This is a genomic window from Ruegeria sp. K5 (genome assembly GCF_056531805.1).
The window spans coordinates 335,642-383,272 of sequence record NZ_JBQFML010000002.1; the positions used below are offsets into that span (position 1 = coordinate 335,642).

Here is a 47,631-nt window from a genome sequence, read left to right on the forward strand (position 1 = left end):
CTGATGTGGGCAATCGGAGGTCAAAAGGAAGGCGCGCGACCATCACTTCGCGTCACGGGATTTTGGGTGTGGGTGAGTGAATAAGTAGCCCATTGAACAATTGCAGTCGCAGGGCGGGCTTACCCTCGGGATGTTGGTCGTTCCATGAGGGGTTCTGACAGCAGTTCCTCGACAAAGAAGCTGAGCAGTTGCAAGCGGCCGGACACGCCAGCTTTGCGGTATACTGCAGCACTTTGGGCCTTGATCGTACCTTCTTTGGTCTGCCGAAGTTCCGCGATTTGGGCAATCGACAGGCCCTTGAGCGAGAGCAGCGCAACATCGCGTTCGGCTTTGCTTAGCCGCCATTCGTCAAACTGGGTGCCGATAACCTGTGCGAACGCGCCTTGGGCCACGCCAAGCTGCCGTTGTATATCCCGAACGCGCCGGTTCTGGGCGCGGATCAGCGCAATCGCTGCCGCCAATCCACCCAAAAGCGCTATTGAGATCAAAAGTTCAAAACTGTGCAAGTACCGGAAGCCGGCGCTTTCGCCCCCGGTCCAATCCAGCAGTGCATCGGTCAGGAAAAAGGTGGCGCAGAGGGCCTGCACCACCAAAAGGAGCCACAACAAAGACGTTTGCGATATCTTCATGATGCTCCTTCAGGGTCGCGCGGTCAGTCGTCATCCTCTTCAAGTTCGATGGCGGTTACGGTGCCATCGACTTTGTTCAGGACCAGTTCAGTTTCCACGCCATCCTTGCTGAGTTCAACCTCGATCTCGCCGTCTTCGAATTCGATCTCTTCGACCACATAGCCCTGCGCCTCCAGCGCCGCACGGATGTCAGCCTCATCCGTCCCCAGTTTTTCGCCCAGCCCCACATTGGCCAGGGCCAGCGCGGGGGCTGCTGCAATCAAACCGGCAAGGGTCAGAATTTTCAGGTTTTCCATATCGCATCTCCTGTTTTTGCGCGTTTCAACGCAATGGAGTTGGGAGGGTGCCCGGATCGTTTCGATTGGGCTTTGGTTGAATTGGATGCAATTGGACCAAGGTTTATGCGTTCGATCAGGCTATATCAAAGCCCACGGGCGGCAGAGTGGCATAAAAAAGGCCCCGGTGGATCACCGGGGCCTTCATCATTAGAATAAGGAAGCAGATTTACTCTGCACCTTCCTCTTTCTTTTCTTTCTTTTCGGGCACGATCTCTTCGCCGGTTTCCTGATCGACCACTTTCATCGACAGGCGGACCTTGCCGCGATCGTCAAAGCCCAACAGCTTGACCTTTACTTCCTGGCCTTCCTTCAGAACATCCGACGGATGGTTCAGGCGGCGGTTTTCGATCTGGGACACGTGGACCAGGCCGTCGCGCTTGCCAAAGAAGTTCACGAAGGCACCGAAGTCGACGATCTTGACCACTTTACCGGTGTAGATCTGACCCTCTTCCGGCTCGGCCACGATTGAATAGATCATGTCATAGGCCTTTTTGATCGACTCCCCATCGGGCGAGGCGATCTTGATGACGCCGTCGTCGTTGATGTCGACCTTGGCACCCGAGGTCTCGACGATTTCGCGGATGACCTTGCCGCCCGAGCCGATCACTTCACGGATCTTGTCGGTCGGGATGTTCATGGTCTCGATGCGCGGAGCGTGGACCGAAAACTCGTTGGTCTCGGAGAGCGCCTTGCCCATCTCACCCAGAATGTGCATCCGGCCGTCCTTGGCTTGCGCCAGGGCTTTCTCCATGATCTCGGGCGTTATGCCTGCGACCTTGATGTCCATCTGCAGCGAGGTGATGCCGTTTTCGGTACCAGCCACTTTGAAGTCCATGTCGCCCAGGTGGTCTTCGTCACCCAGAATGTCCGACAGGATGGCATAGTTGCCGTCATCTTCCAGGATCAGACCCATGGCCACACCGGCAACCGGTGCTTTCAGCGGAACGCCCGCATCCATCATCGACAGCGAGCCGCCGCAGACCGACGCCATCGAGCTGGAGCCGTTGGATTCGGTGATTTCCGACACGATGCGGATCGTGTAGGGGAAGTCGGTTGCCGCAGGCAGAACCGCCTGTAGGGCGCGCCATGCCAGCTTGCCATGACCGATCTCACGACGGCCCGGGCCACCCACGCGGCCAACTTCACCAACCGAATAGGGGGGGAAGTTGTAGTGCAGCAGGAAGTTCGATTTGAAGTTGCCATGCAGCGCGTCGATGAACTGTTCATCATCGCCGGTGCCCAGCGTGGTCACGGCCAGCGCCTGTGTTTCACCACGGGTGAACAGGGCGGAACCGTGCGTTCGGGGCAGCATCGAGGTTTCGGCTTCGATCCCACGGATGTCGGTGGTCGAACGACCGTCGATGCGCTTGCCGCCTTTGACGACGTCGCCGCGCAGGATGCCAGCTTCCAGCTTTTTCATCGCCGAGCCGAGGTTCGCGTCTTCCAGCTGTTCCTCGGTCAATGCTTCCTTGATCGCTTCACGGGCAGCGGCAACAGCGGCGGTGCGCTCTTGCTTGTCGGTGATCGCGAAGGCGGCGCGCATCTGCTCTTCACCGGCAGCGGCAACAGCGGCGTACAGCTCCGAGTAATCGGGGGCGGCGAAGTCAAACGGCTCTTTCGCGGTTTCTTCGGCCAGCGAAATGATCAGGTCGATGACCGGCTGAATTTGCTCGTGCGCGAAGGTCACGGCGCCCAGCATTTCGGCCTCGGACAGTTCGTACGCTTCCGATTCGACCATCATCACGGCGTCTTTGGTACCGGTCACAACCAGATCCAGACGCTGTTCGGGGTTCAGGCGCAGGTCCTGCATGTCGTCCACGGTCGGGTTCAGGACGTATTCGCCATCCACGAAACCAACGCGAGCACCGGCGATCGGGCCCATGAACGGCGCGCCCGAGATGGTCAGGGCAGCCGAAGCGGCAATCATCGCGACGATGTCGGGGTCGTTGACCAGATCGTGGCTCAGCACGGTGCACATGACCAGAACTTCGTTCTTGAAGCCGTCAACGAACAGCGGGCGGATCGGACGGTCAATCAGACGCGCGGTCAGCGTCTCTTTCTCGGTCGGGCGCGCCTCGCGCTTGAAGAAGCCACCCGGAACTTTACCGGCGGCATAGTATTTTTCCTGATAGTGCACGGTCAGCGGGAAAAAGTCCTGACCGGGCTTTTGTTGCTTGGCAAAGGTCACGTTCGCCATGACGCTGGTTTCGCCCAGCGTGGCGATCACGGTGCCGTCGGCCTGACGGGCAACCTTGCCGGTTTCCAGTGTCAGCGTCTCTTCGCCCCACTGAATCGATTTCTTCGTTACATCAAACATATGCGTATCCTAGAACGGAGCACTCCCGCCCCTGCGGGTCTCCGGTTTGCATGGCGGCCCCATTGCCGCCGACCCCACTTTATCTTCCATTCGAGTGCCGGGGTCAGGGCACAACGTCTCAGATACCGCGCGCATACAGCAGAAAACGTTGGAAGGAAAGCGAAACCGCACAAGGCGGCGGTGGACCGCCATGCCCGGAGTGTGACCGTTGCTGAACAACCGTGTGTGGCAAAACACGCAGGATTGCTTACATGGTAACACATGTCACATACCCGAGGATGCCATGACCTTTTGCCTGCGGTTGCTGAGCGTCGCGTTGCTGACCCTGTGGGGTTTTGCGGCACTGGCGTCCCAACCTGTCGAGTGGTCTGATCTGCCGGACCCTGCCGCGCAGGACTTTGAAGACCCGTTTCGCGAGCTGAGCGCCGAGCAGTTTGATGACCTGCGCTTTGCGCTGCGCTTGCGTGGGCGCTTGCAGCAGGATGTCGGCAGCGCGGACGAACAACACAAATGGCAAGAGCTTTTGTCCGAAACGGAACAGGCGCTGGCCGCCGATCAGATCGATATCGACCGGCTCATGTCCCAGCGTGATGCGGTGATTCAGCGTCGCGAGATGGCTGATACCGCCGGGAACCCCAAGGTCAACGATCAGGTTGTCACAATCACCGGCTATGTGATCCCCGCGCCTTCGGATGAACAGGGGCATGGTGTGGCCTATCTGGTGCCTCAGCCCGGTATGTGCAGCCACCTGCCGCCACCCCCGCCCAATCAGATGATCCGTGTCCGGCTTTCGGACCAGTGGGCCCCGACCTTGTATTATGAGCGTGTTCGCCTGACCGGGCGATTGACCATTGCGCCGACGGAGTACGAGATGTTTGTGATCGACGGGCAGGTTCCGATGCGGGCCACGTTCCGTTTGGATGTCCACAACGCCGAACCCTTGGGCAGCGGCGAGGAGCATTTTCAGGAGTTCCTGACGGTGCATGATCGCTTGCGCGCGGCGCTTCGGCAGAAATCCGGCGGGCCTGTCGAAGGCCCCTGAACCGGTTTGCGCCCTTTACCTTGATGCCCTGAACAACACATTCCGAAAAAAGAATAATTTTGCCATATTATGATGAGGGTGTAGGCTCGACCCACAAGACCTGCGGTCGCAAGGACGGGAACGCGCCAAGGGACTAGAAAAATAAGGCCGTCTTCGACCGAATACCTTGGCGTTTGCACGTAGCAAACTGAGGGAAAGTCGAATGGCTGAAACCAAGAAAATGCTTGATCCGGATCCCCGGATTTATGACTTCGAAACCGAATATGAGCTGGGGCAGGATAACGTCCGGCCATTCGGTCTGGACATACACAATCCGGTCTTCCTGATCTCGAGTATCCTGATCTTTGCGTTCGTCCTGATCGCATTGGCCAATCAGGAGGCCGCGGCCTCGTTCTTTGGCTGGCTTCGGCCCTGGCTGACCAGCACGTTTGACTGGTTCCTTGTGCTCTCGGTCGATGCAATCACCCTGTTCTGTCTGGTGCTGATCGTTCTGCCTGTCGGCAAGGTGAGGATCGGCGGCAAGGACGCCGAGCCTGACTATTCCTATGCCGGTTGGATCGCGATGATGTTCGCCGCCGGTATTGGCATCGGTCTGCTGTTCTTTGGCGTGATGGAGCCGGTCTATTACAACTTCGCCGAAGGCGGCAACGCCGCGCCCTTAGGAATCGACATTGCCGTGCCGGGTAACGAATACGCGGGCATCGTGGGCACGATCCACCATTGGGGCCTTGAAGGCTGGGCGGTTTACGCCGCCGTGGGTCTGAGCCTTGCGATCTTTGCCTATAATCTGGACCTGCCGCTGACCCTGCGGTCGGCCTTTTACCCATTGCTGGGCGAGCGGGTCTGGGGCTGGTGGGGCCACATCATCGACACGCTTGCGGTGTTCGCAACACTGTTCGGCCTCACCACTTCTTTGGGTCTTGGGGCGCAGCAGGTTGCGGCGGGTTTGAATGAGGTGTTTGGCATCGAACCCAGCCCGACTGTGGTTGTCCTGCTGATCATCGGTATCACGCTGATCGCGCTGGGCTCGGTCCTGATGGGTATGGATGCGGGCGTCAAACGGCTGAGCGAGATCAATATGATCATGGCCGTCGGCCTCTTCATCTTCGTGATCGTCGTCACCGGTGTTGGCACAGCTATTGCGCGCTATTTCAACGTCATGGTGGATTACGTGACGCACCTTCCGGCCTTGTCCAACCCGTTCGGGCGCGAAGACACCAGTTACTTCCATGGCTGGACGACCTTCTACTGGGCCTGGTGGATCGCGTGGTCGCCCTTTGTGGGCATGTTCATTGCTCGCATCTCCAAGGGTCGCACGGTGCGTGAGTTTATCCTCTGCGCGCTGTTGGCTCCAACGGCCGTCTGTGCGCTGTGGATGTCGACCTTTGGCGGTGCCGCGATCGACATGCTGAACGCGGGCGGCGCAGAAGGTGTCCGCGCCACAGTAATCGACAGCTACGCCCCCGAAGGCGCACTGTTCGGGTTCCTGAAGGAACTGCCGCTTTATGGCATCGTGGCTCCAATCGCGCTGATCCTGATCGTGGTGTTCTTTGTCACTTCGTCCGACTCGGGATCGCTGGTGATCGACACGATCACGGCGGGTGGCAAGATGGACGCGCCTGTTGTTCAGCGCGTATTCTGGTGCACGCTGGAAGGTCTGGTGGCCATCGCACTGTTGCTGGGCGGCGGATTGTCCGCGCTGCAAGGGGCGGCAGTGTCGACGGGCATTCCATTCACGCTGGTGGTGCTGATGATGTGCTACTGCCTGTGGTTGGCGCTGAAATCAGAGCACGCCAAGATGTAAGCACCTTTAGACACAGAAACGCCCGCCAACCGGCGGGCGTTTTCTTTTGGTCTGTCGCAACCGGATCAGAGGGCAACCGCCTCAAAAGACTTCAACAGGGGTCTGGCCGGGCTGTAGGAATTGCTGCCCGATGCCCCCAACTCTGGGAACAGGTCCAGAATTTCCGAGCGCAGGTCATGATCCAGACTGCACAGGCCAACGGTACCGGGCAGAAAGCTTTCCGTTGCGGCCCCGTCGCTGAAAATGATCTCGTGCCGGTCAAACAGGATGTGGAAGTATTCGACCTCGGCGCAAGGCCGTTGGTAAATCGTTTCGCCATTGATCAGGCTTTTCGCCGCAACCAGACATTCGGTTTCGCCAAACAGCATCTCGGCCTTCCAGCCGGACAGCAAAACGCGATGGTTCTGCGAGACCGTCAGGTCACGGTCATTGCCGATTGTGCCGGCCTGAAACACCACCGGCACCCGATTGCCCTTGCCGGGAACGCGGCGTGATCCGATCCATCGGACCGGCTGCGCGCCGTTATCCTTGGTGACCACCAGATCACCGGCCTGAATATCCTCCACAGCAACTGGCCCGTCCGGGGTTTCGATCATCGTACCACGCGCAAAACAGGGTGGCGGCGGGGGAACGTCGAACGAGAAGTCGCCAATCCCCGAGCCGCCTGTGGATGAGCCATCAGGCGACGGGGTCGAGGTAATGATGACCTGAGACACCGGACCAGCGGTCGAAAACGACAGGACGTTAGGGATTGCGGTATCCGGGTCAATCAGAATGTTGCCTGCGGCGTCCTGGGTGATGTTGATCGTCCCGCCGGCGCTTTGAGTGATCGTGATTTCGGACAATGGGATTGGGTTTCCGTCTTCATCCAGAATCAGAATCTGATACCCGTCGTTGAATGACCCGCTGGCGTTTACCCCCCCAAGATCAAACGACAGATTGTTTACGGGGTTTGAAAAGCTGAAATCCGCTGTGTTCGGAGTGGTCGCAAAGTTGGAGTTGATGTCTGCGCCCGAATTTCCGGGGTTGTCGCTCACCCAATCACCGGTGAAATCTGCCGTGATCGTTGTAGAATTTGCCCCGTCCGATACAACGGTGCTGCCATCCTGGGCCGTGCCCGTACCATCCAGCCATATGGCCTGATCCAGTGTCGCCATCGCGCCTACTCACAAAACTTGTTACCCAACTTGCAGTCGCACGCTTAAGGACCGGTTAAGCGCAACTGCCAAACTTATAATACTACTAATGATGATCGTGTCATTAGCCTGTCGCTTGATCGGCAATTTCTTGACGATTTGCGGTGTGCAAAGGGTTGCCCAAATGCACCAACGCCCACCTGTTGGCGGGCGTCGCGTTTTCTTGAACCGGGTCTCGTGCTCGGGACGAGACGTGCAAACGCTTAGCGGCGGATGCCCAGCTTTTTGATCAGGTCCTGATAGCGCGCTTCTTCCTTGCCCTTCAGGTAGTCCAGCAGCTTACGGCGCTGAGCAACCATTTTCAGCAGACCGCGACGACCGTGGTTGTCTTTCTTGTGGGTCTTGAAGTGCTCGGTCAGGGTGTTGATGCGCGAGGTCAGGATCGCAACCTGAACTTCAGGCGAACCGGTGTCGCCTTCTTTGGTTGCGAATTCTTTCATGACGCGTGCTTTTTCAGCAGTAGTGATCGACATCGGGGTCTCCTTTAAAGGTTAGAGTTAATGGCGCAGGCCGGGATGTCGTCCAGCACAGGCCCATGGAGAAACCCGCACCGATTCCGATGCGGATGGGCGCGTATAGGCGCTTTTTTTGCCAATGGCAAAGGGATTCTGCGAGGCTAGAGCGTCTGCCCGTACTGGGCCAGTTGGGCCTCGGTAATCAATCGGATGTCGTCGCTGGTCATCCCGTCGGCCCCATAAAGATGCGCAACCTCCTGCCCGTCGATAACAACACGGGTCAGGTTGGTGTTCTCTTCGTCTTGCTGGATCTGAATGTCGGGATCGTCCGAGGCGTCCCATGTGATCAGCAACTTGTCCTCACCGGGCTGGAAACCCATGACGGTGACCTCTTCGTCATCCCCTTCGGTGTCGAGGATGATCTGGTCGGCCCCCTGGCCGCCATTGGCCACATCTCCGCCCTGGGCCAGGATCGTGTCGTCGCCGGTGCCACCGTTCAGAAAATCGAGGCCGGGCGTAGTGCCGTCTTCGCCGCCAAACAGCAGGTCATCGCCATCACCACCAAACAGCACATCTTCGCCTTCGCCCCCGGATAGTGTGTCGTTGCCATATCCACCGTGCAGCGCGTCATCGCCTGCGCCGCCTGCCAGCCTGTCGTCGCCCTGACCACCGTAGAGCGCATCCGCGCCCTCGCCGCCGTCCAGCTCATCGGCGCCGAAATGGCCATACAGCTTGTCGTCTCCTGCATTTCCGGACAGCAGGTCGTCGTCCGCCTCGCCATGCAGAATGTCCGATCCGTGCCCGCCGGACATCACATCCTGACCGTCGCCCCCGTGCAGAACGTCATCGCCGCAACCGCCATTGATGATGTCGTCTCCGCCATAGCCGTTGATCTGGTCGTCCCCCTCCTGCCCGGTGATTTCATCTGTACCGTCAGAGCCTGCGATCACCAGATCACCAAGATGTTCGGAGATTACGGTGCCGGTTGAGATCTCCGGACCCTCAGGCGTTTCAGGTTCTCCAACGTTCTCGCCAATATCCAGAAATTCGCCTTCGGTTGGTTCCTCGGGCGTGTCGTTTATCGGTTCGTCGTCTTCGGGTTCCTCCTCGGTCGCGAACACGTCGCTCATGGCGTAAGCCGCGCCGCCGACGGCGGCCAATCCAAGCAATCCGGCCAGAAACATGGGAACCCTCCGAAAGCACACTGCTCCGAGGTTGAACTATCCCATCCGGCTCCCGGTTTGGTCAAAGCAAGCCTGAGTCCGTGGTTAACCCTTTGTCACCACGGTTCGGGCTGCTGGGTGTATGCGATATAAAGCGGGTGTTTGGGGTGCCCGTCCTTTGTCAGCCCCAGATGAAACAGAGGCTGGCCTGAGCCGCGCAATAGGGTTTCCACCGCCGGGCCGCGTTCCAGATGCGCGCCATGGGTGCCCCAGGCGGCGATCACCTGATCGGCCCATTGTACGCCGTCCAGAATCGCGGCGTCATTCTCGGGCCCCACCGGATCGGCAGCGGCGCGCATCTTGCGCGGGTCGGTGTCGCGCCAGGCAAAGATATTTGTCACCTGAAACGCCCCGAACCCCAGCGCCCGCGCGCGGCGTTCGCAGCGTTCCACCGTTGGGTCGTTCTGCACCTCGGTCGCGGTTGAGGGGTTCAGCATCACAAACAGCGCCTTGCGCCCCGCCGCATTCCAAACGCGGGTCAGGCTATAGCGATACTTCTCGCAATCCGAATAGATGGCGGTCGAGGGCGCGTCGCCCTTGGTATGGGTGCGTGTGATCATGTCTTTCGGCTAGCACAGCGTTCAGGCGACGAACACCCGGCTGGGATGCAATTCGCCGGATTTGTAGATGCCCACGGCCACGGCCTTGCCATCGAGCGAGGCCCAGGCTTCGTCGCCATATTCCACGTCCGACGCCAGCACCATGCCCGGATTGCCGTTGCGCAGGCGGGTGGCACCCTCGGGGGTGCATTTCAGCTCGGGCAGGTCCGACAGGCCGGTTTCCAGCGGATGCAGGTACTCGTCCAGTGCCTCGGTCTTGGCCATCTCGTCGATCTGTTCGATGGACAGGCCGTCTTCGGCCTCGAACGGGCCGGACCAGATGCGGCGGAGTTCCTTGACGTGGCCGTAACATCCCAACGCTGCACCCAGATCGCGCGCGATCGAGCGGACATAGCCGCCTTTGCCGCAGGTCATCTCAAGCACCACGTGGTCTTCGTCGGGGCGGTCGACCACCACCAGTTCCTCGACCCACAGGGGCCGGGCAGACAGTTCCACATCCTCGCCATCGCGGGCCAGCTTATAGGCGCGCTGTCCGTCGATCTTCACGGCTGAGAACTTGGGCGGCACCTGCATGATGTCGCCCAGAAACGGAGCCAGCGCCTGTTTGATATCGTCATCCGAGGGGCGTGCATCGCTTTCCGCAATCACCTCGCCTTCGGCATCGTCGGTATTGGTGGCCTGACCCAGACGCACGGTGAAGGTGTAGGCTTTCAAGGCGTCGGTGATGTAAGGAACGGTCTTGGTCGCCTCACCCAAAGCCACGGCCAGAACGCCGGTTGCCTCGGGGTCCAGCGTGCCCGCATGGCCCGCCTTTTTGGCATCCATCGCCCAACGCACCTTGTTGACTACGGATGTCGAGGTCATGCCCGCAGGCTTGTCCACCACCAGCCAACCGGAAATGTCGCGGCCCTTGCGTTTGCGTCCCATCTTGCACCTTGCCTTTTGCTGAGGCGCGCGGGTTAGCGGATCGTTTTGCCGCTGTCAATTTGTGGGCGTATCTTCCACCACACCCACAATTGGCCCCAGCGAGAACCCCAGATCCGAACGCCCGCCCGCCCGATCATACATGCGCGAGATATTGCCATCGAAGAACAGCGCATTCGGGGTGCCGATCACATCCCGAAACAGGCTGCCGAACTCGTGAAAGGTCACGTAATCCTCCGAGATCGCAAACACCGCCTGCGTTCCATCGGCGCTGGTGCCCACCCCGTTGCGCACATAGAGCGAGGTCGAATCGGGCAGGAAACGCGGATGCAGTTCTCCGTCGATCACCAGCATCGGGCCGGACTGGGTGGCGAACCGGCAATCGGGGGCCTGATCGACATAGGTCAATGTCTCATACACATCGGCGCGACCGTCACGGATGCAGAATACGCCGTTGGGCAACAGGCCGAAATTGCCGGGGCCTGCATTCGGGATCACGCGCATTTGCTCGTGTCCCTCTTCGACATAATGCCCGACGGGCGAGCGGTCGTCGTGGTACATGCCCGCGTTCATCGCAAAGGCCAGTTGCTTACCGCTGGGCGCAAGCGCTTCGTTCACGGATGAAAAATGCCCCAGCACCGCGCCGTTTTCATCATTCAGAAACAGGCGCAGGTCTTCATTGGCGGTGTCCACTTCGCAGACGGTATACCGCTTGTCCTCATGGGTCAGCTTTTCGCAGGTCACCGCGCCCGCCTGCGCCGCCCACATGGCAGCGCCCAACGTGACAAGGGTACGGATCACTCGTCCAGATCGCGGCGCACCGCGTCCTGTTCGAACATGCGGCGGGTATCGTCCAGACGGTCAAATGTATCATCCAGACGGAACCGCAGATCGGGCGAGAATTTCAGGTTCAGTTTCTTGCCAATCACGCGCCGCAGTTCACCTTTGTTGCGGGCCAGCAGTTCAATCACGTCCTCCTGCCCCTTGCCGCCAAGGGGCAGCACATAGGCGGTGGCGATCTTCAGATCGGGCGAGGTGCGCACCTCACCCACTGTGATCGACATGCGGTTCAGGTCGGGGTCGTGGACATCTCCGCGCGCCAGAACCTCGGACAGGGTGCGGCGGATCAGTTCGCCGACACGCAGTTGCCGTTGGGACGGGCCGGGGCCATCGTGGAATTTGTTCTTTGCCATATTCCCGATCTAAGCGCAAAGCAGGGCTTTGCCAAGCAGGCGCGAACGGGGTAGGAGGCTTTGAGCCGACTTAGCGAAAAGGACCAGCGCAATGACCCATATTCCGGGGATCGTCATCACAGGGGCTTCGGGCCGTATGGGGCAGATGCTGATCAAGACCGTGTCTGATAGCGATCAGGCGCGTCTGGTCGGTGTGGTCGAGCGTAAAGGCCACGACTGGATCGGTCAGGACGTCGGTGAAGCGATGGGCGGTCAGGCATTGGGCGTGACTGTAACGGACGACCCTCTGGAGGCATTCGCGCAGGCGCAGGCCGTGATCGATTTCACCGCGCCCGAGGCGACGCTGGATTTTGCCGCACTGGCCGCACAGGCGCGTTGCGTGCATGTGATCGGCACCACCGGCATGACAGACGAACAGATCGCGGCGCTGGAACCGGCCTCGCGCCATGCGGTCATCGTGCGGGCGGGCAACATGAGCCTTGGCGTCAACCTGTTGATGCAACTGACCAAAAAGGTCGCCGCTGCGCTGGATGAGGATTTCGACATCGAGATCATAGAAGGCCATCACCACCACAAGGTCGATGCGCCTTCGGGCACCGCGCTGATGTTAGGCGAGGCCGCCGCCGAGGGGCGCGGCGTCAAGCTGAACGATGTGTCCGACCGGGGCCGCGACGGCATCACCGGCGCGCGCAAACGCGGCGATATCGGCTTTCACGCCATTCGCGGCGGAGATGTGGTCGGCGAACACGACGTCCTATTCGCCGCACCGGGAGAGCGCATCGTTTTGCGCCATCTGGCCTCGGACCGCGCGATCTTTGCCCGCGGCGCGCTGAAGGCGGCGCTGTGGGGGCAGGGCAAGGCACCGGGTCAGTATGATATGGTGGATGTGCTGGGGTTGTAGGCCCATAGACGGATCGCCCTGAGGCGCTAATGTCAGATCATGCGGATCCTGAAATCGCGCGTGGCTATCGGATTGTTGTTGGCAGTGTTTTACCTGACGCTGCTGCCGTTTGTGGTGCATGGGTTCGGGATGATCGGCCTTGGGCTGTCGCACAATGCGCCCGCGCAAAGCTATTTGTTTGCGCACGGTCAGAGCGTCGGCAACGCGGCGATGATTCTGCATATCTTTGCCGGAACGGTGTTGGTGACACTGGTGCCGCTGCAATTGATCCACCCCCTTCGGCAGAGGTTCAATGGGTTTCACCGTGCATTGGGAACGATGCTGATTGCGCTGGCGCTGACCACCGGGCTAGCCGGGATGACCTATATCCCCTTGCGTGGGACAATTGGCGGCCCGGTTATGTCTGCTGGCTTTTTCCTGTACGGCCTGTGCCTGTTCACCTCGGCGCTGATGCTGGCGCGCATGGCGATCATTCGGGATCGCGCGGGCCATTGGGCCTGGGGGCTGCGGCTGTTCTGGCTGGCGCTGGGGTCGTGGCTCTACCGGGTGCATTATACGCTTTGGTATCTGTTGACCGGAGGGATTGGGTCAGAGCCCGATTTCTCGGGCCCTTTCGATCTGGTGCAGAACTTCGCGTTCTTTGTGCCCTATCTGCTGATCGTTCAGATATGGATCATGCGTAGGCGTTCGGGTCATCAAGGGGTGCTAGTCACAAATCCTTGATCTTGTCTGCCCGCAGGGGGCAGGCCAGATAGACACCGAACTCTTTGCCGATATCTGCGCTGACGCGGGCATGAACCCGTCCCTGCCGGTCAAGGAATCGCTGATTGTCTTCGACCGGGAAAATCCCCTCGTGCCAGATGCCGGGATGGATATAGAGCCCGCGCGAGCCGTCGCACCAGAACGCCACCACTTTGTCGGGCGTCAGGTTGTCGCCGGGCAGGGCGGCGGGGACGATGAAGGGTTTGTCGTCCAGCGGCCAGAACATCTGCCCGCCATCGGGGTGATAGTTCATATGCCACAGCAAGACCTGATCGCGGGGCGCGGTTTGCCGGTCGGTCTGCGCCTGCTGAGGGTCAGCGGACCAGCCCAGTACGTAGTGGCCCTTGACAGCCTCGTTCTCGCCATAGAGCACATCGCCCTGCCAGTCGCATTTGAACGTGCCCTCGACCCAGCCGCCTTCGTCGCCGGTGCCATCGTCGATGGGTCGCCATCCTTGCTGTGGCCAGCGGGAGATCTCAATCTCGAATGTGTCGGGGTCATCGACCAGACAGCCGTATCCTTTGACCGTCTCATCCGTCGCGCGGATCAGAGGGACCTCATGCCACGGCAACGAGGGTTTGGAACTGGCCTCAAAGATATATTCCGGCGCGCTCATGACGACCCCAGATGCCTGTCGACCATCCGCTGCACCATCGGCGCGAAATGGGCGAAATCGGGCGTCTCCATATCGGCGCGTTTGCCGGCCTCATCCAGATAGCGCACCTGAATGATCTCTTTCAGGTTCGGGTTGGCCTCGAACGCGGCAACCTCCTCGGCGCTCATCGGGCCGCCTTGCAGTTCCAGCGTATGGACCGAGGCGGCAGACAGGCGGTTGAAATATTCGGGCTTGGTGGCGCAGAGATACCGCTTGGCCGCCACGTGATAGCGGCAGCAATCGGTGATGACCGAGGGGAAGAACTGTTCCAGCACCTCGGCGCCTGCATCCTCGTGGTGGCGGTCTTCGGTGTCGTCGGGGTGATAGGTGCCGAACTCGGAGGTGAAGTGCCCGATATCGTGCAGCAGGGCACCGACGATGATTTCCTCGGGCTGGCCGTTCTGCTCGGCGATGGTGGCACCTTGCAGCATGTGTTCGGCCATGGTGACGGGTTCGCCCAGATATTCCTCACCACCGCGACGCTCGAAGATGTCACCGATGAAGGCCACGATATTGTCCCGGTTCAGGGTCGAAAAATCCGGTTTCATTCCGCGGCCTCCGGCTGTGCCATCTCCATCGCTGCCAGTGTGGACAGCAACCCGTCCTTGTCGGCGTAGCAGCCCTGCAACCAGCGCGAGCCTGTGCCGGAATAGCCCAGACGCGCGTGCAGGACGCGGGTGTTATCGACGATAAAGCTTTCGCCCGGTTCCAGCTTGAACGACACGCCCATGGCCGGATCGTCGATGATCTCGCCCAATTGGCGATAGGCGGCGTAATAGGCCTCCATCTGGTCGAACGGGATGTCCACGAACGGCGCGGATGAGCGGTTGTTGAAGCGGATGGCGATCAGTTCCCCATCCGGCGACAACTCGATCATCGGGCGGCGCGAGCGCAGGCAGACGCCGTCCGAGCCCTTGTATTCGAACCGGGCGGGATAGCCTGCCAGCAGGGCAAAACCTTCGGGGTTCTGTTCACGCAGTTTTTCGGCGGCGCGGAAGCCGTCGACGACGATGGAATCGCCACCTTCGGCTGAGTTCTCAAGACAATAGAGTATTTGCAGCGTCGGCACCGGGTCGCGGTATGGGTTGTCGGTATGCGCCTGCAAACCCAGCCCGGTATAGGCGAGGTTGGTCGGGTTCACCTCAGTCCGGACCTCGAAATAGGGGCCATAGTTGGTCTCGCGCACATAGCCGAAAAGATCGGCCACTTTCAGCAGCGATTCCGGCTGGGTCGGGCCGCCGGTCAGCTTGGCGAAACCGTATTCCGCGACGGCGGCCAGCCAGCCGCGCTTGGCTTCGGGGTTGGCGTGGACCTGATCCCAATCGCCGCTGGGCGCGGCTATGCCGCGTTCCCAGGTGGTGATGCCGGGGGCGGTGCGGCCGATGTCTTGCGCATGGGCGCGGTCATAGCTGTGATCGGCCAGCCAGATGGCGGGGAAGGTGACGGTTTTGTCTTCGGGCTGGAACGTCACGGTCAGATCGCCATTGGCGACTTCGGCGGCGCTGACCGAAATGTCGGCGGGAATATCACCGATGGTAATCAGGCGCTGGCCATTGCCCGGCGCGCGGGTTTCAGAGTCCAGCGCGTTGTCGCGCAGCCAGATGGCGTGGAAACGGGCCGTGGTGCCGGTGTCGAACGCGACAGTCACGACCGAGGTGTCATGGGTGGCGGTGCGCAGCATGGGGATCTCCTGTTCAGCGCGGCTTTGGTTGAGGAAATACGCGCCTCGTGGCATTACGACAATTAATCCTTCTTTCGGCTGAGGCTTGGAAAAACTTATGGCTAAGAAAAAGATCGGATTGCCCCCGCTGGACTGGCTGCGCGTGTTCGAGGCCGCCGGGCGGCTGGGCGGCTTCTCGGCAGCGGCGAAAGAGTTCGGCCTGACTCAGGCGGCAGTCAGCCAGCGGATCGGCAATCTTGAAGCGTGGCTGGGCCGGACCCTGTTCGTGCGCGAGGCGAGGGGTGTGTCGCTGACGGTGGAAGGCGAAAGCTATCTGCCGTTGGTGCAGGACAGTTTGCAGGCGCTGGAACGCAATACCGAGGATCTGTTCGGCAAATCTCCGCGTGAATTGCGGGTGGCCGGGCTGGCCTCGAACATCCATGCGCTGGTCCTGCCTGCGCTGCCTCGGTTTCAGGATATGCAACCCAAGGTGCGGGTGATGACCGATTCCGTGGCGCGTCGATCCTCGTTGGATGAGGAACGGACATGGCTGCAAATCCGCTATGGTCGCGGGGCGTGGCCGGGGCGGGATGCGGAGTTGATCGCGCCTGAGGTGCTGGTGCCGATGGCCGCGCCCGGTATCGGCTGGGGCGTACCGCTGATTGATCTGCGCGGCGAACGGCCCGGTTGGCGCGACTGGGCGCGGAAGACGGATCCGGCGGAATTGCCCCCGTCACAGATCAGTTTCGATTCGATGGAACATGCCCTTTCCGCAGCCCGTCAGGGGATGGGCGTGGTGCTGGGCTCGGTGCCTCTTGCGCAAGCGGATTTGCAGGCGGGACGGCTGCGCAGGCTGGATTTGCCCGAGTTGCAGACCAAAGATGGCTATTGTCTGACATGGCCCGAGGACCGGGCCAAATCGAAAAAACAACGCGCCCTGATTGGTGATTTTCTTCAGGCGCTACGGGGTTGAGCGCCTAGGGTCCTGACTCTAGAAATCTATGGCGATGCCCTTTTTCTCCCAATCGCCATAGCGGGCCGGGTCGGGGCCATCGCGCCCGCCCAATTCCTTGGGCAACTCTTTTGCCTCGGCCTGTTTGCGGCGTTCCTCGGCCTCGGCCAGTGCGCGCTGGGCGGCGGGGGGCAGGTCTTTGCGGTCGTCACTCATGACATCGGGTTCCTTTCCGTGCAGGGGCTTGATATACGCCCCCGTCCGCCCTTGGCAATGCGGGCGAGGGTCACATCAAAGGCGGTTTCATGTCCGACAACGCAACGGCAGCGCGACGCAGCGCGATCTATCTGCTGGATCAGATTCTGGGAGAGGGGCGGCTGCTGTCCGAATGTCTGGCCGCAGGTGCGCTGGACCGGCTGGACCCCGAGGATCGCGCGCGGGCGCAGCGCCTGACGCTGGAAACCCTGCGCGGGTTGGAGCGTGCGGACCGGCTGCTGGACAATCACCTGAACCGGACGCCTGCCCTGACCGTTCACAACGCATTGCGTTTGGGCGCGGTTGAGCTGTGTCACGGTGAGGCCGCGCATGGCGTGGTCAATTCCATGGTCGAGATTGTGGGCCGGTCGCGCAAGCATGGGCGCCTCAAGGGTCTGGTCAACGCGGTGCTGCGCAAAGTCGCCGCCGAAGGCCCGGAGGCCTGGCCGAAGATGCGGGTGCCGCGTTTGCCGGAATGGCTGCGCGACCCGCTGGTTATGGCCTGGGGGGCCGAGGCCGTTGCGGGCATGGAACAGGCCCATTTTGCCGGTGCGCCGCTGGACTTGTCGCTGAAACCCGGTGCGAGCGGACCCGGTGACGCTCTGCCAACGGGGTCGATGCGAGTGCGGGATGCGGGGCAGGTGTCGGCCCTGCCGGGGTTCGACACGGGCGATTGGTGGGTTCAGGATGCAGCAGCAGCCCTTCCGGTGCTCGTTTTGGCACCCAATGCCGGTGAGAAAATTCTGGACCTCTGCGCCGCACCGGGCGGCAAGACGCAGCAACTGGCCGCTGCAGGGGCCGAGGTCACGGCACTGGATATCTCGGAAGGACGGCTGGAACGCGTCCGCGAAAACCTTGCGCGGACCGGCCTGAAGGCAAATGTCATCGCAGGCGACGCGCTGGATCATCAGGGGCAATATGACGCCATCCTGCTGGACGCGCCCTGCTCCGCCACCGGCACCATCCGCCGCCACCCCGACCTGCCCTTTGCCAAGGACGGTTCCGAGTTCGGAGGGCTGATCGAATTGCAGGCCCGGATGCTGGCTCATGCCTGGACCCTGCTGAAACCCGGCGGGCGGCTGGTCTATTGCACCTGTTCGCTGCTGCCCGACGAAGGCGAGGTGCAGGTCGAAGAGGCGCGGGATATGTTCCCGGACATGTCCGTAAACCGCGACGCGCTGAACATCGACGGGGTCGAGCCGGACTGGATCACCGAAGAAGGTGGCCTGCGTCTGCGCCCCGATTACTGGCCTGATCTTGGTGGTATGGACGGGTTCTATATCGCCTGCCTCACCAAATCCGCCTGAGCACACGCTTTTCGATGACTTGACGATCGGCACGGTCTATCGTTGGGTCTCAAGCGCCAGCAGAGCGCAAGGGGCAGAGAAACACGCGTCATGTCAGAAACGGACACCATGACCAGCCGGTGGATGCGGTTTCAGAACCGTTTTTACGCGCGCCTGAGCCAGCGGCAAAAGGCGGTCACGGGGTTTGTATCGCAGCCCGAACCACGCACTGTCGGGTCCTTCGCCCGAGGCCGCCAACTGGTCGCCGGGAACCTGCTGTTCGCCGGTTATCTGGTCGAGGCACAGGATACCGGCTTGTGGGAGGTCGCAGCCCCCAGCGTGGGATTTGACGATGAGCGCCACGGTTTTGCATGGCTGGACGATCTGGCTGCTGTCGGTGACATGCGGGCGCGGGAAAAGGCGCAGCGCTGGGTCTGGGGCTGGATCGAGGCGCATGGGCGTGGCCATGGTCCGGGATGGGTGCCGGACCTGACCGGGCGGCGGGTCATGCGCTGGATCAACCACGCGATCTTTCTGTTACGCGGCGTTGATGACAAGCACAGCAAGCTGTTCTTCCGATCCCTTGCGCAACAAACCTGGTTCCTGTCGAAACGCTGGCAGGCCGCCACGCCGGGCCTGCCACGGTTCGAGGCGCTGGCCGGTCTGGTGCAATCCGGACTGGCGCTGGAAGGGCTTGAGGCAATGGCCGATCCGGCCCTGCGTGCTTTGGCCCGCGAATGTGAACGTCAGGTGGACGCCCAGGGCGGCATTCCCACCCGCAACCCGGAGGAATTGCTTGAGGTGTTCACTCTGCTCAGCTGGACCTCGGCCGCGCTGAACGATGTGGGGCGGGGCACGCCGGTGGCGCAGGCCAATGCCATCAAGCGGATCGCCCCCACGCTGCGCAGCTTGCGCCACGCGGACGGGGCGCTGGCCCGGTTCCACGGCGGCGGGCGTGGGGTCGAAGGTCGGCTGGAACAGGCGCTGGCGCAAAGCGGGGTCAAGCATAAGGCCGCGACCGAATTGCCGATGGGCTATGCAAGGCTGTCCGCCGCGCGGACGACTGTGATTGTCGATGCAAGCTCTCCGCCGACAGGGGCCGCGTCACTGAACGCCCATGCCTCGACACTGGCGTTTGAGGTGACCTCGGGCCGTCGCCCTTTGATCGTGAATTGCGGGTCCGGGGCCAGTTTCGGGCTGGACTGGCGGCGGGCGGGTCGGGCGACCCCGTCCCATTCGACGCTGTGTCTGGACGGTTATTCCAGCGCAAGATTGGCCAAGCCGACACCAGATAGCGAGCATCAGGCGCTGGTGGACGCCCCACGCGAGGTTCCGGTTGAGTTCGAAGACGCATTCGAAGGTATTCGCTTTGTGGCCGGGCATGACGGCTATGCCAAAACCTTCGGTCTGACCCATGCCCGCACATACGAGCTGCGTTTTGACGGGCGAGAACTGACTGGCGAAGATATTCTGCTGACCGCAACCGACAAAGCCAAGCGGCAGTTTGACAGGGCGCTGGACGCATCCGGCCTTTCGGGTATCGGGTTTGACATCCGTTTTCACCTGCACCCGGACGTCGATGCGGCCATTGATCTGGGCGGTGCGGCGGTGTCGATGGCGCTCAAAAGCGGTGAGATCTGGGTGTTCCGCCACGATGGCGTTGGAAAATTGTCTGTCGAGCCAAGCGTTTACCTTGAAAAAGGCCGCCTGAAGCCACGCGCGACAAAACAGATCGTTCTATCTGGCCGCGCAATGGAGTATGCGACGCGCATCCAGTGGATGTTGAGCAAGGCGCAGGATACTGCCTATGCCGTGCGCGACATTCACCGGGACGAGCCCGAGTTTGACTGACGCCAAAAGGACCTTTGGACCCATGACCGACCTTCACCCCGTGCGCCGCGCGCTGCTTTCCGTATCCGACAAGACCGGTCTGATTGATCTGGGAAAGGCACTGGCCGAGCGCGGGGTTGAACTGCTATCGACCGGCGGCACCGCCAAGGCGCTGCGCGATGCGGGGTTGGACGTGAAGGACGTGAGCGAGATCACCGGGTTCCCCGAGATGATGGATGGCCGGGTGAAAACCCTACACCCAATGGTGCATGGGGGCCTGCTGGCGCTGCGGGACAATGACAGCCACGTCGCCGCGATGGATGAACACGGTATCGGTGCCATCGATCTGCTGGTGGTGAACCTCTACCCGTTTGAGGCCACCGTGGCCAAAGGTGCCGACTATGACACCTGCATCGAGAATATCGATATCGGTGGCCCGGCGATGATCCGCGCGGCGTCGAAAAACCACGCTTTCGTCAATGTGGTGGTGGATGTGCAGGACTATGACGCCCTGCTGGCCGAGCTGGAGGCGAATGAGGGTCAGACCTCTTACGCTTTCCGGCAAAATCTGGCGCAGACGGCCTATGCCCGCACCGCCGCCTATGACGCGGCCGTGTCGAACTGGATGGCCGATGCGCTGGCGGCCGAGGCTCCGCGCCGCCGCGCCTTTGCCGGTGAGCTGAAACAGACCCTGCGCTATGGCGAGAACAGCCACCAGCAGGCGGCGTTCTATACCGACGGTACGAACCGCCCCGGTGTGGCGACCGCCGTGCAGCATCAGGGCAAGGAACTGAGCTACAACAACATCAACGACACAGACGCTGCCTTTGAGCTGGTGGCCGAGTTCGATCCAGCGCAAGGTGCCGCCTGCGCCATCATCAAACACGCCAACCCGTGCGGCGTGGCCAAGGGCGCGACGCTGCTTGAGGCGTACAAGGCTGCGTTCGACTGCGACCGCACCTCGGCCTTTGGTGGCATTGTGGCGCTGAACCAGCCGCTGGATGCCGAAACCGCGCAGGAAATCACCGGCATCTTCACCGAGGTTGTGATCGCCCCCGGTGCCTCGGATGAGGCCAAGGCGATCTTTGCCGCCAAGAAAAACCTGCGCCTGCTGACGACCGAGGCGCTGCCGGATGTGACCACCGGCGGCAAGACCGTGCGTCAGGTGGCGGGCGGCCTGCTGGTGCAGGACAAGGACAACGGCTTTGTCGGCATGGATGACCTGAAGGTTGTTACCAAGAAAGCCCCGACCGCGGACCAGATGCGCGACCTGCTGTTTGCGTGGAAAGTGGCGAAACACGTCAAGTCCAACGCCATCGTCTATGTCAAAGACGGCGCGACCGTGGGCGTGGGCGCTGGGCAGATGAGCCGTGTGGACTCGGCGCTCATTGCGGCCAAGAAGGCCGAGCGCATGGCCGACGCGCTGGGCCTGCCTCAGCCGCTGACCATCGGCTCCGCCGTGGCCTCAGATGCGTTCTTCCCCTTCCCTGACGGTCTGATGGAGGCGGCGCAAGCCGGTGCAACCTGCGTCATCCAACCCGGCGGCTCGATGCGGGATGATGAGGTGATCGCGGCGGCGGATGAGGCCGGTCTGGCCATGGTCTTCACCGGCATGCGTCACTTCCGTCACTGATGTCGTATCGGCTGTTCTACTGGGCCGCGTTTTTGGCCATCGCGATCGACCAGATCAGCAAGTTTCTGGTCGTTCGTGTCATGCGCGTGGCGGAACAGCCCGGCGGTATCGATGTGCTGCCGCCCTTGGTGGTGTTCAAATACGGCGAAAACCGCGGCATCAATTTCGGCCTGTTTCAGGGCGATTCCGATGCCGCGCGCTGGGTTTTGATCGGCATTTCGATTGCCATTTGTGTTGCCGTTTTTGTCTGGCTGCGGCGTACCACGCCGTCGAAACTGATGCTGATCTGCGGCGGTCTGTTGATCGGCGGGGCCTTGGGGAATGTGGTGGATCGGGTGCTGTATGGCTTTGTTCTCGATTTCCTGAACATGTCGTGTTGCGGCATCAACAACCCCTATGTCTTTAATCTGGCGGATGTTTTCGTCTTTGCGGGCGCGATCGGGCTGGTTTTGTTCGATGGAAAAAAGCCCTCGTGACGCGCCCAAGGATATGCGATAAAACGGCCCAAACAGGCTGGAGACTCTGATGCGGTTGTCGCGCGCCCCAATTGCTTTGATCTTTGCCGTCGCTGTTGCGGCGTGCTCGAACTCTGGTTTGCGCACGCTGGAACCGCCGGGGCAGGGGCCCGATGAATTCTCGGTCCTGCCGGTCAAACCGCTGACACAGCCACAGGATTATGCGTTCCTGCCTGCGCCCACTCCGGGTGGGGGCAACCTGACCGATCCGAACCCGCAGGCTGATGTGGTTGCGGCGCTGGGCGGAAACGCTGGCGCGCTGAACCCGAACGGGGCGGTTCCTTCGTCTGATGCCGCGCTGGTGGCTGCATCGGGCCGTTACGGTGTGCCGCCAGATACGCGTCAGGTGGTTCAGGCCGAAGATGATGCGTTCCGCAAACGCCGCGGCCGTTGGACCGGCCTGCGCCTGTTCCCTGTGGATCGTTACGCACAGGTCTATGAGCGGCAGTCGATCAACCCGCAGGCTGAAACCGAAGCCGCCCGCCGCGCAGGGTTTGAGACACCGTCGTCACCGCCGGATGAATAATTCTTAACTTTCTGTCATCTCCCTTGAACCTGCCGCGCACCACCGTAGTTTTAGTCGGATAACGAAACGGAGGATGCCCCATGGTTCGGGCCCTTGCCCTGTCGGCTGCCCTGATCGCCGCGACGCCCCTTTTTGCTGACGAGGAAGAGGCGGTTACAACCTTCACGCTGGACAACGGCATGGACGTCGTGGTGATCGAAGATCACCGCGCCCCGGTCGTGCAACATATGGTCTGGTATCGCGCGGGGTCTGCCGATGAACCCGTCGGCTCGTCCGGTGTTGCGCATTTTCTGGAACATCTGCTGTTTAAGGGCACGGACACGCTGGCCCCGGGTGAGTTTTCGGCCACCGTGGCGGCCAATGGCGGCAATGACAACGCCTTCACCTCGTATGACTATACCGCCTATTTCCAGCGCGTCGCCGCCGACCGGCTTGAACTGATGATGCGGATGGAGGCGGACCGGATGCGCAATATCCGCCTGTCGGAAAATGACATCCTGACCGAGCGCGACGTGATTTTGGAAGAACGCAACCAGCGCACCGAGAACAATCCGCGCGCCCTGTTCGGCGAGCAGATGAACGCGGCCCAGTACCTGAACCACCGCTTAGGCGTACCGATCATCGGCTGGAAACACGAGATGGAGACGCTGGATATGGAGGACGCGCTGTCCTTCTACGAAACCCATTATGCGCCCAACAACGCCATTCTGGTCGTGACCGGGGATGTGGATTCGGATGAGGTACGGGCGCTGGCCGAAAAGTACTATGGCGTGATCCCGGCCAATCCGGACCTGCCCGAACGGGTACGGTCGCAAGAACCACCGCACACCGCCGAACGCCGCCTGACCTTCAAGGACCCGCGCGTGGCGCAGCCTTATGTGCAGCGCAGCTATCTGGCCCCTGAACGCGATCCGGGCGCGCAGGAAACGGCAGCGGCCCTGTTCCTGCTGGCGGAACTCTTGGGGGGCAGCACGACCTCTTACCTGAATGAAAAGCTGCAACTGGATCAGCAGATCGCCGTCTATGCCGGGTCCTTCTATCGTGGGGTTTCGCTGGATGATACGACCTTTGATCTGCTGGTGGTTCCAGCCGAAGGCGTGTCCTTGCAAGAGGCCGAGGATGCCATGGATCAGGCCGTGGCCGATTTCATCGCCGAGGGCGTGAACGAAGAGGATCTGGATCGGATCAAGATGCAGCTGCGCGCGTCTCAGATCTATGCGCGCGACAATGTGGACGGCATCGGCAACCGCTATGGCCGGGCCCTGACCAGTGGTCTGACGGTCGAGGACGTGCAGGCCTGGCCTGATATTCTGCAAGCGGTGACGGGCGATGAGATCATCGCCGCCGCGCGCGACGTGTTGCAACGCGAGGCGTCGGTCACCGGCTGGCTGATGCGCGAAGATGAGGTGACGCAATGAAACGGTTTTTTGCCCCCCTGATCGCGCTTTTGTTCGCTGTACCGGCCTGGGCCGAGATCGAGATCAAAGAGGTCACCTCGCCCGGGGGCATCACCGCCTGGCTGGTCGAGGATCATTCGATCCCCTTTACAGCGCTGGAACTGCGCTTTCGCGGCGGGACATCGCTGGACGACCCCGACAAGCGCGGGGCCGTGTACCTGATGAGTGGGCTGATTGAAGAAGGTGCGGGAGACATGGATTCGCGCTCCTATGCGCGTGAATTGGAGGCTCTGGCCGCATCGTTCAGCTACAACGCCTCGGATGACAGCGTTTCGATCTCGGCCCGGTTTCTGACCGAAAACCGGGATGAGGTGACGGATCTGTTGCGGACCACCATCCACGAGCCCCGGTTTGATCAGGACGCGGTGGATCGGGTCAAAGCGCAGATTGTGTCGGGGCTGCGGTCGGACGCGACCGACCCCAATGACATTGCGGGCCGCAATTTCTCTGCCATGGCCTATGGCGATCATCCCTATGGGTCCGAAGGGAAGGGCACCATCGAAAGCGTCTCGGCCCTGACCCGTGATGATGTGGTCGAGGCCTATGGCAATGTCTTCGCCAAGGACCGTCTGTATGTCGGCGCGGTCGGAGACATCACAGCCGAGGAATTGGGTGCGCTGCTGGACAATCTGCTGGCCGATCTGCCGGACACCGGAAAGCCGATCCCCGGCAAGGCCGATGTGACGATCGAGGGCGGGATCAGCGTGGTCGAGTTCGACACGCCGCAATCCGTGGCCCTGTTTGGCCATGAAGGCATGGATCGCGACGACCCGGATTTCTTCCCCGCCTTTATTCTGAACCACATTCTGGGCGGCGGCGGGTTCGAAAGCCGCCTGATGCAGGAGGTGCGCGAAAAGCGGGGTCTGACCTATGGGGTGGCAACCTATCTGGTGCCCAAGGATCTGGCCTCGGTCTATCTTGGCTCGGTGTCTTCGGCCAATGACCGTATTGCTGAAGCGGTCGAGGTGATCCGCGCCGAATGGGCCCGCGCCGCCGACGAAGGCGTGACCCAGAAGGAGCTGGACGACGCCAAGACCTATCTGACCGGTGCCTATCCGCTGCGCTTCGATGGCAATGGCCAGATCGCCGGGATCATGGTCGGGATGCAGATGCAGGGCCTGCCCATCGACTACATCGCCACCCGCAACGACAAGGTGAACGCCGTGACGCTTGAGGATGTGAACCGCGTGGCCAGCGAACTGTTGGACCCCGAGGGCCTGCATTTCACCGTGGTGGGCAAACCAGTGGGTTTGGATACCACAAATTGAGTCAGGGATGACCCGGACCCGGTTTCCTAACGGAAGTGTTGCTGTTTAAGGGGCAGCGGCTCTGCGGTCCGCCAGATCTTCTGGATCTTGGTGTCAGCGCAGAGCCCAGTCTGGACATCGTCCATCAGTTCTGCGCACCGTGACGTATGTCGCTGACGCAAGACTTTGCGCAAATATTGGAAACTGCCCTGCCGACCGATCCCAGCTTTCGGCGGATCGAACAAACAGTAATAGATAACTGTATCAGTGACACCCGACGATGCGCTTTCGAGGGGTCCAAAGAGGATTTTCTGTTTTCCGCGATGCGCCTTTTGGCGCTTCCCGACAACGGACACACGCGGTTGATTCCAAACGATGCAATCTCGGTGCTTCCGCTGAGGTTTGTAAGCGTCGGGACGGGTTACCATTTGGTTGGTGCAACACCAGAAATAGCAGCGCCACGAGGAGAGTTGATTGCCGTCAACGGCGCACCTTTGGGGCAAATCGAAGCCGCCTCAAGACGTTTTCTGGCGGGAACGCGCCAAAGGAAACGGGTCATCGGATCGATCCTACTTGCGTGGCCTTATGCTCTGGCTCGCTTGGGTTTTGCATCAGAGGACGATACGACCGAGTATCGCGTGCAGGACGAGAATGGGCAGACAACCAATGTCAAACTGGAGAACGGGTCCAGGGTTCCTGCATCAACGCTCTACCCGAGAAACGAGCATGGCAGGGCTGATCCGACCTGGGAACCCGAAACCTTTGTGAACATAAAGGACTGGCACGAACTTGGGCTTTCAATTCTGTTGCCAAGTTTCTTTGATTCGGGCGAACGTGATCTGCCTGAAGCCATTTCAGATGCAGCGGACCGCGTAGGTGCCTGCTCAAACAAAACACTCTTAATTGACGTTCGCGGAAACACTGGCGGCAATTTTCTTCTAACGATGCCTTTGATCGACGCAATCTCGCAAAGCGCAAGCAAGCAGGTCGTTGTGCTTGTCGACAAATTCACGTTCTCCGCCGCGATCGTCTTTGTTGCCAACCTCAAACATCGTTTGGGAAACAGGCTGAAACTCATCGGGGAAGAAATGGGCGATGGGTTGGTATTCTTTGCCGAGGGCGGGATGCTGGAGTTGCCGACCAGCGAGGCGGTCGTGCGATACTCTTCAGCCTTTCACGACTGGCAGAACGGAACGTATGACGACACCACACCTCCCGAGATCGCGCGGCAAATCGTACCCGCAGGAGCACTGAAATTGGATAGGGAATGGGTGGTAAGACCTACTGATGTGGATGCACAAGGCGCGTTCCATCAACAAGTTCTCAAAAGCGTAAGCAATTAGGCGAACCGCAGAAAGCCCCCCGCAGATTTCTGCGAGGCTGCTCCGTTTTGTAAGAGCGTTGCGCCTCGGGTTACTTTGGACGTTGCTGCGCGTCTTGTAAGGGGTTCAGCCCTTTTTCATGCTACGCAGCATGTCGCCCATCATCTGCCCGAACTTGCCCGAGCCGCGCTGATACAGTGCGCCATCAACGGCCAGAACCGTGCCGCTGATATAGCTGGCCATGTCCGAGCTGAGGAACAGGCACGCGTTGGCCACATCCTGCGGCTGACCCCAGCGGCCCAGCGGCACATCTTTGCGGATCTCTTCATGTGCGCCGTCCGATGGCGTCAGGCGTTTGGCGCCTTCGGTGCCTTCGATAAAGCCCGGTACGACCGAGTTCACACGGATGCCCTCGATCCCCCATTCCATCGACAAGGTGCGGGTGATCTGATCGACCCCTGCCTTGGCGGCGCAAACATGCGACTGGCCCTCATACGGCAGATAGGATTGCGGGGCCGAGATATTGATGATGCTCGCGCCGGGGCGCTTGACGTAGGGATAGGCCCCTTTCATCACATGGATCGTGCCCATCAGGTCGATATCGATCACGGTTTTGAACGCATTGACCGACATTTCAGAGGCCAGCGCCGGGAAGTTGCCCGCCGCGCCCGAGACCAGAACGTCGAAATCCCCGAACGCCTCGTGGAACTGTTTCAACCCCTCGGCCACCGCATCCGGGTCGCGCACGTCAAAGGCCGCGCCGATGGCATCCGCCGCACCGACCTCTTTCAATGCGGCAACAGTATCGTCCACCTTCTCCTGAGACCGGCTGGCGACGGCCAGCTTGGCCCCCGAGGCGGCAAACGCCTCGGCAATGCCTCGGTTGATGCCGCTGGTGCCGCCGATGACGATGACGGTTTGTCCTGAAAAATCCATATGGGCCTCCCGTGATGCGGGAGCCCTACTCGCCGTAGGGCACCCAGATGTTCTTCACCTCGGTCGCAGCTTGCAGGAAGCGGCGGGAATGGTCTACGCCCCAATCGACTGCCGTTGCGTTATTGACCCATGTGCGTTTCAGGTTCCCGGCTGATGCCGCCTCGATCTCGGCCGACAGGTCGGTGGACGAGAAGGACCAGACCGCATCCACGTTCAGGTGCGCGGCAAGCGGTTTCGCCAGTTCCGCATGGCTGCCGGTCAGGATGTTCACCACGCCAGCGGGCACATCCGAGGTTTCGAGGATCTGATAGAAATCCGTCGCCGCCAGCGGATAGGGCTCGGACGCGGCCAGAACCACCCGGTTGCCCATCGCAATCGCCGGGGCCATGGCCGAGACCAGACCCAGCAGCGGTGCCTCATCCGCGCAGAGCGCACCGATGACGCCGACGGGTTCTTTCATCGCAATGGCAACGCCCCGGATCGGCACGCCATGCACCTGACCGTCATATTTGTCGGCCCAGGCGGCCGCGGTGAACAGGCGCTGGATTGAGGCGTCGACCTCTTTCGCGCCGTCCTTTTTGCCGGTCATGGCGTCGATACGCGCGGCGAATTCACCAGCGCGGGCCGAGAGGTTTTCGCCGATGTAATACAGGATCTGCGCCCGCAGATGGCCGGTGGTCTTGGACCAGCCCTTGGCACCCGCCGCCGCCTCAACCGCGTTGCGGACGTCCTTGCGGTTAGCCAGCCCCACATGACCCAGCAGCCCGGATTTGCCCCAGACGGGTTTCGAATAGCCTCCGTCGGGCCGCGCCTGCTTGCCACCGACATACATCTTGGCGGTGCGGTCGATGGGATCGACCGGAGTACCTTCGCCGGTCGCCGCCTCGACCTTGGCCAGAGTCTTGGCCTTGCCCTTGGGTTTGGTATAGGCCGCCAGCCCTTCCCAACCGCCTTCACGACCAAAGCCGCTTTCGCGCACGCCGCCGAATCCGGCGGCAGCGTCGAACAGGTTGGTCGCGTTCACCCAGACCACACCCGCAACCAGCTTGGGCGCGATATCCAGCGCGAGGTTCACATTCTCGGTCCAGACCGTCGCCGCCAGCCCATAGCGGGTGTTGTTGGCCAGTTCCACCGCCTCTTCCGGCGTGCGGAAGGTCGAGGACACCAGCACCGGGCCAAAAATCTCCTCCTGCATCAGCGGATCGGAGGTCTCCAGCCCCGAAATCAGCGTCGGCGGGTAGTAGCAGCCATTTGCGGGCAGGTCACAGGCGGCCTGATGGACATGGCCCACCGTGTTGCTTTCGACCATGCCCTTGATGGTCTGCAACTGCACCGGGTCCACAACCGCGCCCACATCGATGCATTTGTCCAGCGGATCGCCAATGCGCAAACCGTCCATGCGGGCGCGCAGTTTCTCGTGGAAGCGATCCGCGATGCCCTCCTGCACCAGCAGGCGCGAGCCCGCACAACAGACCTGACCCTGATTGAACCAGATCGCGTCCACCAGACCTTCGATGGCGGAATCGATATCGGCGTCATCGAACACGACATAGGCTGACTTGCCGCCCAGTTCCAACGTCAGTTCCTTACCGGAACCCGCCGTCGCCTCGCGAATGCGCCGCCCCACCGAGGTCGAACCGGTGAACGCGATCTTGTCCACGTCCGACGCCACGATCATCTCACCCACGGCCCCATCGCCGGTGATGATATTCACGACACCTTTCGGCAACCCGGCCTGCGAGCAGATGTCAGCAAACAGCAAAGCGGTCAGCGAGGTATATTCGGCCGGTTTCAGAACCACCGTGTTGCCCATCGCCAGCGCCGGCGCGATCTTCCACGAAAGCATCAGCAGCGGGAAGTTCCACGGGATGATCTGACCGCAAACCCCCAGCGCTTCAGCATTGGGCAATTCGCTTTCCATCAACTGCGCCATGCCCGCGTGGTAATAGAAGTGCCGCTGTGCCAGCGGGATGTCGATGTCGCGCGACTCCCGGATCGGTTTGCCGTTATCCATGCTCTCCAGCACCGCAAACAGGCGCGCATGTTTCTGCAGTAGCCGCGCTATGGCATAGAGGTATCGCGCGCGGCCAGCGCCGCTCAGCTTCTCCCATTTAGGCTGCGCTTTGCGCGCGGCGGCGACGGCGGCGTCCACGTCACCCTGTTTGGCTTGCGTCAGCCTGGCCAGTACCTCTCCGGTCGCCGGATTGCGGCTGTCGAAGCCTTTGCCGGTCTTGGTGAAGGCCCCATCGATGTAGTGGCCGAACGTGTCGCCCTGATCGACCAGCCAAGCCAGCGCCTCGGCAGCGCTTTCGGGGGCGGGGCCGTAGTCCATGGTCTCGAAAATCTCTTTGACTGTCATTGCTTCATCTTTTCCAAAATACTCACTGTCCAGACCTGTCCAGGGGCTCAGCCCATGGAATGTCTGTACCCAGCCGAGTAAGCCCCGGTCACATAGTGTTCCAACTGCCGCTCAATATCGCCCAGCAGCGACGATGCACCAAAGCGGAACAGGTCGGGTTCCAGCCAGCGGTCGCCCAGCTCATCCTTGATCAGCGACAGGTAGACCAGCGCGTCCTTGGCCTTGGAAATCCCACCCGCAGGCTTGTAGCCAACGCGATAGCCGGTGCGGTCATAGTAATCTCGGATCGCCCGGATCATCACCAGCGACACGGGCAGGGTGGCATTAACGCTTTCCTTCCCGGTCGAGGTCTTGATGAAATCCGCCCCCGCCATCATGCAGACCAGCGACGCGCGGGCGACGTTGCGCAGGCTGCCCAATTCTCCGGTCGCGAGAATGGCTTTGACATGCGCATCGCCACAGGCCACGCGGAACGCCTTCATCTCGTCATACAAAGCCTGCCAATCCCCCGACAGCACGTGACGGCGCGAGATGACGATGTCGATCTCTTCGGCCCCGGCTTTGACGCTTTCCTCGATCTCGGCCACGCGCAGGTGGAAGGGCGACAATCCGGCGGGAAAGCCGGTAGAAACCGCCGCGACGGGAATACCGGTGCCTTCCAGCGCCTGAACCGCCGTGTCGATCATGTCGTGATAGACACAAACGGCCCCGGTGGTGATCGGTGGCATGTCCAGCGCCTGCAGTGTGGCCGACGCAACCGGCTGCCGCGCCTTGGCGCACAGGCGGCGCACGCGGCCGACCGTATCATCGCCCGACAAGGTGGTCAGGTCGATCATCGTGATCGCCCTCAGCAGCCACGCCGCCTGATACTCTTTCTTCACCGACCGCCGACCCGGCAGGGTCGCCGCGCGCCGTTCAATGGCCGAGGTATTGGCCTGCACCGCGCGGACCCAGTCCAGATCAAGCTCCATACCGGGGTTTCTGGGTTCGGTCACTTGCGGCAGATGCGCGGTGCGCACGGGGCTTTCTGAGCTCTGCGTATCCATCATCACGTCCTTTGGGAGGTTTGCGCCAAAATCGCACGGGACGCCCGCAAATGGAAGGTATCAGGTGCGCTTGGGTGCAAATTTTTTGACCATTTGGAAAAATAATTGCAGGTTTTGTTGCGAATAATTCGCAATTGCGTTGACTTAGTTGCGAATGGTTCTCATATTCAATCTCAACACGGAACCTAATCTGGGGTCTGAACATGATTCGTCGCAGTTTTCTTGCTGCCATGGCTTTTGCCGCATCGATGCCGTTCGCCGCGTGGGCGGAGGCACCGCTGAAAGTTGTCGCTACCACCGGGATGATCGCGGATGCCGTGCGACAGGTCGGCGGCGATCAGGTCGAGGTGAAAGGCCTGATGGGTCCCGGCGTCGACCCGCATGCCTATCGCCAGACCCGCAGTGACATCGTTGCGATGACCCGAGCCGATCTTGTGCTGTGGCATGGTCTCTACCTCGAAGCGCAAATGGAAGATTTTTTCGGCGATCTCGGACGCAAACAGACCGTGATCGCGGTGGCCGAAGGCATCGACAAGACCAAGCTGCGCGCCCATGACGATTACGCCGACAAATACGACCCGCATGTCTGGATGAGCCCGACCCTTTGGGGCGATGTGGTGACCGTGGTTCAGGCAGCACTGACCGAGGCGCGCCCCGAAGCGGCAGAGGTTTTTGCCGCTAATGCAACCGCGCATTTAGCCGAACTGGATGCTTTGACAGCCTATGCTGATCAGGTTTTGACTGCCGTGCCTGAAAACAACCGCGTGCTGGTCACAGCCCATGATGCCTTTGGCTATTTCGGCGCGGCCTATGGTTACGAGGTGATGGGCGTTCAGGGCATCTCGACCCAGTCCGAGGCTGGTTTGAACCGGATCGGAGAACTGGTCGATACGTTGGTGGACCGCAAGTTGACCGCTGTTTTTGTGGAAAGTTCGGTCTCTGACCGCTCGATGCGCGCGCTGATCGAAGGGGCTGCGGCCAAGGGTCATGAGGTGACTGTGGGTGGCGAATTGTACTCGGATGCAATGGGCGAGCCGGGCACGTATGAGGGCACCTATATCGGCATGCTGGATCACAACATCACGGTGATTGGTGGGGCGTTGGGGGCCGATGTACCGGAACGCGGTTTGAACGGCAGATTGTCGGCGGGGTTCTGAGCGATGCTTGAACTGGCCACAGATAAGGGTGTCTCGGTCGTTGAGCACAGCATAGGCGACAGCCCCTTGGCCATTCGGGGTCTGACTGTGTCCTACGGGCAGAAACCGGCTGTCTTTTCAGTGGACATGACCGTTCAGCCGGGGGCCATGACAGCCATTATCGGCCCGAACGGGGCCGGGAAATCGACCTTGCTGAAAGCGGCGCTTGGGATCGTGTCCCCTTTGTCGGGCCGGGTAACGGTGTTTGGCGAACCGCTTGAGGCGCAGCGTGCCCGGATCGCTTATGTGCCGCAGCGGGCCAGTGTTGATTGGGACTTTCCGACCCGCGTGATTGATGTGGTCCTGATGGGTCTGTCCCGGCAGCTGGGCCTGCTGGGCCGCGTCCGCGCGCGCCATAAGGCGGCGGCGATGGATTGCCTGAACCGCGTGGGCATGCGCGATTTTGCGGATCGTCAGATCGGGCAGCTTTCGGGGGGGCAGCAACAGCGCGTGTTTCTGGCCCGCGCGCTGGCTCAGGACGCTGACCTGTATCTGTTGGACGAACCCTTTGCCGGGGTTGATGCGGCCACCGAAAAGGCCATCATCGCGGTGCTGAAATCGCTGAAAGAGGCGGGCAAAACCGTCGTGGTCGTGCATCACGATCTGGCCACCGTCACCGACTATTTCGATCATGTCTTCCTGATCAACACCCGCAAGGTTGCCGAAGGCCCGGTGGCCGAGGCGTTTACCGCCGAAACCCTGCAATCCGCCTATGGGGGCCGTCTGGCCACCGCGCAAATCGACCAGATTTCGCGTGCGCTGGGGTAACACATGCTCTGGGATGCTCTGAGTCTGCAGCTTGGCTATAACGCCACGCTGGTTGCTATCGGTGCGAGTTTGCTGGGCGTCTCGGCAGGAGTGACCGGGACTTTCCTGTTTCTGCGCAAACGTGCACTTGTCAGCGATGCGATCAGCCATGCGACCCTGCCGGGCGTCTGTCTGGCCTTCATGGTGATGGTGGCGTTGGGCGGGGATGGGCGCAATCTTCTGGGTCTGCTGGCCGGATCTGCGGTCTCGGCCTGGATTGGCCTGCTGTGTATGAATCGGCTGACCCGCCACACGCGTCTGGCCGAAGATGCTGCGATTGGCGCGGTCCTGTCGGTGTTCTTTGGCTTTGGCATCGTCCTGCTGACAGTCATTCAAACCATGGGCGTTGGCCGTCAGGCGGGGCTTGAGGGGTTCCTGCTGGGCTCGACCGCCGGGATGTTATGGGCGGATGCCTTGATCATCGCCATCGGCGGTGCGGCTACGCTGGTGCTGGTCCTGATCCTGCGCCGCCCCATGACATTGGTTGCCTTCGATCCCGAATACGCAGCGGCCCGAGGGCTGCCGGTGCATCGCATCGATCTTGCCATGATGGGCCTTGTTATGGCCGTGACTGTGGTTGGTCTGAAGATCGTCGGCCTGATCCTGATTGTCGCCTTGCTGATCATCCCTCCGGTCACTGCCCGGTTCTGGTCGGAACGGTCAGACCACGTGGTGATTTTGGCCGGTCTGGCAGGTGGATTGGCGGGCTATATTGGGGCCGCCCTGTCTGCAACCGCGCCAAACCTGCCGACCGGGCCGATCATCGTTCTGGTCAGTTTCGGCTTCTTCGTTCTGTCACTGTTCTTTGCGCCGGTGCGCGGTGTGTTGGCGGCTGTGCTGCGTCACCTGCGTTTCCAGCGCCGCGTTCACATCCGTCAGGGGTTGCTGGCCTTGGCGCAGGGTCAAAAGATCTACGAACCGCTGACCCTGCGCCTGCTGCGCCGCGCCGATCTGGTCCGCGCCGACGGGGTGGCGACCGAGGCCGGAAAGGCCCGCGCCGCCAAGGCCCTGCGTGACGAAAAACGGTGGGAGATCGTGCGCGCGGACCAAGCGCATGAGGCGACGGCGGCGCTCTATGACGGGTTGCGCGACATTGAAACCGTGCTGACCCGCGACCAGATCGCTGACATCGACCGCCGGATCGGCAACCCGCAGGAGGTTCCGGCATGAGCGGTGAGGAATTTGTCCCCCTGTCCCTGACGCCGCTGCTGATCGGTACCTTTGCGGCCATTGCCTGCGCGCTGCCCGGCAACTTTCTGGTGCTGCGCAAACAGGCCCTGATCGGGGATGCAATCAGCCATGTGGTCCTGCCCGGCATTGTCGTGGCCTTTCTGGTGACCGGAGCGATTTCGACCTGGCCCATGATGCTGGGCGCGGCGGGCGCGGCGATTGTGGCCGTGATCCTGATCGAGGCGATCCGGCGGCTGGGTCAGATCGAACCGGGGGCCGCCATGGGCGTGGTCTTTACCACCATGTTTGCAGCGGGCGTGCTGTTGTTGGAGCAGACCGACACTTCGACCGTGCATCTGGATGTGGAACATGCGCTTTACGGCAATCTGGAAAGCCTGATCTGGCTGGATGCAACCGGCTGGTCCTCGCTTTGGGATTGGCAGGCGCTGGCGGGCCTGCCGCCCGAACTGCCCCGGATCGCCATTGCTCTGCTGGGCGTTCTGCTGTTCACCTTCCTGTTCTGGCGTCCGCTGAAAATCTCGACCTTTGACGAAGGGTTCGCACGCACCATGGGCATCCGCACCAATGCGTTGGGTTTGGCCCTGGTGATCGTGGCGGCGATTGCAGCGGTCGCCGCGTTTGATGCGGTCGGGTCGATCATCGTGATCGCCATGTTCATCTGCCCGCCCGCAGCGGCCCGGATGATGACCAACCGGCTGGAAACCCAAATCGCGTGGAGCGTTGGTTTTGCGGTAATTTCAGCCGTGTCGGGTTATGTGTTGGCGGGCTACGGCCCGCTCTGGCTGGGTGCGGCGGATGCTGTCAGCGCCGCAGGCATGATCGCCACGATGTCCGGGTTGATCCTGGCCCTGACCGCAATCTTTGGTCCATGTCGGACGCGGGTCGGGGCGCACACGACTGCGTGAATTGGCGTTTTCCTGCCAGTGCTGTCCGCAGGTCATCGGCTGAACTCTGCCAAGACGGCCAAAGCGACAGTCTTAATAAGCCTTTTAGGCAAGCGCGTGTTAGATCGTGTTCATTGAAGGCTGAATACCTACCACTCACTTCGGCATGTCCGGGCAGTTGCGGTGCGAGGCCAGCGAATGCGCCCGCCGTCGATTGCCCGGACTTCCCCCTCTCTGAACGCTAATCCAAGCTGAATCACCGTTCAAACCGGTGGCAGAATCGCGTGCGGCTATGCTAGGTGTGGTGGTATGGCGCAATCAAACCCCAATATCAGCGACATTCGCCCTGTCATCCGGCAACTCGACGAAGCTGCGATCAATCGAATCGCGGCAGGCGAGGTGGTGGAGCGTCCGGCCTCGGCCGTGAAAGAGCTAGTCGAGAACGCAATCGATGCCGGGGCCACACGGGTTGCCATTGATATTGCCGATGGCGGCAAGACCCTGATCCGGGTCACCGATGATGGCTGCGGCATCGCGCCGGATGATCTGCCGCTGGCTTTGTCGCGGCATGCGACCTCGAAGATCGATGGGTCGGATTTGCTGAATATCCACACATTCGGGTTCCGGGGTGAGGCGCTGCCATCACTGGGCGCCGTGGGTCGGTTGACGATCACCAGCCGGGTGCCTGGGGCCGAGGCTGCGCAAATCCATGTTGCGGGCGGCAAGGCTGAGGCGGTCAAACCCGCCGCTCTGCGCGCAGGAACCGTTGTCGAACTGCGCGATCTGTTCTTCGCCACGCCCGCCCGGTTGAAGTTCATGCGCACCGACCGGGCCGAGGCGCAGGCGATCACCGATACCGTCAAACGTCTGGCCATGGCCGAACCGGCTGTGACCTTCACCCTGCGCGATGTCTCGGGCGGGGGCGAGGGGCGGGTGACCTTCCGCGCCGACCGCGAGAATGGCGATCTGTTCGACGCGCTGCACGCCCGTCTGGCCCGCGTTATTGGCCGCGAGTTCGCCGAAAACGCCCTGCGGATCGACGCCACGCGCGAGGGTATCCGTCTGTACGGTTATGCCGCGCTGCCCACCTATTCGCGCGGTGCGGCGGTGGCGCAGTATCTGTTCGTCAATGGCCGCCCCGTCCGTGACAAGATGCTGACCGGCGCTCTGCGTGCGGCCTATTTCGATTTCCTTAGCCGTGACCGTCACCCGGCGGCGGCGCTGTTCATCGACTGTGATCCGACACTTGTGGATGTGAACGTGCACCCTGCCAAATCCGAGGTCCGGTTCCGCGACCCCGGTGTGGCGCGGGGGCTGATCGTGTCCGCCCTGCGGCACGCCCTGGCCGAGGCCGGTCATCGCGCGTCCTCGACCGTGGCCAACGCGACCTTGGGGGCGATGCGTCCGGAACCGGCGCAACCTGCGCCCGCGCGGGTTTATCAGATGGACCGGTCTTCTCCTGCAGCACGGCAGGCCGCGTACCGCGCGCAGTCTCCGGGTTTTGCTGAACTGGCCAATGATTACAGCGGCAGCATTGTCGAACCGAGTCCGGCCGCGCCGGTCGCCGAAGAGCCACCGGCGCAGGACCTGCCTTTGGGCGCGGCACGAGGACAAGTACATGAGAACTACATAATCGCCCAGACCGCCGATGGCATGGTGATCGTCGACCAGCACGCAGCGCATGAGCGGCTGGTCTATGAGAAGCTGAAAACCCAGATGGCCGAAAACGGCGTCGCGGCGCAGGTGCTGCTGATCCCGGATATCGTGGAACTGTCCGAGGGCGATTGCGCCCGCCTGATGGCTGTGGCTGATGACCTGTCGAGGCTTGGCCTGACATTGGAACCCTTCGGCGGCGGGGCCATTGCCGTGCGCGAAACTCCGGCCATTTTGGGTGAGGTCGATGCCCGCGCGATGATACTGGATATCCTTGATGAACTGTCCGATCAGGGCGAAAGCCAGATGGTGCAGGCGCGGATCGAGGCGATCCTCAGCCGGGTGGCCTGTCATGTCTCGATCCGCTCGGGTCGCCGGATGCGCGCCGAGGAAATGAACGCCCTGCTGCGCGAGATGGAGGCGACGCCCCATTCCGGCCAGTGCAACCACGGGCGACCGACCTATGTGGAACTGAAACTCAGCGATATCGAACGGCTGTTCGGGCGCAGTTGATCCGGTGCTGCGAACGCGTTAAGAAGATCGAAACAAAACGAGAACATATTGAGCGACATGATCGAGATTGCAGGCACCCAATACGCGCTGAATGACCCCGTGGTCCTGACTGTTGGGGGCGTGGTGGCGCTGATTCTGCTTCTGTTGTTCCTGTCGTTGCGGGCGGCCAACCGCTCGGCCCGGATGACGGAACCGCTGGCGCGGCAGATGGCGCATCTGGGCCAGCATGTGCAGCAGTTGGGGCAGGGGCAGGAACAGTTGCGCGGCGGGTTGCAGCATGTCTCGGACACGCAGGCCAACGCGCAGGTGCAGGTGATCCAGACAGTCGAATCGCGCCTGTCCTCGGTGCAGCAGCAGATGAATGACCGGCTGGCCGATAACGCGATGAAATCAGCGCGCGCGCTGGCCGAGATGCAGGAGCGGATGAAGGAATCGCTGCACGGCTCATCGAAACAGACCGCAACATCCCTGACACAGTTGCAGGAACGTCTGGCCGCCATCGACAAGGCGCAGGACAATATCACCAAACTGTCGGGCGATGTGCTGTCGCTGCAAGATATTCTGTCGAACAAACAGACGCGCGGGGCGTTTGGTGAGATTCAGTTGAACGACATCGTCTCCAAGGCGCTACCCTCGGACAGTTTTCAGTTGCAGGCGACGCTGTCGAACGGACGGCGCGCCGATTGTCTGATCAACCTGCCGAACCCGCCGGGGCCGATTGTGATCGACAGTAAATTCCCGCTCGAGGCATATGAGGCGCTGATCGCGTCCACCAACGACGCCGAGTTGAAAGCGGCGGTGCAGATGTTCCGCAGCACGGTGCGCAAGCATATCAACGATATCTCCGAGAAATACATTCTGGACGGCGAAACCGCCGACGGCGCGCTGATGTTCCTGCCGTCCGAGGCGGTCTATGCCGAGTTGCACGCCAAATTCCCGGAACTGGTGCAGGAGAGTTTTTCGAAACGAGTCTGGATCGTCTCGCCCACCACCTGCATGGCGACACTGAACACCATGCGCGCGATCCTCAAAGACGCAAGGATGCGGGAACAGGCAGGGGCAATCCGCAAGGAACTGGGCCTGCTGCACAAGGATGTGGAACGTCTGGGCGACCGGGTATCCAATCTGGACCGGCATTTCGGACAGGCGGCCAAGGATATCTCGGAAATTAAGATCAGCGCGGAAAAGGCGGGCCGCAGGGCGCAGCGGCTGGACAATTTCGATTTCGAGGAACTGGCCCCCGACGATCACACAAACGTGGTTCCGTTGGGCAAGACCGAAGGCTAGGGCCTATTGGATCGACAGGTCCAGATTGTACCCAACCGTCTTTCCCGAGTCGCGGTCGTTGCCCATCAGATAGACACGGATTGTATAGTCTCCATCTGCGGGCAGGGTGATCCGGGCGGTGTTGCCCTCAATTGACCCGTTGTAGATCGCCACGCCATCGCTGCCGGGTGGCAGGATGTTGAAATAAATCACTCCATTTCCATTGGTGTCGCTGACTTGAAGTTCGGCGAACATCTCTTGCCCGGCCTGCGCATCCAGCGAATAGTCGAAATACTCATCGCCAGTGACAGTCCCGCTGACCATCGTGCCGAAATTGCCCGGCTCGAACTGCACCTCGGCCTTCATCTGGGCCGAGGCCATGGGGGCAACACAAACAAACGCCAATGTCATCAGGATTCTTGGGATCACATTCCTACCCCTTACGTCGCGTGTTCTCGCGGGCGCGAAATCGGTGGCTCAGATACGCAGGAAGGGCTGAAGCAAACGCGGCACCAGTTTGGTGAATTTCAGCGGCGCATCTGTCACGGCCAGACAGATGCAATCCTCTGTCATATCCGCCACCGGCGTGTGTTCCAGTTCCTCATCCGCGATCTCGACATCGCCGCGAGCAAAGCGATCCACTTCGTCCGAAAAAGCGCCTTGCAGAACCATGGTCAGTTCGGTGCCGTTATGCCCGTGATCCGGCACGGCCACACCCGCCGGAATGAACAACAGCCGCGCGGTCGCCTCGTTTGTGGTCGGCAGGATCGCCTGTTTGACACCCATGGCAATGGGCTTCCACTTGATGTCGTCCACAGTTCCGCCGACATAGTCTTGCAGAGGGGTCGGCAGGACGGCGCAGCCCGGACGGGCGGGCTTGGGGGTCGGTGCGCCTTGGGCGATCAGGGCCATTGTGGCAGCCAGAGACGTATCGCTCATGCTCATTGCATCGGATTGCTCTTCCAGAACATGCCCACCCACAGCGTCAAAGCTCTCGGCCCGTGCGCGGCAATGGTCGCACAGCGACAGATGCGTCGCGACCATCAGGTCGAACGCTTCGGGCAGAGAGCCGGCGGCATAAGCCATCAGCAGATCGTCCGTCAGGTGATGTTTGATCGGGTTGCTCATCTTACTCATCTCAGTTCATCGCGTGGCGCAAGCGGTCCAGCGCCAGCCGTATCCGTGATTTGATCGTGCCCAGCGGCAATCCGGTCTCAGATGCAATCTCTCGATGGCTCAGGTCTCCGAAATACGCCTTCTCGATCAGCTGTCTCTGCGCCTCTGGCAACGCCGACAGGGCATTGCGCAGTTGCGCGGTTTCCTGTTGCAGCGCAATGACATCGTCCTGATCCGGCTCGGCCTCGGGTCCCCATCCTAGCTCTTCGGGTTCGGGGCGGCGTTGCTTGCGCAGCACGTCAATGCGTTTGTTCCGAGCGATGGTGAACACCCAGGTGGCCACCGTTGCCCGTGCCGGATCGAACAGATGGGCCTTGTGCCACAAGGTCGCCATCACCTCTTGCGCGCATTCTTCGGCCATCGCGGCGTCTGATCCTGATTTCATCAGGAACGCCTTGATGCGTGGAGCGAAGTGCTGGAACAGCTCGGCAAAAGCCGCCTGATCCTGCGCGTCCCGGATGCGCCGGACATGGTCCACCCACTCGGTTCTGGTGTCGCAACTGGCTTTCGTTCCGTTCACCTGTCTACCCTTGAAGCGTTTCTTTGCGCGCCAAGGCTGAGGGGCGGCCCGTTCGGCCGCGGGTTCGTCCAAGGTCACGGTATTGATCTCGGTAAACATAACCACATTACGGTGGGTGGCCCAAGACGGATCACTTTCGCGCGACAAAATAATCCAATCTGCGCTAGGTTTCGTATTGGATACAAACGGTGTTCGCGGAAAAGAGCGCCATTTGAACAGTTTACAGGCACAGCGGATACGCGGCGAAATGAAGAAAATCGATCATATCGCAGGTCACACCTATCACGGACGCAAAGGCGCGATACGGAATGCGTTTCGCTATTCGGTCGACTATATCCTGCTGGACCCCGAGGCCGACCCCGAGACACCTTTCCTGTTCTCGATCGACCGGGCAAACGTTACCAACTGGCGCGGCACCGATCATGGCGGAGAACCGGGGCAGGGTGTCGGCGCACAATGGCTGCGGGCGCGGTTCGATGACATGGATGTGCCGCCGCCCGCGCAGATCATGTTGCTGACGCAGCCCCGCGTGCTGGGCCATGTGTTCAACCCGGTCAGCTTCTGGTTCTGCTTCGACAGCAAGGATCAGCTATACGCCGTGGTGGCCGAGGTCACGAACACCTATGGCACCCGCCACAGCTATGTCTGCCACAAGCCGGATTTCGTGCCGATCGACCCGTCGGATCGGGTGGTTGCGGACAAGCTGATGCATGTTTCGCCGTTTCAGGTCATCGAAGGAAGGTACACGTTCCGCTTTGACTATCGGCCCGAGCGGGTTGGGGTCTGGATCGATTACGGACGAAAGGGCGGTGGCCTGATCGCCACGTTGACCGGACCACGCCAACCGCTAACCAACCGCACGATCCTTTGGTCGCTGCTGCGCCGCCCGTTTGGGGCGCGGCGGACATTCACGCTGATCGTCTGGCAGGCGATGAAGCTGTGGCTGAAAAAGGCGCGCTTCCGCCCGTTTCGCACCGCGCCGGTGCCCGATCACCCGGTATCGCGGGTCCGGCGCTAGCGCGGGCCTTGTTTGCGTAAGATCAAAGACTCGGGCGTGGCGAACAGGTCAGATGGCCGTGAACCGCGAACACGAGGAGCTGAAGACATGCTGGAAATTTCGGCAAGAAAAGTCGCCCAGGTGGCCATGATGGGCCGCGAGCTGGAACGGGCAGAGGGCGAATTGCGCGCCTTTGTCGACCGCATGAGCGAGGACGAACAGGCCGAACTGGTGGCCATCATGTGGATCGGCCGCGAGAGCTTTTTCGCCGAAGATCTTGCCGAAGCCATCGCAACGGCCAAATCCGAAGCCTCGACCCCCTGTGCGGATTACCTGATCGGCACGCCGCACCTGTCGGATCACCTGGAGAACGGGCTGGATGCGCTGGGGATTTCGGCTGAGGATGTTGAGAATGATCTGATGTAGCCTCGGCCAGCGCCCTGGTTTGATACGGTGCGATCCCCCATCTCAAAAAGTTAACGAACATTAACGAGGCCGCGTAGCTTCGTTAATGACCCGCTCCTTTATTTGAACTCAGACGGCCTGAAACCCCGAGTTCAAGGAGGAGAGAGAAATGGAACTTTTGCACACCGCCAGACCGCAGAACAGCCTGCTTGCTTCCCTGATGTCCACCTACGCAGACGCCCGCATCGAACTCAACCGGCGTCGGACATATGCACAAGCCACCCGCGTATTGGAAAACCTGAGCGACCGTCAATTGCAGGACATTGGCGTCCCTCGCAGTCAGATCAACCAGATTGCATATGACAATACCTACAACGGCCCGCGCCTCCGCAGATGAAGGCGCAACGGAACACCATTGGTTTTGGAACATGTCGGGAGGTTGAAAGATGTTTGACGGAAACCCTGTGAGTGAAATGACGCCTGCGGCAAGCGCCTTATTACTGTTTGATCGTGCAATGAAGATACGCGCGATCAGTGCCGATATTGTGTGTGCGGCTCAGGAGTTGAACCGGATGTCAGACCACGAGCTGTCGGAGCTTGGCATAAACCGAAGTGATGTCGAGGACACAATCCAGCGCTACATTTGAAGGGGTCGTCTGACGCGACCACGTCAAGAGCTTGCGTTGTCTTTGGTGACCGCTGAAATCAAATAGCCATTCCAGTCGAAACGGAATGGCTATTTGGTGTTTCGGGTGTCGTGACCAGCCTTAGGCCAGATGATCCACAACTTGCAGATGCTGCGCCAGCGTATCGATCTCAGCCATCCAATCCTGTACCAGTTTCGGATCGCTGGGGGCCGCGTGCACGCCTGCGGGTATGGCGCGGTTCAGGACGGCCTCGATGGCCAGTGAGACCGGGATCGACACCAGCCGCGCCATGGCGGTGCCGCGTTGGTCACCCCAGGCGTCCATGACGTAGGTTTTGTGCCAGACCGGAATGCCGTCTTTCTCGGCCTTCAGGGCGACGCAGAGGACCACGCGGTCGGGCTCGCCCTCGTCATAGGCGTTTTCGGTCCAGAACTGGTCCGACATCTCTTTCAGGCGGGCGTCGCCTTGCGCTCCCGAGAGGGTCTCGATTTCCGTGAACACATCCGCCCACGCATCCGCCCAGCCGTTCAGGCGCAGGGTGCCGCGGACGAATTCCTTGACCGGCCAGTGATCCTCGAAATGGTACTGCGCCATGAAGGGGATCGAGTCGCGGTTCGGGTAGACCTCAAAGCTTTCCGGGGTGGGCAGGGGGGCGATGTAGCTGCTGATCGCGTCCCATGGGCGGACGACGTCCAGCGGGGCGTAGTCGCGGATCGATTTCGAAGGTGAGCGCAGGGCTTTCAGCACACCCAGCGGCGACCAGCTGAACTTGTAGCGGAACGGGTTGGGGTGCTTGGGGATACCGCCGCAATACGAGATGAAGCTCAGGTGGTTTTCCGCATCGAACGCGTCCGAGGCGCGGTAGTCGTCAACCAGCGCGTGCGCCATCAGGTGGTCGATGCCGGGATCCAGCCCGACCTCGTTAACCAGCGCCACACCGGCCTCGCGCGCCTTGTCGTCCAGCGCGCGCATCTCGGGCGCGATGTAGGACGACGAGACGAAATTGGCCTGTTTCGAGATCGCCAGTTCCGCCAGCGGCACGTGCCAGTCGCCCGGCAGCATCGAGACGATCACGTCGCCCTTTGCCAGAACCGCACCCAAAGCGTCGATGTCAAAGGCGCGGATGTCGTCGGTCAGGTCTCCGACCTCGGCCTGGGCCTTTTCGATGGTCCGGTTCCAGACGGTGACCTTGTGCCCGCCTTCGATCAGGCGGCGCAGGCCGGGGATGGCCGACAGGCCGGTGCCACACCAGTGAATGGTCATCGTTCAGATCCCTTCGATATGGGTTTTGTAGGTTGCTTCTGCCCGGCCCCATACGCCGCTATCCAGATCGGTCAGTGTCAGCAGAGAGGGCAGCAGTTGCGCGGCGTAGTCTTGCGAGCTTTCGACCGGCAGCATCGATGGCAGGTTGTCGATCGCCATCACGTCCATCACCGTGTTGGTGGCCACGCGCAGGGCGGGGGCGTCCCATGTGGTGGCGCGGTCGTACACGGGCACCGGGTTGTAATCGCTGTCCGGGTCGCAGGCAACGTCGCCGATAGCGGTCAGATTACGCGGGGCGGTCAAGGCCTCTTGCGGGACAAAGGCGGGTGTGCCGGGGCGGGCGAAGATGCAGTTCAGGAACAGGTCGTGGTTCAGAATTTCGGGGAACGGCCCGCCGCTGGCGGTCTCGGCCATGTCCCATTTGGTGACGGAAACACCCATCGCCTCGCACAGATCCGCCGCCCCGGTGCCGACACGGCCAAGGGCACCGATGACGATGGCGCGGGGGCGGTTTGCGCCCGTTGCGTCCAGTTCCGCCAGCAGTTCGGCATTCAGCGCATCTTTGCCGGGATAGACGCCAACCGGCGGGCATTGCTGTCCGCGTTGCTGCGCGGCCCATGTTTTCAGCGTGACCGCAGCCCCGGCATAGCCCGCCCAGTAGCCAAAGGCGGCGACACGGCGGCCATCCTCATCCACCAGATATTCCAGATCATAAAGCGTGCCGCCGCCAGCCTTGAACCGTTCCAGCAATGCGCGGCCCGAATGCTGGCCCTTGTAGGCATGGCCGAACATGATGTGGCGATGGGGCAGGGGGGTGCCGTCCTCGGGCAGTTCCTTGAGGCCGAAGATAATCGCATCCAGCGGCGCTTCGGGCCAGGAATTTTCAGCCGCGATCTCGCAGCCCGCATCCCGGTAGCCATCAATCGCAATGGCGCGAACCGAACTTTCCTCGACTGTCACGCGGATACCAGCCGCGATCAGGGCGGCGGCCCCTTCGGGGGTCAGCCCCACCCGTTCCTCGTTCGGGCGCTGTTCTGCCCGGACCCAGAGATGTGTCATGCGTTGTCCTTTTGTCAGAGCATTCCGGCGGCCCGCACCGCCTGTACCGATGCGCGTGCCTCCATCGCCTCGCGGAAGGCCAGAATTTTGGGAAAGGCCGAGACGTCAACACCGTCGCCCTCAAGCCAGCTGCAAACGACATACAGATACGCATCCGCCAGCGAGAACTGATCGCCCAGCACAAACGGCCCGCGCAGCCCGTTCGACGAGATATAGTCACAGGACGCGGTCATCGTCTGCGGAACCTTGTCCTTCATATCTTTCCAGCTGGCTTTCTTGTCAGCCCAACGCGGCCCGCGAATTTTGTGGGCGTGGTTCACATGCATTGTTGAGGCGAGGTAATACATCACCTCGCGCATCCGCGCCGCCATGATCGGATCGTCGGGCACCAGCTCCGCCTTGGGGGCAACGGCTGCGATATAATCCAGCAGCGCACCGGTTTCGGTCAGGATACCGCCATCGACCACCAGCGCCGGAACGCGCCCCTTGGGGTTAATCTGCTTGTAGGCCGGTTTCGTCTGCTCCCCCTCGGCGAAGTCCAGCCTGATGGCCTCATAATCCAGCCCCGCCTCTTCCAGCGCGATGGCAACTGCGACCGAGATGGTGCGGGGGGCATAATAAAGCTGCATCGGGGCCTCCTTACAGATGGGTTTGCGCGAACTGCCGGTCGGGGGCCTCCAGATGCGGGACGGCGTTGAACAGGACCGGGCTGAGATGCGCGCCAATCGGGTGCAGACGATGCATCGACGTGTTCATGATGGCAAGGGCCACTCGTGCCATGGATGGTATGTCCAGCCCCATCGCCTGCCGCACCACCATCGAGATCAACCCGCCCGAGGTGACAACGATGGCTGGCCCTCCCTCGGTTCCGATGTCGCGCAGGGCATCGCGAACGCGGGTTTCGAACTGGTCGAAAGTTTCCGGCGCGTTCTCGATGTCACCCTTGGCCCAGGCGGCGAAGGTCTTGGGCAGGTGCTCGACAAAGCCTTCGCGATCCGTGGGGACCGCAACGCCGTGCTGCTCCTCGAACAGTTGGGCAATCGTGAAATACTCGATCTCGTTCAACCGCGCGTCTCGGATCGGATCATTCAGCCCCATGCTGGAGGCGGTTTCGGCGTGGCGGGTCAGGGTGCCGCAATAGACGCGCGTATAGTGGCTGCGCGTGTCCCGCAGATGCGCACCCAGCCAGCGGGCCTGTTGATGCCCCAGATCGCTGAGCTTGTCATAGTTCTTCTCGTCCCGCGCCGCCGTGTTGGCCTGCCCGTGACGCACCAAAGTGATATGTGACATGTCGGTCCCTCTTACGCAGACGTCTTAGGGCACGTTCCATGCAGGGACCAGAGGGGTTTCGCGCCCGCCCGAAAAAATCCTCGCTGCGGGGTCATTTGTGGCTATGTTCGGCGCGGATAGCGTAGGAGGGGGTCAATGCCAGTCGATCACAAACGGTTCTTGTCCGATCTGCACATGCTGCGCACATTCGGCGCGTCGGGTGTTGGCAAGGGGGTGGTCCGTCCCGCCTATTCACAGGCCGATATCGCTGCGCGGAAATGGCTGGCCAGGCGCATGGCCGAGGCTGGCCTGACACCGCATTTCGACCCGGTCGGGAACTTGTTCGGGTTGGCAGACGGTCCGTCTTTGCTGATGGGGTCGCATTCCGACAGCCAGCCCGAAGGCGGTTGGCTGGACGGCGCGCTGGGCGTCATCGCTGCGCTTGAAGTGGCGCGATCCAGCGACCGCCCAATCTCGGTCGTGAGTTTTCAGGATGAAGAGGGGCGCTTTGGCGTCACCACCGGGTCCGCGGTCTGGTCCGGCGGGTTGCCGCTGGAGAAGGCGGATGCGTTGACCGACGGTTCCGGTGTCCGATTTGCTGAGGCGCGATCGGGTATGGCCGACCTTTCACAAGGCTTTGTGGACCCTTCCCGGTTCAGCGGGTTCATCGAGATGCATATCGAACAGGGCCCTGCGCTTGACGCCTCAGATCAGCAGATCGGCGTTGTCACGGATATTGTCGGCATTCGCGATATGTCGATCACGTTCGAGGGTCAGCAGAACCATGCGGGCACCACACCCATGCATCTGCGGCGTGATGCGTTTCAGGCCCTCTCCCTGTTCAATGCGCGCCTGAATGATCGGTTTCAGAATGTGGTAACGCCGCAAACCGTCTGGACCATCGGGCGCGTGGATCTTCATCCCAATGCCTCCTCCATCGTGCCGGGGCGGGTGCGATTCTCGACGCAATGGCGCGATGGCGATGCAGATCGTCTGGTCCGCATGGAAGATATCGTCCGGGAAACTGCCGAAAGCGTGGCCGAGGAACTGGGGATGGTGCTGCATTTCGGCACGATGCTGGGGCTCGAGCCTGTTGCCATGGATAAGACGCTGCGCAGTGCGTTAGAGCGGGGTGCCGAGCAGGTCGCGCCGGGCAATTGGCAACAGATGCCTTCGGGGGCCTTGCACGATGCCACCAACGTGTCACGCCTGATGCCGGTTGCGATGCTGTTTGTGCCCTCGATCAACGGAATCAGCCATGATTTTGCCGAAGACACGGCTGAGAGTGACCTGATCGCCGGTCTCCGGGTGCTGGAACATGCCGTCGCCGAATTGAACGGTCAGAATTGACACTTGGTTGCCAATTCACTGATATATGGTGGAAAATTCTAAGCTATGTCATACAGGTTTGGCCTCCGCTGCGGATCTTCACGAAGCTGTGCCACCGTGATCGTTTTGCGAGTGTTGCGTAACGGAAAAAAGTTTCCTATAGGAACATCAGGGATGCATGCACCCGTATACTGGCCGGTCCGGTGGCGGCTCTGGCCGGAAATCCTGGGCTGAATCGTTGCAAAAAATGCAACTTTGGTCAGACTGGCGGATATGCGTTCTGACAAATTGAACCACAGAAGGTTTTCGCCATGACCTCACCGAAACGCACGCCCTTGTACGCCTTGCACGTTGAGTTGGGAGGTAAGCTGGTTGATTTTGCGGGCTGGGAGATGCCTGTTCAGTATCCGATGGGGATTATGGGGGAACATAA

48 protein-coding genes and 1 pseudogene are annotated in these 47,631 nt (G+C 61.1%); 25 read left to right on the forward strand and 24 right to left on the reverse strand.

The window, feature by feature from the left end; all coding sequences use genetic code 11:
- Positions 1-119 precede the first annotated feature (119 nt).
- The 3 genes from ACR0MO_RS11070 to pnp all read right to left on the reverse strand — a co-directional run bounded on the left by ACR0MO_RS11070 (position 120) and on the right by pnp (position 3,284).
- The gene (locus tag ACR0MO_RS11070; protein ID WP_170453624.1) at positions 120-629 is read right to left on the reverse strand and encodes a helix-turn-helix domain-containing protein; all 510 of its coding nucleotides are present in this window, start codon (positions 627-629) and stop codon (positions 120-122) included.
- Positions 630-652: 23 nt separating this feature from the next.
- Positions 653-925 carry a PepSY domain-containing protein gene (locus tag ACR0MO_RS11075; RefSeq protein ID WP_170453625.1) on the reverse strand — a complete coding sequence of 91 codons (273 nt, stop codon included), beginning with the start codon at positions 923-925 and terminating at the stop codon, positions 653-655.
- Positions 926-1,133: 208 nt separating this feature from the next.
- Positions 1,134-3,284, reverse strand: a complete 2,151-nt coding sequence (gene pnp / locus ACR0MO_RS11080; protein ID WP_480891218.1) for a polyribonucleotide nucleotidyltransferase — start codon at positions 3,282-3,284, stop codon at positions 1,134-1,136.
- A 283-nt stretch (positions 3,285-3,567) separates the two neighbouring features.
- On the opposite strand from pnp, the gene ACR0MO_RS11085 reads away from it, so the two are divergent.
- Together ACR0MO_RS11085 and ACR0MO_RS11090 are read left to right on the forward strand one after the other, a co-directional pair.
- Positions 3,568-4,326, forward strand: a complete 759-nt coding sequence (locus ACR0MO_RS11085) for a DUF3299 domain-containing protein (protein WP_170623232.1) — start codon at positions 3,568-3,570, stop codon at positions 4,324-4,326.
- A 202-nt stretch (positions 4,327-4,528) separates the two neighbouring features.
- Positions 4,529-6,130, forward strand: a complete 1,602-nt coding sequence (locus tag ACR0MO_RS11090; protein ID WP_170623230.1) for a BCCT family transporter — start codon at positions 4,529-4,531, stop codon at positions 6,128-6,130.
- Positions 6,131-6,195: 65 nt separating this feature from the next.
- Here ACR0MO_RS11090 and ACR0MO_RS11095 read toward each other — a convergent pair whose 3' ends face one another.
- The 7 genes from ACR0MO_RS11095 to rbfA all read right to left on the reverse strand — a co-directional run bounded on the left by ACR0MO_RS11095 (position 6,196) and on the right by rbfA (position 11,681).
- Positions 6,196-7,287, reverse strand: coding sequence for a Hint domain-containing protein (locus tag ACR0MO_RS11095; RefSeq protein ID WP_170521302.1), 1,092 nt, complete (start codon positions 7,285-7,287; stop codon positions 6,196-6,198).
- A 242-nt stretch (positions 7,288-7,529) separates the two neighbouring features.
- Positions 7,530-7,799 (reverse strand): 30S ribosomal protein S15, encoded by a 270-nt coding sequence (rpsO, locus tag ACR0MO_RS11100; RefSeq protein WP_170453629.1) that lies wholly within the window; start codon positions 7,797-7,799, stop codon positions 7,530-7,532.
- A gap of 143 nt (positions 7,800-7,942) precedes the next feature.
- Positions 7,943-8,965, reverse strand: a complete 1,023-nt coding sequence (locus ACR0MO_RS11105) for a calcium-binding protein (protein ID WP_480891219.1) — start codon at positions 8,963-8,965, stop codon at positions 7,943-7,945.
- Between the two features lie 95 nt (positions 8,966-9,060).
- A complete protein-coding gene (locus ACR0MO_RS11110; protein ID WP_480891222.1) occupies positions 9,061-9,564 on the reverse strand; it encodes a DUF1643 domain-containing protein in 504 nt (167 codons plus the stop codon).
- Between the two features lie 21 nt (positions 9,565-9,585).
- The gene (gene truB, locus ACR0MO_RS11115; protein ID WP_480583826.1) at positions 9,586-10,491 is read right to left on the reverse strand and encodes a tRNA pseudouridine(55) synthase TruB; all 906 of its coding nucleotides are present in this window, start codon (positions 10,489-10,491) and stop codon (positions 9,586-9,588) included.
- A 54-nt stretch (positions 10,492-10,545) separates the two neighbouring features.
- A complete protein-coding gene (locus ACR0MO_RS11120) occupies positions 10,546-11,289 on the reverse strand; it encodes a phosphodiester glycosidase family protein (protein ID WP_480583829.1) in 744 nt (247 codons plus the stop codon).
- Positions 11,286-11,681: a 30S ribosome-binding factor RbfA gene (gene rbfA, locus ACR0MO_RS11125; protein WP_170453633.1), complete on the reverse strand. Its 396-nt coding sequence runs from the start codon at positions 11,679-11,681 to the stop codon at positions 11,286-11,288. The genes ACR0MO_RS11120 and rbfA overlap by 4 nt, the downstream gene beginning before the upstream one ends.
- A gap of 91 nt (positions 11,682-11,772) precedes the next feature.
- Between rbfA and dapB the strand changes: the two genes are divergently transcribed.
- Positions 11,773-12,582 carry a 4-hydroxy-tetrahydrodipicolinate reductase gene (dapB, locus tag ACR0MO_RS11130; protein WP_170453634.1) on the forward strand — a complete coding sequence of 270 codons (810 nt, stop codon included), beginning with the start codon at positions 11,773-11,775 and terminating at the stop codon, positions 12,580-12,582.
- Positions 12,583-12,621: 39 nt separating this feature from the next.
- Positions 12,622-13,305, forward strand: coding sequence for a DUF2306 domain-containing protein (locus ACR0MO_RS11135; protein WP_480891225.1), 684 nt, complete (start codon positions 12,622-12,624; stop codon positions 13,303-13,305).
- Here the strand turns inward: ACR0MO_RS11135 and ACR0MO_RS11140 are convergent.
- The 3 genes from ACR0MO_RS11140 to tmpA are packed head-to-tail and all read right to left on the reverse strand — an operon-like array spanning position 13,292 to position 15,680.
- Positions 13,292-13,960 carry an ureidoglycolate lyase gene (locus ACR0MO_RS11140; protein ID WP_480891227.1) on the reverse strand — a complete coding sequence of 223 codons (669 nt, stop codon included), beginning with the start codon at positions 13,958-13,960 and terminating at the stop codon, positions 13,292-13,294. The genes ACR0MO_RS11135 and ACR0MO_RS11140 overlap by 14 nt on opposite strands.
- Positions 13,957-14,547, reverse strand: coding sequence for a (R)-1-hydroxy-2-trimethylaminoethylphosphonate oxygenase (gene tmpB / locus ACR0MO_RS11145; RefSeq protein ID WP_480891230.1), 591 nt, complete (start codon positions 14,545-14,547; stop codon positions 13,957-13,959). The genes ACR0MO_RS11140 and tmpB overlap by 4 nt, the downstream gene beginning before the upstream one ends.
- Positions 14,544-15,680: a 2-trimethylaminoethylphosphonate dioxygenase gene (gene tmpA, locus ACR0MO_RS11150; protein WP_170453638.1), complete on the reverse strand. Its 1,137-nt coding sequence runs from the start codon at positions 15,678-15,680 to the stop codon at positions 14,544-14,546. The genes tmpB and tmpA overlap by 4 nt, the downstream gene beginning before the upstream one ends.
- Positions 15,681-15,777: 97 nt before the next feature.
- Here tmpA and ACR0MO_RS11155 point away from each other — a divergent pair, with 97 nt between their 5' ends.
- The gene (locus ACR0MO_RS11155; protein ID WP_170453639.1) at positions 15,778-16,632 is read left to right on the forward strand and encodes a LysR family transcriptional regulator; all 855 of its coding nucleotides are present in this window, start codon (positions 15,778-15,780) and stop codon (positions 16,630-16,632) included.
- 18 nt (positions 16,633-16,650) lie between these two features.
- Here ACR0MO_RS11155 and ACR0MO_RS11160 read toward each other — a convergent pair whose 3' ends face one another.
- On the reverse strand, positions 16,651-16,827 hold the full coding sequence (locus tag ACR0MO_RS11160) for a DUF1674 domain-containing protein (protein ID WP_170453640.1): 177 nt from the start codon (positions 16,825-16,827) through the stop codon (positions 16,651-16,653).
- An 89-nt stretch (positions 16,828-16,916) separates the two neighbouring features.
- Here ACR0MO_RS11160 and ACR0MO_RS11165 point away from each other — a divergent pair, with 89 nt between their 5' ends.
- The 8 genes from ACR0MO_RS11165 to ACR0MO_RS11200 all read left to right on the forward strand — a co-directional run bounded on the left by ACR0MO_RS11165 (position 16,917) and on the right by ACR0MO_RS11200 (position 26,703).
- Positions 16,917-18,173, forward strand: coding sequence for an RsmB/NOP family class I SAM-dependent RNA methyltransferase (locus ACR0MO_RS11165; protein WP_480780712.1), 1,257 nt, complete (start codon positions 16,917-16,919; stop codon positions 18,171-18,173).
- A 90-nt stretch (positions 18,174-18,263) separates the two neighbouring features.
- A complete protein-coding gene (locus ACR0MO_RS11170) occupies positions 18,264-20,003 on the forward strand; it encodes a heparinase II/III family protein (protein WP_480891232.1) in 1,740 nt (579 codons plus the stop codon).
- Between the two features lie 22 nt (positions 20,004-20,025).
- Positions 20,026-21,615, forward strand: a complete 1,590-nt coding sequence (gene purH / locus ACR0MO_RS11175; protein ID WP_170453643.1) for a bifunctional phosphoribosylaminoimidazolecarboxamide formyltransferase/IMP cyclohydrolase — start codon at positions 20,026-20,028, stop codon at positions 21,613-21,615.
- The gene (gene lspA, locus ACR0MO_RS11180) at positions 21,615-22,091 is read left to right on the forward strand and encodes a signal peptidase II (protein ID WP_170453644.1); all 477 of its coding nucleotides are present in this window, start codon (positions 21,615-21,617) and stop codon (positions 22,089-22,091) included. Before purH ends, lspA begins: the two co-directional genes overlap by 1 nt.
- Positions 22,092-22,140: 49 nt before the next feature.
- Positions 22,141-22,656, forward strand: coding sequence for a DUF3035 domain-containing protein (locus ACR0MO_RS11185; protein WP_170453645.1), 516 nt, complete (start codon positions 22,141-22,143; stop codon positions 22,654-22,656).
- Positions 22,657-22,736: 80 nt separating this feature from the next.
- Complete coding sequence (locus ACR0MO_RS11190) at positions 22,737-24,074, forward strand: M16 family metallopeptidase (protein ID WP_480891235.1); 1,338 nt, start codon at positions 22,737-22,739, stop codon at positions 24,072-24,074.
- Complete coding sequence (locus ACR0MO_RS11195) at positions 24,071-25,381, forward strand: M16 family metallopeptidase (RefSeq protein WP_170631068.1); 1,311 nt, start codon at positions 24,071-24,073, stop codon at positions 25,379-25,381. Before ACR0MO_RS11190 ends, ACR0MO_RS11195 begins: the two co-directional genes overlap by 4 nt.
- A gap of 146 nt (positions 25,382-25,527) precedes the next feature.
- Positions 25,528-26,703, forward strand: a complete 1,176-nt coding sequence (locus tag ACR0MO_RS11200) for a S41 family peptidase (RefSeq protein WP_480891237.1) — start codon at positions 25,528-25,530, stop codon at positions 26,701-26,703.
- A 105-nt stretch (positions 26,704-26,808) separates the two neighbouring features.
- On the opposite strand, the gene ACR0MO_RS11205 is transcribed toward ACR0MO_RS11200, so the two are convergent.
- From ACR0MO_RS11205 to deoC, 3 genes are read right to left on the reverse strand one after another with little or no spacing between them, the layout of a single operon-like run.
- Complete coding sequence (locus tag ACR0MO_RS11205) at positions 26,809-27,618, reverse strand: SDR family oxidoreductase (RefSeq protein WP_480891239.1); 810 nt, start codon at positions 27,616-27,618, stop codon at positions 26,809-26,811.
- Between the two features lie 25 nt (positions 27,619-27,643).
- Positions 27,644-29,977, reverse strand: a complete 2,334-nt coding sequence (locus ACR0MO_RS11210) for an aldehyde dehydrogenase family protein (RefSeq protein WP_170521338.1) — start codon at positions 29,975-29,977, stop codon at positions 27,644-27,646.
- Between the two features lie 47 nt (positions 29,978-30,024).
- Positions 30,025-31,023 carry a deoxyribose-phosphate aldolase gene (gene deoC / locus ACR0MO_RS11215; RefSeq protein ID WP_480891241.1) on the reverse strand — a complete coding sequence of 333 codons (999 nt, stop codon included), beginning with the start codon at positions 31,021-31,023 and terminating at the stop codon, positions 30,025-30,027.
- 203 nt (positions 31,024-31,226) lie between these two features.
- Here deoC and ACR0MO_RS11220 point away from each other — a divergent pair, with 203 nt between their 5' ends.
- The 6 genes from ACR0MO_RS11220 (at position 31,227) to ACR0MO_RS11245 (ending at position 38,554) form a co-directional block, all read left to right on the forward strand.
- Entirely contained in the window at positions 31,227-32,180 is a 954-nt protein-coding gene (locus ACR0MO_RS11220) for a metal ABC transporter solute-binding protein, Zn/Mn family (RefSeq protein WP_170453652.1), read from the forward strand.
- Between the two features lie 3 nt (positions 32,181-32,183).
- A complete protein-coding gene (locus ACR0MO_RS11225) occupies positions 32,184-32,987 on the forward strand; it encodes a metal ABC transporter ATP-binding protein (protein ID WP_170623189.1) in 804 nt (267 codons plus the stop codon).
- Positions 32,988-32,990: 3 nt separating this feature from the next.
- Positions 32,991-34,196: a metal ABC transporter permease gene (locus ACR0MO_RS11230; RefSeq protein WP_480891243.1), complete on the forward strand. Its 1,206-nt coding sequence runs from the start codon at positions 32,991-32,993 to the stop codon at positions 34,194-34,196.
- Positions 34,193-35,122, forward strand: coding sequence for a metal ABC transporter permease (locus ACR0MO_RS11235; protein WP_170623185.1), 930 nt, complete (start codon positions 34,193-34,195; stop codon positions 35,120-35,122). The genes ACR0MO_RS11230 and ACR0MO_RS11235 overlap by 4 nt, the downstream gene beginning before the upstream one ends.
- Positions 35,123-35,410: 288 nt before the next feature.
- Complete coding sequence (gene mutL, locus ACR0MO_RS11240) at positions 35,411-37,267, forward strand: DNA mismatch repair endonuclease MutL (RefSeq protein ID WP_480891246.1); 1,857 nt, start codon at positions 35,411-35,413, stop codon at positions 37,265-37,267.
- A 57-nt stretch (positions 37,268-37,324) separates the two neighbouring features.
- Positions 37,325-38,554: a DNA recombination protein RmuC gene (locus ACR0MO_RS11245; RefSeq protein WP_170623609.1), complete on the forward strand. Its 1,230-nt coding sequence runs from the start codon at positions 37,325-37,327 to the stop codon at positions 38,552-38,554.
- 3 nt (positions 38,555-38,557) lie between these two features.
- On the opposite strand, the gene ACR0MO_RS11250 is transcribed toward ACR0MO_RS11245, so the two are convergent.
- The 3 genes from ACR0MO_RS11250 to ACR0MO_RS11260 all read right to left on the reverse strand — a co-directional run bounded on the left by ACR0MO_RS11250 (position 38,558) and on the right by ACR0MO_RS11260 (position 40,229).
- The gene (locus ACR0MO_RS11250; protein ID WP_170453705.1) at positions 38,558-38,944 is read right to left on the reverse strand and encodes a hypothetical protein; all 387 of its coding nucleotides are present in this window, start codon (positions 38,942-38,944) and stop codon (positions 38,558-38,560) included.
- A 66-nt stretch (positions 38,945-39,010) separates the two neighbouring features.
- Entirely contained in the window at positions 39,011-39,661 is a 651-nt protein-coding gene (locus ACR0MO_RS11255; protein ID WP_170623180.1) for a ChrR family anti-sigma-E factor, read from the reverse strand.
- A gap of 10 nt (positions 39,662-39,671) precedes the next feature.
- Positions 39,672-40,229 (reverse strand): sigma-70 family RNA polymerase sigma factor, encoded by a 558-nt coding sequence (locus tag ACR0MO_RS11260; RefSeq protein ID WP_480626599.1) that lies wholly within the window; start codon positions 40,227-40,229, stop codon positions 39,672-39,674.
- A 247-nt stretch (positions 40,230-40,476) separates the two neighbouring features.
- Here ACR0MO_RS11260 and ACR0MO_RS11265 point away from each other — a divergent pair, with 247 nt between their 5' ends.
- The 4 genes from ACR0MO_RS11265 to ACR0MO_RS11280 all read left to right on the forward strand — a co-directional run bounded on the left by ACR0MO_RS11265 (position 40,477) and on the right by ACR0MO_RS11280 (position 42,278).
- Positions 40,477-41,247, forward strand: coding sequence for a DUF1365 domain-containing protein (locus ACR0MO_RS11265; RefSeq protein WP_170453659.1), 771 nt, complete (start codon positions 40,477-40,479; stop codon positions 41,245-41,247).
- Between the two features lie 87 nt (positions 41,248-41,334).
- Complete coding sequence (locus tag ACR0MO_RS11270) at positions 41,335-41,652, forward strand: DUF3775 domain-containing protein (protein WP_170521355.1); 318 nt, start codon at positions 41,335-41,337, stop codon at positions 41,650-41,652.
- 148 nt (positions 41,653-41,800) lie between these two features.
- Positions 41,801-42,028 carry a YjiS-like domain-containing protein gene (locus ACR0MO_RS11275; RefSeq protein WP_170521357.1) on the forward strand — a complete coding sequence of 76 codons (228 nt, stop codon included), beginning with the start codon at positions 41,801-41,803 and terminating at the stop codon, positions 42,026-42,028.
- Between the two features lie 49 nt (positions 42,029-42,077).
- Positions 42,078-42,278, forward strand: coding sequence for a YjiS-like domain-containing protein (locus ACR0MO_RS11280; RefSeq protein WP_170453662.1), 201 nt, complete (start codon positions 42,078-42,080; stop codon positions 42,276-42,278).
- A 120-nt stretch (positions 42,279-42,398) separates the two neighbouring features.
- Here the strand turns inward: ACR0MO_RS11280 and ACR0MO_RS11285 are convergent, their stop codons facing one another.
- The 4 genes from ACR0MO_RS11285 to ACR0MO_RS11300 are packed head-to-tail and all read right to left on the reverse strand — an operon-like array spanning position 42,399 to position 45,890.
- Positions 42,399-43,541, reverse strand: coding sequence for a saccharopine dehydrogenase C-terminal domain-containing protein (locus ACR0MO_RS11285; protein WP_170521359.1), 1,143 nt, complete (start codon positions 43,539-43,541; stop codon positions 42,399-42,401).
- 3 nt (positions 43,542-43,544) lie between these two features.
- A complete protein-coding gene (locus tag ACR0MO_RS11290; protein ID WP_480891251.1) occupies positions 43,545-44,600 on the reverse strand; it encodes a saccharopine dehydrogenase in 1,056 nt (351 codons plus the stop codon).
- 14 nt (positions 44,601-44,614) lie between these two features.
- Positions 44,615-45,229, reverse strand: coding sequence for a glutathione S-transferase family protein (locus tag ACR0MO_RS11295; protein WP_170521363.1), 615 nt, complete (start codon positions 45,227-45,229; stop codon positions 44,615-44,617).
- Positions 45,230-45,239: 10 nt separating this feature from the next.
- Positions 45,240-45,890, reverse strand: coding sequence for a histidine phosphatase family protein (locus tag ACR0MO_RS11300; protein ID WP_170453666.1), 651 nt, complete (start codon positions 45,888-45,890; stop codon positions 45,240-45,242).
- 135 nt (positions 45,891-46,025) lie between these two features.
- Here ACR0MO_RS11300 and ACR0MO_RS11305 point away from each other — a divergent pair, with 135 nt between their 5' ends.
- Together ACR0MO_RS11305 and gcvT are read left to right on the forward strand one after the other, a co-directional pair.
- Positions 46,026-47,219, forward strand: a complete 1,194-nt coding sequence (locus ACR0MO_RS11305) for a Zn-dependent hydrolase (protein ID WP_480891254.1) — start codon at positions 46,026-46,028, stop codon at positions 47,217-47,219.
- Positions 47,220-47,509: 290 nt separating this feature from the next.
- Positions 47,510-47,631 (forward strand): annotated as a pseudogene (gcvT, locus tag ACR0MO_RS11310) (glycine cleavage system aminomethyltransferase GcvT); the annotation flags it as partial.

What these genes read in the sequence shown, in the direction of transcription:
- ACR0MO_RS11300 (WP_170453666.1), bottom strand. Translation starts at nt 45,890, where the DNA reads ATGTCACATATCACTTTGGTGCGTCACGGGCAGGCCAACACGGCGGCG.
- ACR0MO_RS11195 (WP_170631068.1), top strand. Translation starts at nt 24,071, where the DNA reads ATGAAACGGTTTTTTGCCCCCCTGATCGCGCTTTTGTTCGCTGTACCG.
- ACR0MO_RS11245 (WP_170623609.1), top strand. Translation starts at nt 37,325, where the DNA reads ATGATCGAGATTGCAGGCACCCAATACGCGCTGAATGACCCCGTGGTC.
- ACR0MO_RS11225 (WP_170623189.1), top strand. Translation starts at nt 32,184, where the DNA reads ATGCTTGAACTGGCCACAGATAAGGGTGTCTCGGTCGTTGAGCACAGC.
- ACR0MO_RS11290 (WP_480891251.1), bottom strand. Translation starts at nt 44,600, where the DNA reads ATGACACATCTCTGGGTCCGGGCAGAACAGCGCCCGAACGAGGAACGG.
- ACR0MO_RS11085 (WP_170623232.1), top strand. Translation starts at nt 3,568, where the DNA reads ATGACCTTTTGCCTGCGGTTGCTGAGCGTCGCGTTGCTGACCCTGTGG.
- ACR0MO_RS11285 (WP_170521359.1), bottom strand. Translation starts at nt 43,541, where the DNA reads ATGACCATTCACTGGTGTGGCACCGGCCTGTCGGCCATCCCCGGCCTG.
- ACR0MO_RS11275 (WP_170521357.1), top strand. Translation starts at nt 41,801, where the DNA reads ATGGAACTTTTGCACACCGCCAGACCGCAGAACAGCCTGCTTGCTTCC.
- ACR0MO_RS11250 (WP_170453705.1), bottom strand. Translation starts at nt 38,944, where the DNA reads ATGACATTGGCGTTTGTTTGTGTTGCCCCCATGGCCTCGGCCCAGATG.
- ACR0MO_RS11295 (WP_170521363.1), bottom strand. Translation starts at nt 45,229, where the DNA reads ATGCAGCTTTATTATGCCCCCCGCACCATCTCGGTCGCAGTTGCCATC.
- ACR0MO_RS11210 (WP_170521338.1), bottom strand. Translation starts at nt 29,977, where the DNA reads ATGACAGTCAAAGAGATTTTCGAGACCATGGACTACGGCCCCGCCCCC.
- mutL (WP_480891246.1), top strand. Translation starts at nt 35,411, where the DNA reads ATGGCGCAATCAAACCCCAATATCAGCGACATTCGCCCTGTCATCCGG.
- ACR0MO_RS11280 (WP_170453662.1), top strand. Translation starts at nt 42,078, where the DNA reads ATGTTTGACGGAAACCCTGTGAGTGAAATGACGCCTGCGGCAAGCGCC.
- tmpB (WP_480891230.1), bottom strand. Translation starts at nt 14,547, where the DNA reads ATGAAACCGGATTTTTCGACCCTGAACCGGGACAATATCGTGGCCTTC.
- ACR0MO_RS11110 (WP_480891222.1), bottom strand. Translation starts at nt 9,564, where the DNA reads ATGATCACACGCACCCATACCAAGGGCGACGCGCCCTCGACCGCCATC.
- ACR0MO_RS11140 (WP_480891227.1), bottom strand. Translation starts at nt 13,960, where the DNA reads ATGAGCGCGCCGGAATATATCTTTGAGGCCAGTTCCAAACCCTCGTTG.
- ACR0MO_RS11205 (WP_480891239.1), bottom strand. Translation starts at nt 27,618, where the DNA reads ATGGATTTTTCAGGACAAACCGTCATCGTCATCGGCGGCACCAGCGGC.
- ACR0MO_RS11185 (WP_170453645.1), top strand. Translation starts at nt 22,141, where the DNA reads ATGCGGTTGTCGCGCGCCCCAATTGCTTTGATCTTTGCCGTCGCTGTT.
- deoC (WP_480891241.1), bottom strand. Translation starts at nt 31,023, where the DNA reads ATGGATACGCAGAGCTCAGAAAGCCCCGTGCGCACCGCGCATCTGCCG.
- rpsO (WP_170453629.1), bottom strand. Translation starts at nt 7,799, where the DNA reads ATGTCGATCACTACTGCTGAAAAAGCACGCGTCATGAAAGAATTCGCA.
- ACR0MO_RS11155 (WP_170453639.1), top strand. Translation starts at nt 15,778, where the DNA reads ATGGCTAAGAAAAAGATCGGATTGCCCCCGCTGGACTGGCTGCGCGTG.
- ACR0MO_RS11135 (WP_480891225.1), top strand. Translation starts at nt 12,622, where the DNA reads ATGCGGATCCTGAAATCGCGCGTGGCTATCGGATTGTTGTTGGCAGTG.
- ACR0MO_RS11190 (WP_480891235.1), top strand. Translation starts at nt 22,737, where the DNA reads ATGGTTCGGGCCCTTGCCCTGTCGGCTGCCCTGATCGCCGCGACGCCC.
- lspA (WP_170453644.1), top strand. Translation starts at nt 21,615, where the DNA reads ATGTCGTATCGGCTGTTCTACTGGGCCGCGTTTTTGGCCATCGCGATC.
- ACR0MO_RS11305 (WP_480891254.1), top strand. Translation starts at nt 46,026, where the DNA reads ATGCCAGTCGATCACAAACGGTTCTTGTCCGATCTGCACATGCTGCGC.
- ACR0MO_RS11255 (WP_170623180.1), bottom strand. Translation starts at nt 39,661, where the DNA reads ATGAGCAACCCGATCAAACATCACCTGACGGACGATCTGCTGATGGCT.
- pnp (WP_480891218.1), bottom strand. Translation starts at nt 3,284, where the DNA reads ATGTTTGATGTAACGAAGAAATCGATTCAGTGGGGCGAAGAGACGCTG.
- ACR0MO_RS11075 (WP_170453625.1), bottom strand. Translation starts at nt 925, where the DNA reads ATGGAAAACCTGAAAATTCTGACCCTTGCCGGTTTGATTGCAGCAGCC.
- ACR0MO_RS11095 (WP_170521302.1), bottom strand. Translation starts at nt 7,287, where the DNA reads ATGGCGACACTGGATCAGGCCATATGGCTGGATGGTACGGGCACGGCC.
- purH (WP_170453643.1), top strand. Translation starts at nt 20,026, where the DNA reads ATGACCGACCTTCACCCCGTGCGCCGCGCGCTGCTTTCCGTATCCGAC.
- ACR0MO_RS11160 (WP_170453640.1), bottom strand. Translation starts at nt 16,827, where the DNA reads ATGAGTGACGACCGCAAAGACCTGCCCCCCGCCGCCCAGCGCGCACTG.
- ACR0MO_RS11220 (WP_170453652.1), top strand. Translation starts at nt 31,227, where the DNA reads ATGATTCGTCGCAGTTTTCTTGCTGCCATGGCTTTTGCCGCATCGATG.
- ACR0MO_RS11090 (WP_170623230.1), top strand. Translation starts at nt 4,529, where the DNA reads ATGGCTGAAACCAAGAAAATGCTTGATCCGGATCCCCGGATTTATGAC.
- ACR0MO_RS11170 (WP_480891232.1), top strand. Translation starts at nt 18,264, where the DNA reads ATGTCAGAAACGGACACCATGACCAGCCGGTGGATGCGGTTTCAGAAC.
- truB (WP_480583826.1), bottom strand. Translation starts at nt 10,491, where the DNA reads ATGGGACGCAAACGCAAGGGCCGCGACATTTCCGGTTGGCTGGTGGTG.
- ACR0MO_RS11230 (WP_480891243.1), top strand. Translation starts at nt 32,991, where the DNA reads ATGCTCTGGGATGCTCTGAGTCTGCAGCTTGGCTATAACGCCACGCTG.
- ACR0MO_RS11070 (WP_170453624.1), bottom strand. Translation starts at nt 629, where the DNA reads ATGAAGATATCGCAAACGTCTTTGTTGTGGCTCCTTTTGGTGGTGCAG.
- ACR0MO_RS11265 (WP_170453659.1), top strand. Translation starts at nt 40,477, where the DNA reads ATGAAGAAAATCGATCATATCGCAGGTCACACCTATCACGGACGCAAA.
- ACR0MO_RS11105 (WP_480891219.1), bottom strand. Translation starts at nt 8,965, where the DNA reads ATGTTTCTGGCCGGATTGCTTGGATTGGCCGCCGTCGGCGGCGCGGCT.
- ACR0MO_RS11235 (WP_170623185.1), top strand. Translation starts at nt 34,193, where the DNA reads ATGAGCGGTGAGGAATTTGTCCCCCTGTCCCTGACGCCGCTGCTGATC.
- rbfA (WP_170453633.1), bottom strand. Translation starts at nt 11,681, where the DNA reads ATGGCAAAGAACAAATTCCACGATGGCCCCGGCCCGTCCCAACGGCAA.
- ACR0MO_RS11200 (WP_480891237.1), top strand. Translation starts at nt 25,528, where the DNA reads ATGTCGCTGACGCAAGACTTTGCGCAAATATTGGAAACTGCCCTGCCG.
- dapB (WP_170453634.1), top strand. Translation starts at nt 11,773, where the DNA reads ATGACCCATATTCCGGGGATCGTCATCACAGGGGCTTCGGGCCGTATG.
- ACR0MO_RS11165 (WP_480780712.1), top strand. Translation starts at nt 16,917, where the DNA reads ATGTCCGACAACGCAACGGCAGCGCGACGCAGCGCGATCTATCTGCTG.
- tmpA (WP_170453638.1), bottom strand. Translation starts at nt 15,680, where the DNA reads ATGCTGCGCACCGCCACCCATGACACCTCGGTCGTGACTGTCGCGTTC.
- ACR0MO_RS11270 (WP_170521355.1), top strand. Translation starts at nt 41,335, where the DNA reads ATGCTGGAAATTTCGGCAAGAAAAGTCGCCCAGGTGGCCATGATGGGC.